Annotated in this window: 51 protein-coding genes and 3 pseudogenes (1 of these 54 running past the window's edge); 23 read left to right on the top strand and 31 right to left on the bottom strand. The window is 52.8% G+C overall.

Annotated elements, in window-relative coordinates:
- Positions 1 to 377 precede the first annotated feature (377 nt).
- Entirely contained in the window at positions 378 to 935 is a 558-nt protein-coding gene (locus HA51_RS17030) for a YbaY family lipoprotein (protein WP_084935800.1), read from the bottom strand.
- Between the two features lie 205 nt (positions 936 to 1,140).
- Here HA51_RS17030 and tesB point away from each other — a divergent pair, with 205 nt between their 5' ends.
- Entirely contained in the window at positions 1,141 to 2,004 is an 864-nt protein-coding gene (tesB, locus tag HA51_RS17035) for an acyl-CoA thioesterase II (protein WP_084935801.1), read from the top strand.
- Between the two features lie 71 nt (positions 2,005 to 2,075).
- Here tesB and amtB read toward each other — a convergent pair whose 3' ends face one another.
- The 5 genes from amtB to HA51_RS17060 all read right to left on the bottom strand — a co-directional run bounded on the left by amtB (position 2,076) and on the right by HA51_RS17060 (position 8,020).
- The gene (amtB, locus tag HA51_RS17040; protein ID WP_084935802.1) at positions 2,076 to 3,365 is read right to left on the bottom strand and encodes an ammonium transporter AmtB; all 1,290 of its coding nucleotides are present in this window, start codon (positions 3,363 to 3,365) and stop codon (positions 2,076 to 2,078) included.
- Between the two features lie 33 nt (positions 3,366 to 3,398).
- The gene (gene glnK, locus HA51_RS17045) at positions 3,399 to 3,737 is read right to left on the bottom strand and encodes a P-II family nitrogen regulator (RefSeq protein ID WP_007886947.1); all 339 of its coding nucleotides are present in this window, start codon (positions 3,735 to 3,737) and stop codon (positions 3,399 to 3,401) included.
- A gap of 259 nt (positions 3,738 to 3,996) precedes the next feature.
- Positions 3,997 to 5,772, bottom strand: a complete 1,776-nt coding sequence (locus tag HA51_RS17050) for a SmdB family multidrug efflux ABC transporter permease/ATP-binding protein (protein ID WP_084935803.1) — start codon at positions 5,770 to 5,772, stop codon at positions 3,997 to 3,999.
- Positions 5,765 to 7,534, bottom strand: coding sequence for a SmdA family multidrug ABC transporter permease/ATP-binding protein (locus HA51_RS17055; RefSeq protein ID WP_084935804.1), 1,770 nt, complete (start codon positions 7,532 to 7,534; stop codon positions 5,765 to 5,767). Before HA51_RS17055 ends, HA51_RS17050 begins: the two co-directional genes overlap by 8 nt.
- A 24-nt stretch (positions 7,535 to 7,558) precedes the next feature.
- Positions 7,559 to 8,020 carry an Lrp/AsnC family transcriptional regulator gene (locus HA51_RS17060; RefSeq protein ID WP_084935805.1) on the bottom strand — a complete coding sequence of 154 codons (462 nt, stop codon included), beginning with the start codon at positions 8,018 to 8,020 and terminating at the stop codon, positions 7,559 to 7,561.
- Positions 8,021 to 8,135: 115 nt separating this feature from the next.
- On the opposite strand from HA51_RS17060, the gene HA51_RS17065 reads away from it, so the two are divergent.
- The gene (locus HA51_RS17065) at positions 8,136 to 9,167 is read left to right on the top strand and encodes a PLP-dependent cysteine synthase family protein (protein ID WP_084935806.1); all 1,032 of its coding nucleotides are present in this window, start codon (positions 8,136 to 8,138) and stop codon (positions 9,165 to 9,167) included.
- A gap of 238 nt (positions 9,168 to 9,405) precedes the next feature.
- Here HA51_RS17065 and cof read toward each other — a convergent pair whose 3' ends face one another.
- Entirely contained in the window at positions 9,406 to 10,227 is an 822-nt protein-coding gene (cof, locus tag HA51_RS17070; RefSeq protein WP_084935807.1) for an HMP-PP phosphatase, read from the bottom strand.
- Positions 10,228 to 10,320: 93 nt separating this feature from the next.
- On the opposite strand from cof, the pseudogene HA51_RS17075 reads away from it, so the two are divergent.
- Positions 10,321 to 12,035, top strand: a pseudogene (locus HA51_RS17075) (SgrR family transcriptional regulator).
- Between the two features lie 26 nt (positions 12,036 to 12,061).
- On the top strand, positions 12,062 to 12,757 hold the full coding sequence (gene queC, locus HA51_RS17080; protein ID WP_084935808.1) for a 7-cyano-7-deazaguanine synthase QueC: 696 nt from the start codon (positions 12,062 to 12,064) through the stop codon (positions 12,755 to 12,757).
- 49 nt (positions 12,758 to 12,806) lie between these two features.
- Here queC and HA51_RS17085 read toward each other — a convergent pair whose 3' ends face one another.
- The 9 genes and pseudogenes from HA51_RS17085 to bolA all read right to left on the bottom strand — a co-directional run bounded on the left by HA51_RS17085 (position 12,807) and on the right by bolA (position 23,191).
- A complete protein-coding gene (locus HA51_RS17085; protein WP_084935809.1) occupies positions 12,807 to 13,214 on the bottom strand; it encodes an acyl-CoA thioesterase in 408 nt (135 codons plus the stop codon).
- A gap of 101 nt (positions 13,215 to 13,315) precedes the next feature.
- Positions 13,316 to 13,639, bottom strand: coding sequence for a ComEA family DNA-binding protein (locus HA51_RS17090; protein ID WP_084935810.1), 324 nt, complete (start codon positions 13,637 to 13,639; stop codon positions 13,316 to 13,318).
- A 140-nt stretch (positions 13,640 to 13,779) separates the two neighbouring features.
- Positions 13,780 to 15,648 carry a peptidylprolyl isomerase gene (gene ppiD / locus HA51_RS17095; protein ID WP_084935882.1) on the bottom strand — a complete coding sequence of 623 codons (1,869 nt, stop codon included), beginning with the start codon at positions 15,646 to 15,648 and terminating at the stop codon, positions 13,780 to 13,782.
- A 237-nt stretch (positions 15,649 to 15,885) separates the two neighbouring features.
- Positions 15,886 to 16,158: a nucleoid-associated protein HU-beta gene (gene hupB / locus HA51_RS17100; RefSeq protein WP_034828113.1), complete on the bottom strand. Its 273-nt coding sequence runs from the start codon at positions 16,156 to 16,158 to the stop codon at positions 15,886 to 15,888.
- Positions 16,159 to 16,371: 213 nt separating this feature from the next.
- The gene (lon, locus tag HA51_RS17105) at positions 16,372 to 18,726 is read right to left on the bottom strand and encodes an endopeptidase La (RefSeq protein WP_084935811.1); all 2,355 of its coding nucleotides are present in this window, start codon (positions 18,724 to 18,726) and stop codon (positions 16,372 to 16,374) included.
- A gap of 186 nt (positions 18,727 to 18,912) precedes the next feature.
- Positions 18,913 to 20,183: pseudogene (gene clpX, locus HA51_RS17110) on the bottom strand (ATP-dependent protease ATP-binding subunit ClpX).
- Between the two features lie 127 nt (positions 20,184 to 20,310).
- Positions 20,311 to 20,934: an ATP-dependent Clp endopeptidase proteolytic subunit ClpP gene (gene clpP, locus HA51_RS17115; RefSeq protein ID WP_008103933.1), complete on the bottom strand. Its 624-nt coding sequence runs from the start codon at positions 20,932 to 20,934 to the stop codon at positions 20,311 to 20,313.
- Positions 20,935 to 21,270: 336 nt separating this feature from the next.
- Positions 21,271 to 22,575, bottom strand: a complete 1,305-nt coding sequence (tig, locus tag HA51_RS17120; RefSeq protein WP_084935812.1) for a trigger factor — start codon at positions 22,573 to 22,575, stop codon at positions 21,271 to 21,273.
- 301 nt (positions 22,576 to 22,876) lie between these two features.
- Entirely contained in the window at positions 22,877 to 23,191 is a 315-nt protein-coding gene (bolA, locus tag HA51_RS17125) for a transcriptional regulator BolA (protein WP_039330055.1), read from the bottom strand.
- A 267-nt stretch (positions 23,192 to 23,458) separates the two neighbouring features.
- On the opposite strand from bolA, the gene HA51_RS17130 reads away from it, so the two are divergent.
- From HA51_RS17130 to HA51_RS17165, 8 genes are all read left to right on the top strand, one after another.
- Positions 23,459 to 24,037, top strand: coding sequence for a lipoprotein (locus HA51_RS17130; RefSeq protein WP_084935813.1), 579 nt, complete (start codon positions 23,459 to 23,461; stop codon positions 24,035 to 24,037).
- A 54-nt stretch (positions 24,038 to 24,091) separates the two neighbouring features.
- On the top strand, positions 24,092 to 25,579 hold the full coding sequence (gene ampG, locus HA51_RS17135; RefSeq protein ID WP_084935814.1) for a muropeptide MFS transporter AmpG: 1,488 nt from the start codon (positions 24,092 to 24,094) through the stop codon (positions 25,577 to 25,579).
- A gap of 440 nt (positions 25,580 to 26,019) precedes the next feature.
- The gene (cyoA, locus tag HA51_RS17140) at positions 26,020 to 26,946 is read left to right on the top strand and encodes a cytochrome o ubiquinol oxidase subunit II (protein ID WP_084935815.1); all 927 of its coding nucleotides are present in this window, start codon (positions 26,020 to 26,022) and stop codon (positions 26,944 to 26,946) included.
- Positions 26,947 to 26,950: 4 nt separating this feature from the next.
- Entirely contained in the window at positions 26,951 to 28,933 is a 1,983-nt protein-coding gene (cyoB, locus tag HA51_RS17145) for a cytochrome o ubiquinol oxidase subunit I (protein ID WP_084935816.1), read from the top strand.
- Positions 28,933 to 29,547, top strand: coding sequence for a cytochrome o ubiquinol oxidase subunit III (locus tag HA51_RS17150; RefSeq protein WP_084935817.1), 615 nt, complete (start codon positions 28,933 to 28,935; stop codon positions 29,545 to 29,547). Before cyoB ends, HA51_RS17150 begins: the two co-directional genes overlap by 1 nt.
- Positions 29,547 to 29,876 carry a cytochrome o ubiquinol oxidase subunit IV gene (locus tag HA51_RS17155; RefSeq protein ID WP_084935818.1) on the top strand — a complete coding sequence of 110 codons (330 nt, stop codon included), beginning with the start codon at positions 29,547 to 29,549 and terminating at the stop codon, positions 29,874 to 29,876. Before HA51_RS17150 ends, HA51_RS17155 begins: the two co-directional genes overlap by 1 nt.
- Positions 29,877 to 29,887: 11 nt before the next feature.
- Positions 29,888 to 30,775: a heme o synthase gene (gene cyoE / locus HA51_RS17160; protein ID WP_084935819.1), complete on the top strand. Its 888-nt coding sequence runs from the start codon at positions 29,888 to 29,890 to the stop codon at positions 30,773 to 30,775.
- 246 nt (positions 30,776 to 31,021) lie between these two features.
- Positions 31,022 to 32,386 (top strand): MFS transporter, encoded by a 1,365-nt coding sequence (locus HA51_RS17165; protein WP_084935883.1) that lies wholly within the window; start codon positions 31,022 to 31,024, stop codon positions 32,384 to 32,386.
- Positions 32,387 to 32,447: 61 nt separating this feature from the next.
- Here HA51_RS17165 and adhP read toward each other — a convergent pair whose 3' ends face one another.
- Together adhP and exaC are read right to left on the bottom strand one after the other, a co-directional pair.
- Positions 32,448 to 33,488: an alcohol dehydrogenase AdhP gene (gene adhP / locus HA51_RS17170; protein WP_084935820.1), complete on the bottom strand. Its 1,041-nt coding sequence runs from the start codon at positions 33,486 to 33,488 to the stop codon at positions 32,448 to 32,450.
- Between the two features lie 30 nt (positions 33,489 to 33,518).
- Positions 33,519 to 35,038 (bottom strand): annotated as a pseudogene (gene exaC / locus HA51_RS17175) (acetaldehyde dehydrogenase ExaC).
- A 291-nt stretch (positions 35,039 to 35,329) separates the two neighbouring features.
- Here exaC and HA51_RS17180 point away from each other — a divergent pair.
- Positions 35,330 to 37,099, top strand: a complete 1,770-nt coding sequence (locus HA51_RS17180; protein WP_084935821.1) for a sigma-54-dependent Fis family transcriptional regulator — start codon at positions 35,330 to 35,332, stop codon at positions 37,097 to 37,099.
- On the opposite strand, the gene HA51_RS17185 is transcribed toward HA51_RS17180, so the two are convergent.
- A complete protein-coding gene (locus HA51_RS17185; protein WP_084935822.1) occupies positions 37,096 to 37,587 on the bottom strand; it encodes a YajQ family cyclic di-GMP-binding protein in 492 nt (163 codons plus the stop codon). The genes HA51_RS17180 and HA51_RS17185 overlap by 4 nt on opposite strands.
- A gap of 124 nt (positions 37,588 to 37,711) precedes the next feature.
- Here HA51_RS17185 and panE point away from each other — a divergent pair, with 124 nt between their 5' ends.
- On the top strand, positions 37,712 to 38,632 hold the full coding sequence (gene panE, locus HA51_RS17190) for a 2-dehydropantoate 2-reductase (protein ID WP_084935823.1): 921 nt from the start codon (positions 37,712 to 37,714) through the stop codon (positions 38,630 to 38,632).
- Entirely contained in the window at positions 38,586 to 39,197 is a 612-nt protein-coding gene (yajL, locus tag HA51_RS17195; protein WP_084935824.1) for a protein deglycase YajL, read from the top strand. Before panE ends, yajL begins: the two co-directional genes overlap by 47 nt.
- A gap of 117 nt (positions 39,198 to 39,314) precedes the next feature.
- Here yajL and thiI read toward each other — a convergent pair whose 3' ends face one another.
- Positions 39,315 to 40,763, bottom strand: a complete 1,449-nt coding sequence (gene thiI / locus HA51_RS17200; RefSeq protein ID WP_084935825.1) for a tRNA uracil 4-sulfurtransferase ThiI — start codon at positions 40,761 to 40,763, stop codon at positions 39,315 to 39,317.
- Between the two features lie 233 nt (positions 40,764 to 40,996).
- Here thiI and xseB point away from each other — a divergent pair, with 233 nt between their 5' ends.
- The 4 genes from xseB (at position 40,997) to HA51_RS17220 (ending at position 45,060) form a co-directional block, all read left to right on the top strand.
- On the top strand, positions 40,997 to 41,239 hold the full coding sequence (gene xseB / locus HA51_RS17205) for an exodeoxyribonuclease VII small subunit (protein ID WP_084935826.1): 243 nt from the start codon (positions 40,997 to 40,999) through the stop codon (positions 41,237 to 41,239).
- Positions 41,239 to 42,138 carry a (2E,6E)-farnesyl diphosphate synthase gene (ispA, locus tag HA51_RS17210; RefSeq protein WP_084935827.1) on the top strand — a complete coding sequence of 300 codons (900 nt, stop codon included), beginning with the start codon at positions 41,239 to 41,241 and terminating at the stop codon, positions 42,136 to 42,138. The genes xseB and ispA overlap by 1 nt, the downstream gene beginning before the upstream one ends.
- A 19-nt stretch (positions 42,139 to 42,157) precedes the next feature.
- On the top strand, positions 42,158 to 44,023 hold the full coding sequence (gene dxs / locus HA51_RS17215) for a 1-deoxy-D-xylulose-5-phosphate synthase (RefSeq protein ID WP_084935828.1): 1,866 nt from the start codon (positions 42,158 to 42,160) through the stop codon (positions 44,021 to 44,023).
- A 62-nt stretch (positions 44,024 to 44,085) separates the two neighbouring features.
- Positions 44,086 to 45,060: an aldo/keto reductase gene (locus HA51_RS17220; protein ID WP_084935829.1), complete on the top strand. Its 975-nt coding sequence runs from the start codon at positions 44,086 to 44,088 to the stop codon at positions 45,058 to 45,060.
- A 193-nt stretch (positions 45,061 to 45,253) separates the two neighbouring features.
- Here HA51_RS17220 and pgpA read toward each other — a convergent pair whose 3' ends face one another.
- The 6 genes from pgpA to nrdR all read right to left on the bottom strand — a co-directional run bounded on the left by pgpA (position 45,254) and on the right by nrdR (position 49,311).
- On the bottom strand, positions 45,254 to 45,742 hold the full coding sequence (gene pgpA, locus HA51_RS17225) for a phosphatidylglycerophosphatase A (protein WP_084935830.1): 489 nt from the start codon (positions 45,740 to 45,742) through the stop codon (positions 45,254 to 45,256).
- The gene (gene thiL, locus HA51_RS17230) at positions 45,732 to 46,709 is read right to left on the bottom strand and encodes a thiamine-phosphate kinase (RefSeq protein ID WP_084935831.1); all 978 of its coding nucleotides are present in this window, start codon (positions 46,707 to 46,709) and stop codon (positions 45,732 to 45,734) included. Before thiL ends, pgpA begins: the two co-directional genes overlap by 11 nt.
- Before the next feature lie 45 nt (positions 46,710 to 46,754).
- Positions 46,755 to 47,174, bottom strand: a complete 420-nt coding sequence (gene nusB / locus HA51_RS17235; protein ID WP_007887007.1) for a transcription antitermination factor NusB — start codon at positions 47,172 to 47,174, stop codon at positions 46,755 to 46,757.
- A 19-nt stretch (positions 47,175 to 47,193) separates the two neighbouring features.
- Complete coding sequence (gene ribH, locus HA51_RS17240; protein WP_084935832.1) at positions 47,194 to 47,664, bottom strand: 6,7-dimethyl-8-ribityllumazine synthase; 471 nt, start codon at positions 47,662 to 47,664, stop codon at positions 47,194 to 47,196.
- 90 nt (positions 47,665 to 47,754) lie between these two features.
- Entirely contained in the window at positions 47,755 to 48,858 is a 1,104-nt protein-coding gene (gene ribD / locus HA51_RS17245) for a bifunctional diaminohydroxyphosphoribosylaminopyrimidine deaminase/5-amino-6-(5-phosphoribosylamino)uracil reductase RibD (protein ID WP_084935833.1), read from the bottom strand.
- Positions 48,859 to 48,861: 3 nt separating this feature from the next.
- Positions 48,862 to 49,311: a transcriptional regulator NrdR gene (gene nrdR, locus HA51_RS17250; protein ID WP_034831027.1), complete on the bottom strand. Its 450-nt coding sequence runs from the start codon at positions 49,309 to 49,311 to the stop codon at positions 48,862 to 48,864.
- A 173-nt stretch (positions 49,312 to 49,484) separates the two neighbouring features.
- On the opposite strand from nrdR, the gene lysM reads away from it, so the two are divergent.
- On the top strand, positions 49,485 to 49,922 hold the full coding sequence (lysM, locus tag HA51_RS17255; protein ID WP_084935834.1) for a peptidoglycan-binding protein LysM: 438 nt from the start codon (positions 49,485 to 49,487) through the stop codon (positions 49,920 to 49,922).
- Between the two features lie 15 nt (positions 49,923 to 49,937).
- Positions 49,938 to 50,501 carry a SadB/YajI family lipoprotein gene (locus HA51_RS17260; protein ID WP_084935835.1) on the top strand — a complete coding sequence of 188 codons (564 nt, stop codon included), beginning with the start codon at positions 49,938 to 49,940 and terminating at the stop codon, positions 50,499 to 50,501.
- A 351-nt stretch (positions 50,502 to 50,852) separates the two neighbouring features.
- Here the strand turns inward: HA51_RS17260 and secF are convergent, their stop codons facing one another.
- The 5 genes from secF to queA are packed head-to-tail and all read right to left on the bottom strand — an operon-like array spanning position 50,853 to position 56,289.
- Positions 50,853 to 51,821, bottom strand: coding sequence for a protein translocase subunit SecF (secF, locus tag HA51_RS17265; protein WP_084935836.1), 969 nt, complete (start codon positions 51,819 to 51,821; stop codon positions 50,853 to 50,855).
- A gap of 10 nt (positions 51,822 to 51,831) precedes the next feature.
- Positions 51,832 to 53,679, bottom strand: coding sequence for a protein translocase subunit SecD (gene secD, locus HA51_RS17270; RefSeq protein WP_084935837.1), 1,848 nt, complete (start codon positions 53,677 to 53,679; stop codon positions 51,832 to 51,834).
- A gap of 25 nt (positions 53,680 to 53,704) precedes the next feature.
- A complete protein-coding gene (gene yajC / locus HA51_RS17275) occupies positions 53,705 to 54,037 on the bottom strand; it encodes a preprotein translocase subunit YajC (protein WP_034831018.1) in 333 nt (110 codons plus the stop codon).
- 25 nt (positions 54,038 to 54,062) lie between these two features.
- Entirely contained in the window at positions 54,063 to 55,187 is a 1,125-nt protein-coding gene (gene tgt, locus HA51_RS17280) for a tRNA guanosine(34) transglycosylase Tgt (RefSeq protein ID WP_084935838.1), read from the bottom strand.
- A 31-nt stretch (positions 55,188 to 55,218) separates the two neighbouring features.
- On the bottom strand, positions 55,219 to 56,289 hold the full coding sequence (queA, locus tag HA51_RS17285) for a tRNA preQ1(34) S-adenosylmethionine ribosyltransferase-isomerase QueA (protein ID WP_084935839.1): 1,071 nt from the start codon (positions 56,287 to 56,289) through the stop codon (positions 55,219 to 55,221).
- 286 nt (positions 56,290 to 56,575) lie between these two features.
- On the opposite strand from queA, the gene HA51_RS17290 reads away from it, so the two are divergent.
- Both HA51_RS17290 and HA51_RS17295 read left to right on the top strand, forming a co-directional pair.
- Complete coding sequence (locus HA51_RS17290; protein WP_084935840.1) at positions 56,576 to 57,157, top strand: ACP phosphodiesterase; 582 nt, start codon at positions 56,576 to 56,578, stop codon at positions 57,155 to 57,157.
- A gap of 162 nt (positions 57,158 to 57,319) precedes the next feature.
- Positions 57,320 to 57,671 carry the start of an inositol monophosphatase family protein gene (locus HA51_RS17295; protein ID WP_084935841.1) on the top strand. It continues 458 nt past the right edge of the window, so only the first 352 of its 810 coding nucleotides appear in the window; the start codon lies at positions 57,320 to 57,322; its stop codon lies off the right edge, out of view.

Genomic DNA, 57,671 nt, shown 5'->3' on the forward strand with positions numbered 1-57,671 from the left:
CTTCGCACCCAAGCTGAAGTGAAGTGTTAGCAACTATGCTGAAGCGTTGATTTCGCACCCAAGCTGAAGTGAAGCGTTAGCAACTATGCTGAAGTGTTGTCTTCGTACCGAAGATGAAGTGAAGCGTTAGCAACTATGCTGAAGCGTTGACTTCGCACCCAAGCTGAAGTGCGAGCAGGCAACGCTGTGGAGTAAAGCGTCACACGCCATGGATGGCGTGTGCCGAGCGATCAGGGACGAGACAGCGGCTTTACGCAACAGTGTTGCCTGCTCGCACACTCTCAAGCCCTGTCCTGCTGCTGCCTGCCCGCACACCCTCCCGCCCTGTTTTCCTGTAGTCATCCTGAGCTGAATGCCAGATCAATGCTATAGGGCTATTACATACTCGTCGGTGCAGGCACCGAAGCCGAAGGCACAACTTGAGTTGGCGAAGTTGACGGCACCGTTGTGGCCGCACCCGGTTGAGTTTGCATCGCCATATTCGTCACTGGTACCAGCAGCAGTTCGGCTTTGGTGCCGCCCTGATTAATTACTGGCTTAACGGTGTCCGTGATAAACGCCAGTTTGCCATCAATCGCAATCGCTGCACTCAGCAAAATCCGTGCGTTTGGCTGAATATCGGCCGGGTTAAACGGCAGCACAAACTGGAACGGCGCCTGTTTCCCTTCGGTACGCACGACATGCTGTGCCAGTACTTTCGATGGTGCATCAGCCAATGAAGCATCCGACAGCGTCACGGTCAGCACCGCATCCGGCGGCAAGGCAATACGTTGGCGAATATACACCGAACCACTAACGTTAGGCTGAGCGATCGCTGTCTGCTGTCCTGCAACTGCAGAACCCAGCGTTGGGGTCGCGACCGGCTTACTGTGATCGGCGCAACCCGTAATAGCTGCAGCCAGCGTCACGCCGCTAATAACATGCCAGAGTTTCATCGATGTCGTCTCCTTGAGAACACTATGATTGTCGGCGGTCAATTTGTTGGGTAGCTTTTCAGCCGCCGATTGACCTTAATTCTGGCACAAAAATCCGCATTGCGCCTAAATGCCCCCCTAGCCCGCTGAAATCGCGGCAAAATCATTGACGGCAACTGGTCGGATCTTTCAAACTGACGCGATCGGAATCATTGAGGAATCAGCTATGAGCCAGGCACTACACAACCTGCTTAACTTATTAAATCTGGAAAAACTCGAAGAAGGCCTGTTTCGCGGCCAGAGTGAAGACCTTGGTCTGCGTCAGGTGTTTGGTGGGCAAGTCGTGGGACAAGCGCTGTACGCGGCCAAGCAAACCGTGCCGGAAGAGCGCATCATCCACTCGTTCCACAGTTACTTCCTGCGTCCCGGTGATAGCGAAAAAGCCATAATTTATGATGTAGAAACCCTGCGCGATGGTAAAAGTTTCAGTGCGCGTCGCGTCAGCGCCGTGCAAAATGGCCATCCCATCTTCTATATGACCGCCTCATTCCAGGCACCCGAAAGCGGTTTTGAGCATCAAAACACCATGCCGCAGGTGCCAGGCCCAGACAATCTCCCCTCGGAGCAAGATCTGGCACAAAAGCTGGCGGCGCATTTACCGCTCAAACTCAAAGAGAAGTTTCTGGCCGAGCGCCCACTCGACATTCGTCCGGTGCAAATTCATAACCCGCTAAAAGGTCGCGTTGATGAACCGCTGCGTCAGGTCTGGGTGCGGGCTAATGGTCAGATGCCCGATGACCGTCGCATCCACCAATATGTTTTGGGTTACGCCTCAGACCTCAACTTCCTGCCCGTCGCGCTGCAACCTCATGGTAAAGGCTTCCTCGAACCCGATATGCAAGTGGCGACTATCGATCACTCGATGTGGTTCCATCGCCCGTTTGACCTCTCAGAATGGTTACTTTACAGCGTGATCAGCACATCGGCTTCTGGGGCACGTGGTTTTGTGCGTGGGGAGTTCTACACGCAGGATGGCACACTGGTCGCGACCACCGTGCAGGAAGGTGTAATGCGTCAACGCGAAGCATAAAAAAAGGGGCGATATCATCGCCCCTTCACGTTTTTATTGTTTTAGCGCACTGCTCTTCAGCAGCCCGGCACTTACTGGTTGTAAGCGTTTTCGCCGTGGCTGTTTACATCCAGACCTTCACGTTCCTGATCTTCTGGAACACGCAGGCCAACAATCATATCTGCCAGTTTGAAGCCGATGAAGGCTACAACACCGGACCAGACAATGGTCACACCGCAACTGAACAGCTGTACCCAAACCTGATGGCCCATGGTCACGCCTTCTGCGTAGCCTACGCCACCCAGTGAAGAGGACGCGAACACACCGGTCAGCACACAGCCCAAGATACCGCACACGCCGTGCACACCGAACACATCACATGGGTCATCAACGCGCAGCCATTTCTTCAGGGTGGTCACACCCCAGATACCTGCCAAGCCACCAGCCAGACCGATAATCAGCGCGCCGCCGACTCCGACATAACCACAAGCTGGGGTGATAGCCACCAGACCGGCAATAAAGCCTGAGCATGCGCCCAGCAGTGAAGGTTTGCCACGCATCGCCCACTCACCAAACACCCATGACAGTACTGCGCCTGCAGTCGCTACAACGGTATTCAGGAAGGCCAGTGCGGCGATTTCATTTGCCGAAGAGGCAGAACCGGCGTTGAAGCCAAACCAGCCCACATACAGAATTGCGGTACCGATGAAGACCATTGGCAAGTTGTGTGGTTTGAATGCTTCTTTACCGAAGCCCGCACGTTTGCCCACCAGATAAGCACCCACCAGACCTGCAACCGCAGCATTGATGTGCACAACCGTACCACCCGCAAAGTCCAGCGCGCCGTCTTGCGCCAGCAGACCACCTGCCCACACCATATGTGCGATTGGCAGATAGGAGAGCGTGAACCAGACCGCCACGAAAATCAGTACGGCAGAGAAGCGAATACGTTCCGCCAGCGCACCGACGATCAGACCCACAGTGATACAGGCGAAGGAAGCCTGGAATGCCACATGGATATACTGATAGAAGCTACCCATTAAAGCTTTCAGCTCAATGTTTTTCAGCATCGCCCACTGGAAGTTGCCGAAGAAGGCGTTGCCCTCGCTGAAGGCCAGCGAATAACCGTAAATCACCCACAGTACACAGACTAATGCGAAGGTTACTGCAACTTGGGTCAGCATCGACAAGACGTTTTTACCGCGGATTAAACCGCCGTAAAACAGGGCGATGCCCGGAATCGTCATAAACAGTACCAAAGCGGTGCAGATCATCATAAATGCGTTATCGGCTTTATCCGCAACGGCAGGTGCTGCCGCCATGGCCAGAGACGGTAACAGTGCCAGGCTGGTGAGGCCCAACTTAGTCATTAGTTTATTCATTTCTTTCCATCCCATCACAATTCAGAGCCCCAGTTACAGTGCTGCTTCGTCGGTCTCGCCAGTACGAATACGAATAACGCGCTGCAGTTCTGCGACGAAGATTTTGCCGTCGCCAATTTTGCCGGTGTAAGCGGCTTTGCTGATGACATCCACCACTTCATCGAGTTGATCGTCCGCTATCGCGATATCAATTTTTACTTTTGGCAGGAAGTTCACGCTGTACTCGGCACCGCGATAAAGCTCTGCGTGACCTTTCTGGCGACCAAATCCTTTTACTTCGGTAACAGTCAGTCCCTGAATGCCAATGGAGGATAAGGCTTCACGCACGTCCTCCAGCTTAAATGGTTTGATTACCACGGTAACCAGCTTCATACGTTCCCCTCCGGATAATAAATTGAGTGAGTCTCGCGGACACGTAGGGATATAAGCAAACGCTGTGCCATAAATTAAAAAAGGGGTGAAGTCAGTTGGATAGACGCGCTGGATCGCGCTTCGTTATGTGATGGGAGGCTCAGTCTAGGGAAGGAGAAAAAGAAAGGTGTTGCAATATTGCACTCCTTTGGTGCCAAGGGCCTCAAAGGAGTGCATCAATACAGAACAATCTGATAAATCTGCGCAAAAAAGGTGCAAATCACCCTTCTGCCTGTGCGGGGATGCTCGCCGCGAGTTCATCACCGGCCTGCTGCAACTGATACATTTGCCAGTAACGCCCTTGCGTCGCCAGCAATTCGGCATGTGTACCGCGTTCTGCCACTTGGCCACGATGAAGTACCAATATTTGATCGGCTTCGGTTATGGTCGAGAGGCGGTGTGCAATCACCACCAGCGTGCTGTGCTGACGGAGTGCGCGCAAGGCATGTTGAATCGCCTGCTCGGTGCCCGAATCAATATTGGCGGTGGCTTCATCGAGTATCAGAATCTGGGGTAACGACACTAATACGCGTGCCAGCGCCAGCAACTGCTTCTGCCCTACAGACAGATTGTTGCCCTGCTCACCCAAGCGCGTATGAATACCCTCTGGCATCGAGCGGGCCAATGTGGCGAGTTGTACGGTTTCCAACGCCTGCCACACCTGCTCTTCCGGTATATCGCGTCCCAGCTGCACATTCGCTAATAACGTATCGGCTAGCACCACCGGATCTTGCTGCACCATCGCGACGCTTTGCCGTAATGCGTTATGTGTTAACTGCGGCAATGGGCGGCCGTCCAGCTCAATGCTGCCGCGCGTCACCGGGTAATAGCCCATCAACAAGTTAGCTAATGTGCTCTTTCCACTGCCGGTATGCCCTACCAGCGCCACAAAACCGCGCGCGGGCACCTCCAGATTGACATGGCTCAGAACATCACGATTATCGCGATAGGCAAAGCTGACGTCGCGCAACGCAATACGTCCGGAGGCCAGCGGCTGATGATCAGTGCCATAGCTTTGCTGAGTGGCATCCATTAATTCAAAAATTCGCTCACCCGACACCACGGCCTGTTGCAGCATGGACTGCTGGGTGGTCAACTCAATCAGCGGTTCATTCAGCCGGCCAAGGTAGGTAATAAACGCATAAAGCACACCAACTTCAAACACACCCGGTGTGGCAAAACTGAACAGCATCAGCAAACCACACAGAATCATCGCTGAGAACAAGCTGAGCAGCGGACGCAGTAGAAAACCATCCAAACGCAGCGTTTCCATGCGCGCCAGATAGTGCGAGCGGCTGGCTTCACCCATACGCTCACCAAAACGCGCCTGTTGGCGAAACTGTTGGATCACGCTCATGCCGTTAATGACTTCATTGAAGCCGTTATTAATGTCTGCAAGATAGCTGCGCACACGCCGCGCGATAGGCGTGCTGTAGCGCTGATAAATTAGCATCACCGTTAAGACCAGCGGGAAGATGACAATCGCCACCAGCGCCATGCGCCAGTTGAGTGAAAACATCGCCACCAGCATCGCACCAATTAGCGCAGCACTGCGGAGCACCGTGGCCACTACCGTCACGTAAAGATCTTTAATCACCTCGGTATCGTTGGTCACCCGCGAGATAATTTGCCCAACCGGTTGCGTGTCAAAGGCACTGAGCGGCTGGCGCAATGCCGCGTTCATGACGTCTACGCGCAGCTGTTGCACGACACCAATCGCCGCACGGTTAAATAACAGCGCCTGAAAATAGTGCAATCCTGCAGCGAGCAGTTGCAGCAAGATAAAGCACACTAGGAGGCCGATAGCGATGGCCCATGGCATTTGATGTTTAGCCACCAGGTTGTCAATAAAGTAGCTCACCAGCACCGGGCCGGTCACTTCCGCCGCGGCGGCAATCCATAGCATCCCCACTGCCAGCCACAATGATTTACGCCAGGGTTTGCCATAAGCTAACAGGCGTTTCAGCGTGGGCCACAACCGTTGCGATTTAGCCATGGTTTGAGTCCTCGGCCGCTTCATCTTCATCTAGTGCCGCTTCCAACTGTTGATAACGGTACATATCGCGATACCAGCCCTCTTGTGCGGCGAGGGTTTCATGATCGCCCCGTTGTGTTACTGCACCTTGTTGAAGTACCAGAATCTCATTGGCCTCAGTCAGCGCAGACAAACGGTGTGCGCTGATGATTAAGGTGCGTCCTTTACCCCACTGGCGCAGGTTGTGCAGAATTTCATACTCGGTACGGCCATCAACCGCCGAGAGTGCATCATCCAGGATGAGGATTTCGGCATTCAGTAACAACGCACGCGCAATCGCAATACGCTGTTTCTGGCCGCCTGAGAGCATCACGCCGCGCTCGCCGACTTCAGTGTCATAGCCCTGTGGCAGACGCAAAATATCATCATGCACACACGCCATCTGCGCCACGTGTTCAATCTCCTGCTGTGTGGCGTTTGGGCGCCCCAGTGCCAGGTTATTCGCCACGGTATCGGAGAACAGGAACGGGGTCTGACTTACCACGGCCAATTTGCTGCGCCAGCTATCAAGCCTTAACTGACTGAGCGGCAGATTATGATAACGAATGTCACCCTGATCGATATCAAAGTGGCGCTGAATCAAGCTCAGCAGCGTACTTTTCCCACAGCCTGTTGGCCCGCACAAACCCAACATTTGCCCTGGTTTTAATTGGAAGTTGAGATGGCTAAGCACCGCGCCGGCGCTGGCCGGATAACGAAACTCACGGATCGCAACCTGCAAAATCCCGGGTTCTTGCGGCAACACGTTCTGGCCATCTTGTACCGCCGGTGCTTCGGCCAGTAGCGCACGGATGCGGCTCCACGCTGCGCTACCGCGTTCGACAATATTGATCATCCACGCCAGCGCCAGCATCGGCCAAATCATCAGGCCGAGATACATAACAAAACTGGTGAGTTGACCGAGGGTCAAGCTACCGTTCCACACCATCCAACCACCACCGGCAATTGCCAGTAGATTCGAGAAGCCAACCGCGATGTAAATGATAGGATCGAAGCGCGCATCGACACGCGCAACATGCAGGTTCTTTTTCCCGGTATCGCTGGCGATATCAGCAAACTGCTGCGATTGATGATCTTCCAAACCGAAGGCTTTGATCATGCGAATACTGGTCAGGCTTTCCTGTGTCTGATCGTTCAGACTCGAAAACGCTGCCTGCGCCACTTTAAAGCGCTGGTGCAAGCGCGATCCGTCTTTTTGAATAGCGATGGCCATCAGCGGCATAGGAATCAACGCCAGTAGCGTCAACTCCCAGCTAATTTGCGTACTCATCACGGCTAGAACGACCAGCCCCATCACCAGAGAATCCACCAGCGTCAGGACGCCTTCACCCGCCGCAAAAACCACACGATCCACATCGTTAGTGGCACGCGCAATTAAATCGCCAGTGCGATGGCGCAAGTAAAAAGCAGGATGCTGACGGCTGAGCTGACGATAGAAATCTTCCCGCAGCTCAACCGCCAATTGATAAGAAGCGCCGAACAGCAGCACACGCCATACATAGCGCAGCAGATACACAATAGCCGCAGTGACCAGCATCACGCCGATCCACATAAAGAGTTTGCCGCTGCTCAGGGTGTGCTGAGTCACACCGTCAACAATAATGCCCACAACATGTGGCGGCAGTAATTGCAGCAGTGCAATGACAATGAGCAAGCTAACGGCGCCCAGATATCGCCGCCACTCGCGCAGGAAATACCAACTTAACTGGCTGAATAATCGCACAAGAAACTCTCTTTCTGTGCCCGCTTAGGGCGCTACCGGCAACGCGGTGGTATATTTGATCTCTTCCATGGCGAAACTTGACGTCACATCAATCAGACCTGGCACGCCATTTACCAGGCGCTTATAAAATGCATCATAACTTTTCATGTCAGCCACCTGAATACGCAGCAAATAATCGTATTCGCCAGCCATGCGATAAAATGCCATGACTTCAGGCATCTGCTGCACCACGGCAACAAATTGATGGAACCAGTCGCTGCTGTGCTGTTGAGTCTTCACAAACATAAATGCCGTGAGAGAAAGCCCGATCTTCTCCCCATCCAACAACGCCACGCGCGCACGAATAATGCCATCATCTTCCAGTTTTTTCAGGCGTTTCCAGCATGGCGTGGTGGTGAGATTCACCGCGTCCGCCAGCGACTGCAGCGATAACGTACAATCCTGTTGCAGCAAGGCCAGCAGTGTACGGTCAGTTTTATCTAGCATTCGGCGCTCCGGGAGAAAAATTTTCTCTAATCGGGCCATTATAACCGGATTAAAGCAACCTAATTTTCCTGCCTGTGCCTTACACTGTGCACAATAATTATTCTGGACATGCCACATGCAAACGCCTTGGGTTCGCCACGCCATCAACGAAATTAATGCTGATTTTCAACGTTCTGCGGACACTCACCTGATTCGCTTTACGCTGGATGATTATCCCGGCATTCGCTTTTACCTAAAAGATGAAAGCACCCACCCTAGCGGGAGTTTGAAACACCGCCTGGCGCGATCGCTGTTTCTTTATGGATTAGCGAATGGCTGGATCCGCGAAAATACGCCGATCATTGAAGCCTCTTCCGGCAGTACCGCGGTATCCGAAGCCTATTTTGCGCGCCTGTTAGGCCTGCCGTTTATTGCGGTGATGCCCGCCAGTACCGCAAAACGCAAAATTGAGCTGATTCGCTTTTACGGTGGCGAGTGCCATTTTGTCGCCGACCCCTGCCAGCTGTATAGCGAGTCAGAACGACTGGCGCGTGAACTCAACGGCCACTTTATGGATCAGTTTACCTATGCCGAGCGCGCCACCGACTGGCGCGGCAACAACAACATCGCGGAAAGCATCTTCCGTCAGATGGCGCATGAACCCTCTCCGGTGCCGCATACGGTGATCATGAGCGCGGGAACCGGTGGGACTTCGGCCACGTTAGGCCGATATATCCGTTATCAGGGTTATGACACACGCTTGCTGGTGGTTGATCCACAGCATTCGGTATTTTTCGATTACTGGCACAGCCGCGACAGTGCGCTGCGCAGCGATCGTGGCAGCATGATCGAAGGCATCGGACGTCCGCGCGTGGAGCCGTCATTTTTACCCGACGTGATCGACGAGATGATAAAAGTGCCGGATGGCGCCACGGTGGCAGCGATGTTGCAACTGGAGAAGATTCTGGGTCGTCGCCCTGGCGCCTCAACCGGCACCAACTTCTGGGGCATGCTGCAGGTGGCAAAACGTATGCGGGAGAATGGCGAGCAAGGTTCGCTGGTGACACTGCTGTGCGACAGTGGCGAACGCTATCCTGATACCTACTACAATCCGGAATGGGTGGCACAGAATATTGGTGACATTCAATCGTGGCAACGTGACATATAACCCATACCCAAAATAATTCGAATTGCAGGACAAAAGAGTCAGGTGACACTTTTGAACAGCGCTTGCGCTGGCCCGAAGGGTGAGGCCAAAGGCCGAATCACGCGGCAAACGAGAGAATCCCGATGAGCTTACTGAAGTAAGTGATTCGGGTGAGCGAGTGTAGCCAACGCACCTGCAATTCGAAGTATGACGGGTATGAAATAAAAAACCGGACATCCTGTCCGGCTCACTATAATCCTCAGCATTCGGGGGAATAATCGAGGTGTGGTGTGGTCATCCAGTGATTTAAGTAGTGAGACACCGCCTGTGTCTCGCAATGTCCTATGATCGGTAAATGGGGTAATGAAGCTTTGAGCTGGTTCATGGCGTTGCCCATGATGAAACCATTACCTACCCGCTCCAGCATTTCGCGATCGTTCATCGCGTCACCAAACGCCATACAATCCGCCATTGATAACGTCAGATGCTGGCACAAGTGCGCCAGCGCCGCGCCTTTGTGGCAGTCCAGCGGCAGCACTTCCAGACAATCCCATGCTGAGAAACAAATGTTTGCGCGTTCGCCTAGCGCTTGCTGTAACTCTACTTTGAGTGCTAGCAGAATCTCATGTGGGGCGATAAAGCAGATCTTGGTGACTTCATGCGCTGGCATCTTACGCAAGTCGCGCAGCTGATAGTGAAAACCACTCATCACATGCGCTTCCATCACACCCAACAACGGCTTATCGGTAAACCAGCCTTCATCGTTAAAGATATGAATCGATGCCGGTGTTTGCCAGTGAGTGTGAATCACCTCCTCTGCTACGGAAGGAGACAAATCACAGCCAAACAGCTGTTGGCCATCTAGATCGTGAATACGCGTACCGTTACCCGAGATAAGCCAGGCAGGTAACGTGATTTGTTCGCGCACGGCCTGAATATCCATGAGATGACGGCCAGTAGCAAAAGCAATGGTGACATCACGCTGATGCAAAGCATGCAAGGTGTCGATAGTTTCTTTCCCAAGCCGATGCGTTGGCAGCAACAGCGTACCATCCATATCAAATGCTGCGAGGCGGGCCATGCGAAGTCTCCTGTCTGAATGAGAAATCTACTATCGCCTGGTAATTGCGGAACTAATAGTGAATACTTTTAGAAAACTGTTCCGGGTTTATCTATGCGTGAACTTCATCGGGTGAATCAGTTCCAGCGCCTGTGGCAATTGAGCCAAGGCGAGCCGCAGCGTCTGAGTGTGGCGGCAATGGCACAACACTGCTTTTGCAGCGAGCGTCATGTACGCACGCTGTTACGTCAGTGGCAGGATGCGGGCTGGCTGCACTGGCGCGGTGAAGCCGGACGTGGCAAACAGGGCGAACTGACGTTTCAGGTTTCACCGGATCAGTTGCGCCAGCAACTCTTAACCCAACAGTTAGCGGCAGGCGAAGCGGTGCAGGCGCTGCAAGTGTTAGATTTGCATCCCGAGCGCTTGGTGAAAATGCTGCGCCCGCTAATGGGCGGTCAGTGGCAAAACCAGGCTCCGGTGCTGCGTATTCCCTATTACCGTGCCATGGAGCCACTGCGCCCGCTGAGCCTTACCGGGCGTGCCGAGCAACATTTACTGAGGCAAATTTTTTCAGGCTTAACGCGCTTCCGTGGCAATGACGTGGAAGGTGACCTTGCCCACCACTGGCAGCATGATGGCAGCGGAAAAGAGTGGTATTTCTGGTTGCGCCCGCAGCTCAGCTGGCATAACGATGAACCGATACACGCGGCGCAATTAGCCACTCAGCTGCAGCAGATTATGCAAACCGTCCGTGGCGGCCGCTTACTGGCTTCCATTGAACGCATTGAGGCACCACATCCCTTGGCTCTACGTATTCAGTTGCGTCAGAGCGATTACTGGCTCCCGCAGCGACTGGCGCATCAATTCTGTCTCCTCCCCCACCCTGACTCGCCAGAGACAGGATGCGCCCCTGGAAACTGACGCATTTTACGCCTGAATGGGTTCGCCTTGAGAGCCATGCCCGTTGGCACCTGCAACGCCCCTTGATTCAGGTAGTGGAATATTGGATCACCCCACAGTTATTTGCGCATGGCTTGGGCACCAGCTGTCGCCATCCGGTTCAGATTGCGATTGGCGATCCCGATGAACTGGATGCGCTGCGCCCGGTGGATCACAGCATTAGCCTCGGTTTTTGCTACCTGGCGCCACGCATTTCACACCGTCTCAGTGCTGCTCAAGCCAAAGCCCTGATCGCTTTAATTCAGCACAGCGGTGTGATTCAGCAATTACCCCTGGATGAGGGGCTGATTACTCCAAGCCAGGAATTGCTGCCCGGCTGGCCCGTACCACCTATGAAAATGACCCGAGCAACACTGCCGGAAAAACTGACGCTGCACTATCATCTGCCGATTGAGTTGCATGTTATGGCCCAAGCGTTGGTGTCCTTGCTGGCTCAACATGGATGTGAACTGACCTGCGTTTTCCATGATGTAAAAAGCTGGCGCGATGATACCGACCTGAGCGAGGCCGATGTAGTGATGGGCGATCGCCTGATCGGAGATGCCCCTTTGTTTACCCTGGTGAACTGGCTGGAAAATGATCCGCTATGGAATCCGCTACGCGCCTCAGTGCTGCAAGCACTCCTCAGCACCATCGCGCAACAACAGAGCCCAGAACGACGCACCGCATTGACGCATCAACTGTTTCAGCAGTTGATGTATGAAGGGCATCTACTCCCACTGTTTAACTACCGCTATCAGGTGTTTGCCCCCCCGGGTGTTGAGGGGATCCAACTCAATACACTGGGCTGGTTTGATTTCACCCGCGCGTGGATTCCACCACCTGCCAAAGCCAGCACTGTTCAGCCCGCGCATGAGCCAGTACCATAGGCGCACTGATTTATGGGGAAAATAAGATGAAACGAGCCGTTGTGGTATTCAGTGGCGGACAAGACTCCACCACCTGTTTGATTCAGGCACTGCAACAATATGATGAAGTGCACTGCGTCACCTTCGATTATGGTCAGCGCCATCGCGAAGAAATTGAAGTCGCGGCGGAACTGTCACAGAAGTTAGGTGCCCGCGCGCATAAAGTATTGGATGTTACGCTGCTTAACGAACTCGCGGTCAGCAGCCTGACACGCGATAACATTCCAGTACCCACTTACGATCCTAACGCCAGCGGTTTACCGAGTACCTTTGTTCCCGGTCGCAATATTTTGTTTCTGACGCTCGCGGCCATTTACGCTTATCAGGTAGAAGCCGAAGCGGTGATCACTGGGGTCTGTGAGACCGATTTCTCCGGCTATCCTGATTGCCGCGATGAGTTCGTCAAAGCGCTTAACCATGCTGTGAGCTTGGGTATGGCGCGCGATGTTCGCTTTGAGACGCCACTCATGTGGCTGAACAAGGCCGAAACTTGGGCACTGGCGGATTACTGGCAGCAGCTACCCTTGGTTCGCGCAGAAACGCTAACCTGTTATAACGGCGTTAAAGGTGACGGCTGTGGCGAATGCGCTGCCTGTCATTTACGCGCACGGGGATTAGCTGATTATCAGGCCAACGCCGCAGCCGTGATGTCGGTCATGAAACAAAAAAGCGGCCTGAACTGATTCAGACCGCTTCAAAAGTTGGCGTTCATACGCCAACTTGCTTTAACGATTAATGGCTTTCCACCATTAACGCCGACAGACGGTCGCGTAACTCCCCTTCCATCGGCACCGCTCGTTGGGTGCGCAAATCAATGCAGACAAAGGTTAATGCTGCGTCAGCGACCACTGAGTTATCACTCGCTAACAGAACGCGCTGAGTAATGATGCCGCTTTTACCACTGAGCTGCGACACCTCGCTCTCAATATGCAGGACATCGCCCAGCACCGCTGGACGACGATAGTTAATGTTGATATTCACCACCACAAATGCCAATTGCTGCTCCATCAGCCAATGAAAGGCATCAACATCTTCCAACCACTGCCAGCGCGCCTCTTCAAGAAACTCCAGATAGCGCGCGTTATTCACATGCTGATAAACGTCGAGATGATAACCGCGCACTTTAATGGTGGTTTGCATTATTGCTCCTGTTCAGGCTGAGAATGGCAACTGGTATGACCTGTTGAGCATAGCACAGCCCGAATCGTTGACAGATCAATCCTTCAAAGTCGCGAGCCGTCTCACAGTTTCAACCTGGCAAGATTGCGCTCAACCAGCGCGTTGCCAATTCCTGGAATCTCCTTGAGTTGCTCAATGGCGCTAAAGGGGCCGTACTGCTCGCGGTAATTCACAATCGCCTGGGCTTTTTTCAAACCAATGCCATTCATGCCCGCAGCGAGTTGTTCGGCCGTAGCCTGATTGATGCTGATTTGTCCCTCTTGTGGTGTGGAAACCTGTGTCGCCTGCGTCTCACTGGGACTCTCTGCCGCAGCCAGTCCGCTGGTATAAAGCGCGCCACCCAGTGCCAGTGTGATCCATAAAGCGCGAAAAGTTGATTTCACCATGCTGTGTTTCTCCTTGTGTTTGACAGCCACAGCAGAGTGTCACAGCGCCTTTCAAGGCTCAAAAGGGCAATTCCAGAAATGGAAAAGGCCGCAGAAGCGGCCTTTAGGTTATTGCAGTAGTTACACTTTTTTTGTGAGGTTTACTGGTTTTGTGCTGACGCGCCGTACTTGATCTTCGCGTCTTTACGCAGGTTTTCCAGCAGCGCTTCAAACGCAATCTGTGCGTTGTTCTGCGTCACGCCTTTCACCATCTCATCAATCTGCGCTTGCGGCATATTGCCCGGGCTGACTTTATCCAGCGCCACCAGCACCACATTGCCTTGCATATCTTCACTCACGCCCCAAGACGGTTTGTTGTCCGCTGGCTGTGGCAGATTGAAGGCAGACTGTGCGATAGGATCCTGCGCGTTGCGGTCAAAGGATTTGCTGGCGCTCAGGGTTAAGCCTGCGGCTTTCAGCACATCTTCTTTACCGGCTTTCAGATCGACCAGTAATTTGTCGGCCTGTGCTTTCGCTTGCTGGGTCGCTTTGTCGTGCTTAATGCTATCGGCGATCTGCGCTTTAACCTGATCCAACGGCTTAACTGCTTCCGGTTTATGCTCGCTAATACGCAACACGAAGGCACGATCGCCATCCACGCTGATGATGTCAGAGTTATTACCCGGTGCACCATTTTGTCCCACCAGACCACCGTTGAAAACCGCCTGCTTAACCTGATCGAAATCGAGGTCAGCCGGTACGTTATCATGGGTGAACCAATCGCTTTCAACGACTTTCAGACCAGAAGCCTGTGCTGCACCCGCTAATGATTCATTGTCATTGCTGGCCGCTTCGCTGACTTTTTGCTGCATCTTATAGAATGCATCAACCGCTTTTTCTTGCTTCACTTTTTCCGCGACAGCGTCATGGATCTCGGCGAGCGGTTTAACTTGCTCAGGTTGGATGTCATCCAGGCGGACCACCAAGTAGCCGACGGAGGATTTAATCGCGCCAGAGAGTTGTCCCTTCTGCGTCAGGTTGGCATTTTTAAGCTCATCAGGTGTGGTGCTCGGCTCCAGCCAACCCATATCACCGCCCTTGCGTGATGAAATCGGGTCGATGGACTTGGTTTTCGCCAGCGTGGCAAAATCCTCACCCTTTTTCAATGCATCCAATACGGCGTTGGCGTCAGCTTCAGTCTTAGTCTGGATCACGCTATAGCGGTTATGCTGCGGCTGTGAGTAATCCGCTTTGTGCTGATCGTACCAGCTCTGGATATCGGCATCGCTGACAGTTTCCTGCATGCTTGCCGCGTCCATCTTGATGTAGCTGACGCGGAACTGTTCTGGCGCCATAAAGCTATTCTGATGCTGCTGGTAATACTGCTTGATTTCATCATCGCTTGCGGTTTGCTTCGCCGCCAGGGCATTGACATCAATCACAGCCTGTCGCACTTCACGCTGTTGTGACACCAGGTCTACTAACTTGCTGGTTTCGCCTTTCAGCATGAAATCGGTGTTTGCCACGGCATTAATCAGCTGCTGAGTGGCTAGCTGCTTACGCAGTGCCTCAGCGTATTGATCGGCGGTAAAGCCCATGCTGGTAATCATGCCGCTGTATTTAGCGTTGTCAAACTGGCCGTTAGTCTGGAAAGCTTTCTGATTAAAGATCGCCTGCTTAACCTGCTCATCGCTGATGCCAATGTTAAGATCTTTGATGTACTGATCGAGCAGCGCTTGATCAACAAGCTGAGACAGCGCCTGCTGACGCATCTGCTGCATATAGCCTTCGTTGCTGGCTAACTGTGAGAATTGATCGCCCAACATCTGCTGTTGACGATTGCGCTCATTGTTATAGGCCTGCTCTAACTCGCCGCGGCTAATTTCATGACCGTTGACTTTAGCAGCGTAGTCGCCGCCACCGCCGATCAGGTAGTTGCCCACCCCGGTCAGTACGAATGACAGGATGATCAATCCTAGAATGATCTTGAGCACGACATGATTCGACGCCGCGCGTAAATTGTCCATCATGGTATGACAACACTCCGCTGTAGTGTGAATGTAAAGCTCTAACACGATGCCATCATCGTGCAACTGCTGTTCAGGCTGGCAGTTGGCAACCATGCGGAGACAACAGCCTCAGGCTATCGTCGCGCATCAAGAATAAAAAAGGCACATCAAAAATGATGTGCCCGTATGTTACATGAGAACGGCTTTTTCGTCCTCAATCCATAGAAGAAAATGCTTCAATGGATGTGTCAGCGGTCATTAATTGACTGAGTCTTTCAGTGCTTTACCTGCACGGAAGCCCGGTACTTTACCCGCTGGGATAGTAATTTCTTTGCCCGTTTGTGGGTTACGGCCAGTACGAGCAGCACGCTCACGTACAGAGAAAGTACCGAAACCAACCAGTGCCACTTCATCACCGCCTTTCAGCGCGTCAGAAACGGAGCCCATGAATGCATCTAATACACGTCCCGCTGCTGCTTTAGAAATGTCAGCGTCTGCAGCAATTTTGTCGATCAACTGTGACTTATTCACTCTATTCATCCCCTCTTTTATTATTCACATCGCACCCGCTCTTCCGGCCCGGTGCGAACGCGCAGCAAGTTATATCAAGCCTGTGGAGCCGAAACAACGGTATTCATCTTAATCGTTGATCCAACAGCCACCTAAATTAGCGGCACAAAAAAAAGCTGGCAAGCACCATTTGGCCTGCCAGCTTCGCTTTTTAACGCTTTTTGCCGTTAATCACTATTTTGCCGTCGCAACCTGCATACCGTAAGGCGCATTTTCCAGTGCCAGGTTCAGCACTTCTTCGATACGCTTCACAGGATGAATGGTCAGATCGGCAATCACGTTCTGTGGAATTTCTTCCAAATCACGCTTGTTCTCATCCGGGATCAGCACCGTTTTGATGCCACCACGATGCGCTGCCAGCAGTTTCTCTTTCAAACCACCGATTGGCAGTACCTGACCACGTAAGGTGATTTCACCCGTCATGGCCACGTCAGAACGCACTGGGTTACCCGTCAAACAGGACACCAGCGCGGTACACATCGCGATACCCGCACTTGGGCCATCTTTCGGTGTTGCCCCTTCCGGTACGTGCACGTGAATATCACGTTTCTCGTGGAAATCACCGTTAATACCAAGTTTCTCCGCACGCGCACGAACCACTGTTAACGCCGCCTGGATAGACTCCTGCATGACTTCACCCAGAGAGCCGGTGTAGGTCAGTTTGCCTTTACCCGGTACGCAGGCGGTTTCGATGGTCAGCAGATCGCCACCCACTTCCGTCCACGCCAGACCGGTAACCTGACCTACGCGGTTTTCAGTGTCCGCGCGACCATAGTCAAAGCGCTGCACGCCCAAGAAGTCGTGAAGGTTTTCACCGTTAATCTTGATGCTCTTCTTGGTCTTGTCCATTAACAGCGTTTTCACTGCTTTACGGCACAGCTTGGAGAGTTCACGTTCCAGACTACGCACGCCCGCTTCACGGGTGTAATAGCGGATAATGCCGATGATGGCGCTATCGTCAACGCTGATCTCTTTCTCTTTCAGCGCATTACGCTCAATCTGTTTCGGCAGTAAATGCTGTTTAGCGATATTGAGTTTTTCATCTTCGGTATAACCCGAGAGACGAATCACTTCCATACGGTCCAACAGCGGTGCCGGGATATTCATGGAGTTTGAGGTCGCCACGAACATGACATCAGAGAGATCGTAATCCACTTCCAGATAGTGATCGTTGAACGCGATGTTCTGTTCTGGATCCAGCACTTCCAGCAATGCTGAAGCCGGATCGCCGCGCATATCGGACGACATCTTATCGATCTCATCCAACAGGAACAGTGGGTTCTTCACGCCGACTTTCGCCATTTTCTGGATCAGTTTACCCGGCATAGAACCGATGTAAGTACGACGGTGTCCGCGGATTTCCGCTTCATCACGCACGCCACCCAGCGCCATTCGAACATACTTACGGCCAGTGGCCTTCGCGATGGACTGGCCGAGTGACGTTTTACCCACGCCTGGCGGTCCGACGAGACACAGAATCGGCCCTTTGATTTTGCTGACGCGACTCTGCACCGCAAGATACTCAAGAATGCGGTCTTTGACACGTTCCAAACCGTAGTGGTCGATATCCAGTGTTTCCTGCGCTTTCAGCAGATCTTTTTTCACCTTGCTACGCGCGACCCACGGCACCTGAACCATCCAATCGATATAGCCGCGAACCACTGTCGCTTCTGCAGACATTGGCGACATCATCTTCAGCTTCTGCAGTTCTGCTTCGGCTTTTTCGCGCGCTTCAGTCGGCATTTTTGCCGCTTCAATTTTACGCTTCAGTGCTTCGTATTCGTCCGGCGCATCATCCATTTCGCCCAGCTCTTTCTGAATGGCTTTCATTTGCTCATTCAGATAGTACTCACGCTGGCTTTTCTCCATCTGCTTTTTGACGCGATTACGAATGCGCTTCTCAACCTGCAGCAGATCGATTTCGGATTCCATCATCGCCATCAGATATTCCAGACGCTCATTCACGTCGGACATCTCCAGCACTGACTGCTTATCAGCCAGTTTCAGCGGCATATGCGCTGCCACGGTGTCGGCGAGACGCGCCGCATCGTCAATGCTGTTCAGTGAGGTCAAAACCTCAGGTGGAATTTTTTTGTTCAGTTTGATGTAGCCTTCAAACTGATTAATCGCCGTACGCACCAGCACTTCCTGCTCGCGCTCTTCAATTTCTGGCGAGATCAGGTATTCAGCTTGAGCAACAAAATGGTCGCCATTGTCAGCCAGTGTGGTGATATGCGCGCGCTGCAAGCCTTCAACCAGCACTTTTACCGTGCCATCGGGCAGCTTGAGCATCTGCAATACGGAAGCGACGGTCCCTACCGAGAAGAGATCGTTAATACCAGGTTCATCCGTTGAAGCCTCTTTCTGGGCAACCAGCATGATCTTCTTGTCATGATCCATCGCCGCTTCAAGGCAACGAATCGATTTTTCCCGACCAACAAACAACGGAATTACCATGTGCGGATAAACCACCACGTCGCGCAGAGGCAACACGGGGATTTCAATGCGTTCAGAACGCTCAGGATTCATAGAGCTCTCTCTTAGTTTAATGTCCGCCAGGTGATGGGTACCGCATAAAAGAAGTTTGCAGTTCAACCCACAGGATATTGAGTATATGGGGATGCTTGGTCGACATTCAATGTCACGGGTGAGAGAAAAACAAAAGGGGAAAACATTTTCCCCTTTTTAAGATAACCACATGGTGCGATTGCTTATTTATTCGCCAGAAGCTTGAGCTTCATGCTTACCATAAATCAGCATCGGCTCAGATTGACCATCAATCACTGACTCATCAATCACCACTTTTTCCACGTCATCCATCGATGGCAGATCGTACATGGTTTCGAGCAGCGCACCTTCAACGATAGAACGCAAACCACGTGCACCGGTTTTACGTGACATCGCTTTCTTGGCAATCGCCGTCAAGGTTCGTCACGGAACTCCAGCTCAACGCCTTCCAGGTTGAACAGCGCCTGGTACTGTTTGGTCAATGCGTTCTTCGGCTCACGCAGGATCTGAATCAGCGCTTCTTCACTCAATTCACTCAGCGTCGCCACGACTGGCAGACGACCGATGAACTCCGGAATCAGACCGAATTTAATCAGATCTTCTGGCTCAACCTGCGACAGCAGCTCACCTTCGCTGGCTTTCTGCGATTTTCCTTTTACCGTTGCACCGAATCCAATGCCCGATCCGGTTTCAACACGCTGGGAAATCACTTTATCGAGGCCAGCAAATGCACCACCACAGATAAACAGAATCTTAGAGGTATCAACCTGTAAGAATTCCTGCTGCGGATGTTTACGTCCGCCCTGCGGAGGAACAGCAGCCACAGTCCCTTCGATCAATTTCAGCAGAGCCTGCTGTACACCTTCACCAGACACGTCACGGGTGATTGACGGGTTATCTGACTTACGAGAAATCTTATCGATTTCATCGATGTAGACGATACCGCGCTGTGCTTTCTGCACATCGTAATCACACTTCTGCAGCAGTTTCTGGATGATGTTTTCCACATCCTCACCCACATAACCCGCTTCGGTCAGGGTGGTGGCATCCGCCATGGTAAACGGAACATCCAGCAGACGAGCCAGGGTTTCAGCCAGCAACGTTTTACCACTACCGGTAGGCCCGATCAGCAGAATGTTACTTTTGCCCAGCTCAATACCATTGCTGGTATCGCCATTGCGCAGACGTTTGTAGTGGTTGTACACCGCTACCGCCAGCACTTTTTTGGCCTTTTCCTGACCGATGACGTAATCATCTAAATGATGACGAATTTCATGCGGCGTCGGCAGAGCACTGCGCTCGCGATGCGGGGCAACTTCTTTAATTTCTTCGCGAATGATGTCATTGCATAGATCAACACATTCGTCGCAAATATACACTGACGGCCCGGCAATCAGCTTACGGACTTCATGCTGGCTTTTGCCGCAGAAAGAGCAGTACAGCAACTTACCTGAACCGTCTTTGCGCTTATCTGTCATCAGCTAACCTCTTTTCGTTCTCAGACCCAATTTGGTGTACGGCACTGGCCGCACATCAACGGCCGATTTTCATGCAACTCATCGTGCTGCCCCGTTAACTATAGCGTAAGGGGCAGCCAGATGTGTCTTATTGGCGATGCGTCAGGATGGAATCGACCAAGCCATACTCTACCGCTTCGCTGGCAGAGAGGAAACGATCACGCTCGGTGTCGCGTTCGATCTCTTCCAGTGATTTGCCGGTGTGTTCAGCCATCAACTCATTCATACGCTGTTTCACTTTCAGGATTTCACGCGCATGGATTTCAATATCCGTCGCCTGGCCCTGATAACCGCCCAGCGGCTGGTGAATCATTACGCGGGAATTCGGCAGGCAGAAGCGCTTGCCTTTCGTGCCTGCGGTCAGCAGGAACGCACCCATTGAACAAGCCTGACCCATACAAATGGTGCTGACATCCGGCTTGATAAATTTCATCGTGTCGTAAATCGACATCCCGGCAGTAATCACGCCACCTGGCGAGTTAATGTAGAGATAAATGTCTTTTTCAGGATTCTCAGCTTCCAGAAACAGCATCTGCGCCACGATCAGGTTAGCCATATGATCTTCAACCTGGCCGGTCAGGAAGATCACACGCTCTTTGAGCAGGCGGGAGTAGATGTCGTAAGAACGCTCGCCGCGCGAGGTTTGTTCGACCACCATTGGCACCAGCGCCATGTGCGGTGCAGTAAATTCACGATCGCCACTGTATGACATTACCGTCTCCTGATAAATTTCATTGGCAACATTCTGTACCGATATTACGTGAGGCGCGTCGGGAAAACTATGCGCTGCCCCCTCACTCCGACATAACAGGACGGTTAATCAGCCAGTCTCACTGTTTTCATGCATTCTCCCTGTATCTGGGGATGCTGCCCAGTTGTTTCAAGCATAACAACCTTTTGCCCATTCGCTAACACGGAAAAAGAGCTTAGCGAACAATTTGCCGATTAATTAAGCAAATAGAAGACAATTCTGTGCGGTTAACGCCTGAAAACGAAAAAGCCCGCGACTTTTCAGTCACGGGCTTAGCACTTTCGGTTAACTAACGAATCAAGCCGCTGAGGTCTGGTTCATCAGTTCCTGGAAGTTAGTTGCTTTGTCGGTGACTTTTGCTTTCGCCAGTACCGCTTCAACAGCCTGCTCTTCCAGTGCGACGTTGCGCATGTTGTTCATCAGCTCGTTGTTCTTGCTGTAGAACTCGATCACTTCCTGCGGATCTTCGTACGCAGAAGCCATCTCTTCGATCAGCGCTTTAACGCGGTCTTCGTCAGCTTTCAGCTCGTTGATGCGAATCACTTCGCCCAGCAGCAAGCCAACAACAACGCGACGTTTTGCCTGCTCTTCAAACAGTTCACGCGGCAGCTCGAAAGCTTGCTTCTCGTTGCCACCAAAGCGCTGAGCAGCCTGACGACGCAGAACGTCGATTTCGCTGTCGATCAACGCAACAGGTACGTCGATTTCGTTGGCTTCAACCAGACCATCAATCGCCTGAGTTTTCACGCGATTACGGATAGCGCCTTTCAGCTCACGGTCCATGTTCTTACGCACTTCTGCACGCAGACCGGCCACTGAACCATCTTCAACGCCGAAGCGCTTGATGAACTCTTCAGTCAGCTCTGGCAGTTCACGAGTTTCCACTTTCTTCAGAACGATTTCGAACTTCGCATCTTTCCCTTTCAGGGTTTCAGCGTGGTAGTCGTCTGGGAATTTCACGTCGATAGTGAAGGTTTCGCCTGCTTTATGGCCAACAACACCTTCTTCAAAGCCTGGGATCATACGACCCTGACCCATCGCCAGTACGAAGTCAGACGCTTTGCCGCCTTCAAACTCTTCACCGTCTACAGATCCGCTGAAGTCGATGGTCGCGCGATCTTCAGCAGTCGCTGCAGCATCGCTCTCTTTCCAGGTCGCCTGCTGCTTCTGCAGGGTTTCCAGCATGGTGTCGACATCAGCGTCAGTGACTTCAACGACTGGCTTCTCAACTTCGATAGCATCCAGGCCTTTCAGCTCAACTTCTGGATACACTTCGAACTCAACCGCGTAAGTGAAATCTTCGCCTTCTTTATACTCACCTGGCACGTAGTTTGGTGCGCCAGCTGGGTTGATTTTCTCTTTGATGATGGCGTCAACGAAGTTGCGCGTCATCAGCTCGCCCAGCACGTCCTGGCGAACAGAAGCACCGTAGCGCTGAGAAATGACGTTTGCAGGCACTTTGCCTTTACGGAAACCGTCGATACGGACTTTCTTAGCCACTTCCACCAGTTCTTTCTTCACTGCGCTTTCGATGCTGTCCGCTGGAACAGTAATTGAAATGCGACGGCCCAGACCCTGGGTGGTTTCTACTGAAACTGTCATCTTGTTACCTCAAAAAATCACGTGCTCGGTCAACTTCAGACACCACACATTAAATGCGCCGTATCCAACAATCGGGACGGCCTCTGCAGGCAGAACCTAATCCCTGTCACCAGAAGCGTCCCGAAGACATTCCGGAAAAATAGACGCCGCATTATAGCGGCATCGCTGGAATGAGTCGAGGCTGCAAACTCACCACTTTTTAGCGGTTTTGCTGCTTTTTTGCGCCATGGATCGCGTTTAAGGGTAATAGATGAAAAGAAAACGGCCCGCAGGCCGTTTTGAGAGAGGATGAAGTGAGAACTCAGGCGAGGGTTCCGGCGCCCCGACAGTTAGGGGAAGCCAGTACAGTATCTTGTAAACCATCCCACTCTTTTTGTGTGTAGGTATGCAATGCCAGCGCGTGCACACTACCTGCCAACTCTTCCGTCAATTCACCATAAATGGCGCGATGACGCTGCAGGAATCGCTGGCCGGTAAACAGGTCGCTGACAATCACGACTTTAAAGTGACTTTCAGAACCAGCGGGCACGTTATGACGGTAGCTCTCATCATGCACTTCGAGATGTGCAGGTTCGAACGCCTTACGCAGCTTTTCTTCTATTTGTTCGCGAATCATTGTTAACTCTCCTCAACGGCGAGCGCTGTGCCCATCTGTTTAAATATTAGTAGGTTTTTTGCCCAACCCGCAGGCGCGCCGGAAATAATTCCAGATCTGCTGCGCATCTTAACGAGCTCATTCGTCAGGTCAACGCTGTTACGTGACCGTCTGTCCGAAAAAAGCCTTTACAATCAATTTCCACTGGCACGGGGCTTTTTTCGCCGTCGCGCAATGCTATGATGGCCGCAGTTTTGCAAACCAACCCATATGCTAACGAGAATGAGTATGTTGAAAAAACTGTTATTCCCTCTGCTGGCTGCTTTTATTTTGGCCGGCTGCGCCAGCAATAACACCACCCTGAACATTCAGCCCAAGATTCAGCTGCCTCAGCAAGATCCTGGCTTAATGGGCGCGACCATCAGCGTTAACGGTGCCGATCAGCGTGCCGATCAGGCACTGGCAAAAGTGAATCGTGACGGTCAGTTAGTCACTTTAACGCCATCTCGCGATCTGCGTTTCCTGTTACAGGAAGTGCTGGAGAAGCAGATGACCGCACGCGGTTATATGATCGGACCTAACGGTGCGGTTGACCTGCAGATTGTCGTTAATGGTCTTTACGCTGATGTGACACAAGGCAACGTGCGTTACAGCATTACGACCAAAGCTGACATTTCCATCATTGCGACCGCGAAAAACGGTAACAAGCAGGTTAAAAACTATCGTCAGACTTACAGCGTAGAAGGCGCGTTTACCGCCACTAACGCGAAGATCACCAACGCGGTTAACTCAACCCTGAGTGACGTGATTGCTGATATGGCGCAGGACACCAGCGTTCACGAGTTTATTAAACAGAACGCCCGCTAATTCCTCAGCTATTCTGCCCGGCTATCTTTGGCCGGGCATCATTTCAGGTTGGTTATGACTTCTCACTATCTGCGTATTTTTACCCAACGTAATGCGGCCGTTTTGCTGCTATTGGGTTTTGCTTCAGGACTGCCGCTAGCCTTAACAGCAGGCACCTTACAGGCGTGGATGACCGTCGAGAATGTCGATCTGAAAACCATTGGTTTTTTCTCCCTTGTCGGCCAGGCTTATGTGTTCAAGTTCCTGTGGTCGCCGATGATGGATCGTTATACCCCGCCGTTTCTGGGACGCCGCCGGGGCTGGTTGCTGGTGACGCAATTGGCGCTCATTGCAGGCATCATCAGCATGGGCTTTATGCAACCTTCGCGTGACCTTACGCTGCTCGCCGCTCTGGCTGTCATCGTTGCCTTCTGCTCTGCTTCGCAGGATATCGTCTTTGATGCTTGGAAAACGGATGTGTTGCCGCCTGAAGAGCGCGGCAGCGGCGCGGCGATAACCGTACTCGGATACCGTCTGGCGATGCTGATTTCAGGGGGGCTTGCGCTATGGCTGGCGGATCGCTATCTCGGATGGCAAGCCACTTATTGGCTCATGGCTCTATTAATGCTGCCAGGGTTGATCGCCACCTTGCTGGCTAAAGAACCGGCAACTCCTGTACGCGAGCCCCACTCACTACGCCAGGCTGTATCACTCCCCTTAAAAGATTTCTTCCTTCGCAATAATGCCTGGCTTCTGATCACCTTAATCATCCTTTATAAGCTGGGCGATGCATTTGCCGCCTCACTGACCACCACCTTCCTGATTCGTGGCGTTGGCTTCAGCGCCGGCGATGTTGGTTTGGTCAATAAAACACTCGGCCTGCTGGCGACAATTGTGGGTGCGCTCTACGGCGGCGTGCTGATGCAGCGCTTGAGTCTGTTTCGCGCCTTAATGATCTTCGGCATCTTACAAGCGGTCTCTAACTTTGCATATTGGCTCTTAGCCGTCACCCCTCCGCATTTATGGAGTATGGCGAGCGCGGTGTTCATCGAAAATCTGTGTGGTGGCATGGGCACCGCGGCCTTCGTTGCCTTATTAATGACGTTGTGCAACAAGTCTTTCTCCGCCACACAGTTCGCTCTACTTTCTGCGCTCTCTGCTGTGGGTCGCGTTTATGTCGGGCCTGCTGCGGGTTGGCTGGTGGAGTTGTGGGGATGGCCGACATTTTATGCCTTCACTGTATTCGCCGGTGTGCCGGGATTGTTACTGCTCTGGGTTTGTCGTGGGACACTGCTGGCCCTTCAGCAAAGCGGTGAATTTGTGATGCGCAGCCTCTGGCCAGAAGGCTATCGCTGGACAGTGCGCTTGTTTAGCGTCGGCTGTGGCATGCTGGTGCTAGGGTTAGTGGCGCTGGCGCTCAATGCCGCTGGTATCGCAAAGATGGCGCATTTACTCGCTCCGCTTTTTGAGGCTGGCATGGCCTTGGCACTGGTCGCTGTTGCATTGGGGGTCATGCTGGACTGTTTGGCTTTACGAAAAATGGCGAGTAAAAATCTGAGTTAAGTATTCGGAAATTGCCAATCACTGGATATTTGGCTAAAAAAATAACAGTGCACTCATTTTAACGAATAGCATTTTTTTCATCGCGAAAAATAAACATTTAATTAACACCGCTAGATAATATTAAAACCCGGTGCGCAATTACTTTGTAGGAAATTCATCATTCAAATGCTACATAATTGTTAAATAAGTGAGCATTAAAAGTACGGTTTATGCTTTCCCTGATTTTTCTGCGGTTTCTATCATCTATTTTTGTTATATTGCCGCCAACTGCTTGTCGCAATTAATAATTTGTCACCCTGCGCAACATCTGTGACACCCTTAGCAAAAGGTGTCAACAGCCATCTGACACATCCTTAAGCTGGTTTACACTGCATAAACCTTCCCGTAAAATGCGCGCACACTTAAACGACAATAGAGCCCTATGTCATTGAGGTCGTTAAATGAGACTCAGGAAATACAATAAAAGTTTGGGGATTTTGTCATTAATTGCAGGCGCTGTATTACTCAGTGGCTGTGATAGTGCGTTGTTAAATCCCAAAGGACAGATTGCACTGGAGCAACGTTCGTTGATTCTGACAGCTTTCGGCTTGATGATGATCGTAGTTATCCCAGCAGTCTTCATGGCGGTATTCTTTGCCTGGAAATATCGGGCATCCAATACCAATGCAACATATAGCCCTAACTGGTCACACTCTAATAAAGTAGAAGCGGTGGTCTGGACCATTCCGATCCTGATCATTATCTTCCTCGGCGTGCTGACCTGGAAATCGACTCACGCTCTTGAGCCAAGCAAACCGCTCGTCTCTGACGTGAAACCGATTGAGATTGATGTTGTAGCGCTGGACTGGAAATGGCTGTTTATCTACCCTGAACAGGGTATTGCAACCGTTAACCAGCTTGCCTTCCCGGCAAATACTCCGGTGAACTTCAAGATCACCTCAAACTCCGTAATGAACTCCTTCTTTATTCCTACGCTCGGTAGCCAGATCTACGCCATGGCGGGCATGCAGACTAAACTGCACCTGATCGCCAATGAGCCAGGAATATTCGACGGTATCTCTGCGAACTTCAGTGGTCGCGGCTTCTCTGGCATGAAGTTCAAAGCCATTGCAACCAAAGACGATGCTGAATTCCAGCAGTGGGTTGATAAAGTTAAAGCGGCACCTAACGCGCTGACCAACATGGATGATTTCGAGAAACTGGCTGCGCCAAGCGAAAATCACCCAGTGGAATATTTCTCAACTGCGAATCCAGAACTGTTCAAGCAGGTTATTGATAAGTTCATGATGAGCCACGGGAAGATGGACATGCCAGAGCACAAAGGCATGGACATGAATCACGCCGCTGCTGCGGGAGCCGAGGAATAATACGATGTTCGGAAAATTAACACTGGATGCAGTGCCATACCACGAACCCATTATCGTGGTAACTGTTGCTGCTATCATCTTGGGTGGTCTGGCACTGGTTGCCGCGATTACCTATTTTGGTAAGTGGCAATATCTGTGGTCAGAATGGTTCACCTCCATCGACCATAAAAAATTGGGTATTATGTATTGCATCATGGCATTCGTGATGCTGCTGCGCGGCTTTGCCGATGCGGTTATGATGCGTACCCAACAAGTGATGGCTTCCGCAGGCGAAGCCGGCATACTACCACCGCACCACTACGACCAGATCTTCACCGCTCACGGCGTGATCATGATCTTCTTCGTGGCGATGCCTTTCGTGGTAGGTCTGATGAACATCGCGGTACCGCTGCAAATCGGTGCACGTGACGTTGCCTTCCCGTTCCTGAACAACCTGAGCTTCTGGTTTACTGCGATCGGTGTGATCCTGGTGAACCTTTCTCTGGGTGTGGGCGAGTTTGCACAGACTGGCTGGCTGGCTTATCCACCGCTTTCGGGCGCGGAATACAGTCCTGGCGTCGGGGTCGATTACTGGATCTGGAGTCTCCAGCTGTCCGGTATCGGTACGACACTGACCGGTATCAACTTCTTCGTGACCATTCTGAAGATGCGTGCGCCGGGCATGGATTTGTTCAAGATGCCTGTGTTTACTTGGGCAGCGCTTTGCACCAACGTCCTGATCATCGCTGCGTTCCCGGTACTGACCGTTACGCTGGCACTGTTGACGCTTGACCGTTACCTCGGCTTCCATTTCTTCACCAATGAAATGGGCGGTAACATGATGATGTACGTCAACCTGATTTGGGTTTGGGGTCACCCGGAAGTTTATATCCTTGTCTTGCCGGTGTTTGGTGTCTTCGCTGAAGTCACTGCGACCTTCTCTAAAAAGCGTCTGTTTGGTTACACCTCATTGGTGTGGGCAACCATCGCGATTACCGTACTGTCGTTCATCGTTTGGCTGCACCACTTCTTCACCATGGGTGCCGGTGCGAACGTTAACGCCTTCTTCGGTATTATGACGATGATCATCGCCATTCCAACCGGCGTGAAAATCTTCAACTGGCTGTTCACCATGTATCAGGGTCGCGTTGAGTTCCACTCAGCGATGCTGTGGACTATCGGCTTCCTGGTTACCTTCTCTATTGGTGGTATGACCGGTGTTCTGCTGGCAGTTCCAGGTGCGGACTTCATTCTGCACAACAGCCTGTTCCTGATTGCACACTTCCATAACGTTATTATCGGTGGTGTGGTGTTCGGTTGTATGGCTGGCGTGACCTACTGGTTCCCGAAAGCATTCGGCTTCACCCTGAACGAAAAATGGGGTATCCGTGCATTCTGGTTCTGGATCATTGGTTTCTTCGTTGCCTTTATGCCGCTGTACGCGCTGGGCTTCATGGGTATGACCCGTCGTATCAGCCAGGACATCGATCCTCAGTTCCACCCACTGCTGGTTGTTGCAGCAGGCGGCGCGGCGCTGATTGCATGCGGTATTCTGTGCCAGGTTATCCAGTTCTGGGTCTCTGTACGTGACCGTGATCAGAACCGTGACCTGACCGGTGACCCGTGGGGCGGTCGTACGCTGGAGTGGGCAACCTCTTCACCGCCACCGTTCTACAACTTTGCTGTGATCCCTCATATCCACGAGCGTGATGCGTTCTGGGAAATGAAAGAGAAAGGCGAAGCGTACAAACAGCCAGAAAAATATGAAGAAATTCATATGCCGAAAAACAGCGGCGCAGCTCTGATTATCGCAGCATTCATGACCGTATTTGGTTTCGCGATGATCTGGCACATCTGGTGGCTGGCTGGCCTCACCTTCTTGGCTACTATCGTGACTTGGATTGTGAAAAGCTTCGACGAAGACGTGGATTACTACGTACCGGTTGCCGAAGTTGAACAGATCGAGAACAAGCACTTTGATGAAGTCCGCAAAGCAGGTCTCAAATAATGTCTACTGAAACTGCAAAACACCACCACGACGCCCATGCGGAGCATGGGCATCACGATGCAGGAGCCAATAAAGTCTTTGGCTTCTGGATCTACCTGATGAGTGACTGCATTATCTTCGCAACCCTATTTGCGACCTATGCAGTTATGGTCAATAACACTGCCGGTGGCCCGGCAGGTAAAGACATCTTTGAACTGCCGTTTGTGCTGGTTGAAACCGCGCTCCTGCTGCTCAGCTCCATTACTTATGGAATGGCAGTGATTGCGATGAACAACCAGAACAAGGGTTCGGTCATCAGCTGGTTGGCATTGACCTTCCTGTTTGGTGCCGGCTTCATCGGTATGGAAATCTATGAATTCCATCACCTGATCATGGAAGGCTTCGGTCCTGACCGCAGCGGCTTCCTGTCAGCGTTCTTTACGCTGGTTGGTACCCACGGTCTGCACGTGACCTCGGGCCTGATCTGGATGGCTGTGATGATGTTCCAGGTTTCTAAACGTGGTCTGACTGCCACTAACCGCACCCGTATTATGTGCCTCAGCTTGTTCTGGCACTTCCTGGATGTGGTGTGGATCTGCGTATTCACCGTTGTCTATCTGATGGGAGCCATGTAATGAGTCATTCTGCTAACGAACATGGCGCTTCTCACGGTAGTGTGAAGTCTTACATGATCGGCTTCATCCTCTCTATCATCCTGACCGGTATTCCGTTCTGGATGGTAATGGATGGCGGCGCATCTCACGGTACCATTCTGGGTGTAGTTCTGGTGTGTGCAGTGGTTCAGGTGTTAGTACACCTGGTCTACTTCCTGCACTTAGACAGCAAATCAGAAGGTGGCTGGAACATGGTGGCCATTGTCTTCTCAGCACTCATCATTCTGATTGTTGTAGTAGGCTCACTGTGGATTATGTGGAACCTGAACTACAACATGATGGTTCACTAAAGAGTCGCGTAATGATTAAGCAATACCTGCAAGTAACAAAACCAGGAATTATTTTCGGCAATTTAATTTCTGTGATCGGTGGATTCCTGTTGGCTTCAAAAGGCAGCATTGATTACACCCTGTTCCTCTACGCACTGGTGGGTGTATCGCTGGTTGTCGCATCAGGTTGTGTTTTCAACAACGTGATTGATCGCGATATCGATATCAAGATGGAGAGGACGCGGAACCGTGTTCTGGTCAAGGGCCTGATCTCGGCGAAAGTAAGCCTGGTTTATGCAACCGCATTGGGTATTGCTGGCTTTGCGCTGCTGTATTTCGGTGCTAACCCGCTGGCCATGTGGCTGGCGGTGATGGGCTTCGTCGTATATGTAGGCGTTTATAGCCTGTATATGAAGCGTAATTCAGTCTACGGCACACTGATTGGTAGCCTTTCTGGTGCAGCGCCACCGGTCATTGGCTACTGCGCAGTCACCAACCAGTTTGATGCTGGTGCCCTGATCTTACTGGCTATCTTTAGCCTGTGGCAGATGCCGCACTCGTACGCGATTGCTATCTTCCGCTTTAAGGATTATCAGGCGGCCAACATCCCGGTTCTGCCCGTAGTGAAAGGTATCTCGGTGGCAAAAAATCATATTACGCTCTATATCCTGGCGTTTATGATTGCCACTCTGATGCTGACACTCGGCGGATATGCGGGTTACAAGTATCTGGTGGTTGCTGCGGCAGTGAGTGTGTGGTGGCTTGGGATGGCACTTTCAGGTTACAAAACTTCAAACGATAAAGTTTGGGCGCGTAAACTGTTTGTGTTCTCAATTGTCGCTATCACCGCATTGAGCGTGATGATGTCGGTTGATTTCATGACACCGGCATCAAAAGACCTGCTGACTTACGTCTGGTAATACAGCTCCGCAACTCCAGAAAGGGCGCGAATTTCGCGCCCTTTCTTTTTGTTACCACTGCTTAATAACAAATGTTTTACCCGCCCTGCCCTGCTCCCTAAAATGAGAGCTAAATGCCCAAAATAATTCGAGATGCTGGCAGGCGGCATGTGCGTGAATCCCTGGATATTAGTGACCTGGGTGAACGTGCGCAGCCAACGCATCTGCGGCTTGAAGTATGAAAGGCATAAACTTACAGAGGTTGGAATGAACGACAATAAAATGACTCCAGTAGAGCTTAGGGCTACATGGGGTTTAGGCACTGTTTTTTCCCTGCGCATGTTGGGAATGTTTATGGTCCTGCCGGTGCTTACCACGTACGGTATGGCGTTACAGGGTGCCAGTGAAACCTTAATTGGTCTGGCAATTGGTATCTATGGTCTGGCACAGGCAGTATTCCAGATCCCCTTCGGTTTGCTTTCCGATCGCGTCGGTCGCAAGCCTCTCATTGTCGGTGGATTATTCATTTTTGTTCTCGGTAGCGTAATAGCCGCAATGACCACCTCCATTTGGGGCGTGATCTTGGGTCGTGCGCTGCAAGGTTCAGGGGCAATTGCTGCTGCGGTTATGGCGCTATTGTCTGATCTCACTCGCGAGCAGAACCGTACCAAAGCGATGGCGTTTATCGGTATCAGCTTTGGCGTGACCTTTGCGATTGCCATGGTCGTTGGACCGATTGTGACCCATGCATTAGGGCTGCACGCACTATTCTGGATGATCGCTATCCTTGCCAGCCTCGGCATTGTCATTACGCTGCTGGTGGTGCCCAACGCACCTCATCACTTACTCAATCGTGAGTCCGGCATAGTCAAAGGCAGCATTCGTGCGGTGCTTACCAACCCGAAGCTGTTAAAACTCAACATTGGTATTCTCTGCCTGCACATTTTGCTGATGTCGAGCTTCGTCGCCCTGCCAGGTCAGTTTGAGCAAGCCGGTCTTCCGGCATCAGAGCACTGGAAAATTTATCTGGTGACTATGCTGGTGGCATTTGTAGCGGTCGTACCCTTCATTATTTATGCCGAAGTTAAGCGCCGCATGAAGCGCGTGTTCGTCGGTTGCGTGGCGTTAATTCTGATTGCGGAAATTGTGCTGTGGGGCGCGGCGGGCCATTTCTGGACGTTGGTCATCGGCGTACAGCTGTTCTTCCTGGCCTTCAACGTCATGGAAGCGATTCTGCCTTCTCTGATCAGTAAAGAATCACCGCCGGGCTATAAAGGCACGGCGATGGGCATTTACTCCACCAGTCAGTTTATTGGCGTGGCGATTGGCGGCAGTTTAGGGGGTTGGATCTTCGGTCACTTTGATGCACAAACCGTGTTCCTGGTCGGCGCGATTGTTGCAGTAGCATGGCTGTTTGTGGCGATGTCGATGCAGGAACCACCGTACGTTAGCAGCCTGCGCATGGTGCTCAGTGATGCCGTATTGGCGGTGCCTAACCTTGAAAAACGTTTAAAAGCGCAGCCAGGTGTCTCTTCAGTCTTTATCGTGCCAGAAGAGAAAAGTGCCTATATCAAAATAGACAGTAAAGTGACGAGCCGCGTTGAAATCGAAGCGCTGCTCGCCAGCTGTTAAGCAACGATTGCACACCTTGTAGTGGCGCGATAGTTCGCGCCACTACAAGACGTTCCAATGACTACAGTGACATATCCACCACGATACGCCCTTCAATCTTACCTGCGTGCATACGTGCAAAGATGTCATTGATGTTAGTTAACGGCTCAACTGCCACGCTCGCTTTCACTTTATGACGTCCCGCGAAATCTAACGCTTCCTGCAGATCCTTACGCGTGCCCACAATCGAGCCGCGCACCGTAATCCCATCCAGTACCATATCGAAGATAGACAGATCGAATTTACCCGGTGGCAAACCGTTTAACACCATAGTGCCACCACGACGCATCGTGCCAATCGCCTGTTCAAACGCTTTAGGAGAAACAGCTGTCACCAGAACACCATGCGCCCCGCCGAAGCTTTCCTGGAAAACTTTAGCCGGATCGACATTCTTCGCATTCGCCACCACGCTAGCACCAAGGCGCTTAGCAAATGCCAGCTTCTCATCATCAATATCCACTGCCGCCACGTTCAGCCCCATGGCCACCGCGTACTGCACCGCCATATGCCCTAAACCACCAATGCCGGACACCACCACCCAGTCACCCGGCTTGGTATCGGTCATCTTCAGGCCTTTGTACACCGTCACACCCGCACACAAGATTGGAGCGATTTCGTTGTAGTCGATATTGTCCGGGATAATCCCGACATAATTCGCGTCTGCGAGACAATATTCCGCGAAACTGCCGTTGACCGAATAGCCCGCATTTTGTTGTGAAAGACACAGCGTTTCCCAGCTATCGAGGCAGTGCTCACAATGACCACAGGCAGAATAGAGCCATGGCACCCCCACGCGATCGCCCAGTTTGAGATGCTTCACACCCTCACCCAGCGCCACGACCTGTCCGACACCTTCATGACCGGGAATAAACGGTGGATTCGGTTTAATTGGCCAGTCACCTTCAGCAGCGTGGAGATCCGTATGGCACACGCCGGTCGCGGCGATTTTTACCAGAATCTGCCCCGGCCCCACTTGCGGCACCGGCACTTGCTCAATCACTAAGGGTTCGCCAAACGCTTTCACAACGGCGGCTTTCATGGTGGTTTTGATTTGCATATTCATCTTTCACTCTCCATTTGATCGGATGCGGACTCAGAACAGGCCCAAAGGCGCAGTGCCATAGCTGACCAGCAAATTTTTGGTTTGTTGATAGGCGCTCAGCGCCATTTTGTGCGTCTCGCGTCCCACACCCGATTGCTTATAGCCACCGAAGGCCGCGTGTGCGGGATAGATGTGATAGCAGTTAGTCCAAACGCGACCGGCCTTGATACTCCTGCCCATCCGGTATGCCAGGTTAGTGTCTCGCGTCCACACACCCGCGCCGAGGCCAAACTGAGTCTCATTGGCGATAGCCAAAGCTTCGGCTTCATCTTTAAAGGTGGTGATGCCAATCACTGGCCCAAAAATCTCTTCCTGGAAACAACGCATCTGGTTAGTGCCTTTGATCAGGGTTGGCTGGATGTAGAATCCGTTATCCAATTCAGCAGCGACGCTGGCGCGATCGCCCCCTGTAAGAATTTGCCCGCCTTCATCACGTGCAATATTGATATAAGACAGGATTTTGTCGAATTGCTGGCGTGATGCCTGAGCACCGATCATGGTGTCGGTATCCAGCGGATCACCACGGCGGATATTGGCTACCTTATCCATAACGCGCGCCATGAAAGCGTCATAGATGGATTCATGGATCACGCCCGCGATGGGCAGGTACACACTTCACCTTGGTTAAAGAAGCCCAGCACCAAGCCTTCTACCGCTTTTTCGATAAAATCAGCTTCACCGTCCATTACATCGGCAAAGTAGATATTCGGCGATTTACCGCCCAGCTCAACCGTGCAAGGGATGATGTTTTCAGCGGCACATGCCATGATGTGACGTCCGACCGGCGTTGAACCGGTAAAGGCGATTTTGGCAATACGTTTACTGGTCGCCAGTGCTTCACCGGCTTCCCGACCAAAACCCTGCACCACATTTAACACACCGGCCGGGAACAGATCGCCAATCAGCTCCATCAGCAGCGTAATCGCGAGCGGCGTTTGTTCCGCTGGTTTCAGCACGACGCAGTTACCGGCTGCCAGCGCTGGAGCCAGTTTCCACGCCGCCATCAATAACGGGAAGTTCCACGGGATGATTTGCCCAACCACGCCCAGCGGCTCATGGAAATGATAAGCCACGGTGGTTTCGTCAATTTCTGCAGTACTGCCTTCCTGAGCGCGCAAACAACCGGCGAAGTAGCGGAAGTGGTCTACCGCTAGCGGTAAATCGGCATTCAACGTTTCACGGATTGGCTTGCCGTTGTCCCAACTCTCTGCCACGGACAACATTTCCAGATTAGCTTCAATGCAATCGGCCACCTGCAACAGCAAGTTGGCGCGGTGCTGTACGCTGGTTTTTCCCCAGGCGTCAGCGACCTGATGAGCAGCATCCAGTGCCAAATCGATATCGCGCGCATCCGAACGAGGAAACTGAGCAATATCGCTGCCATCCACTGGCGAGGTGTTAGTGAAGTATTGGCCGCTGAGCGGCTCTACGAATTTGCCCGCAATAAAATTGCCGTAGGTCGCTTTAAAACTGACTAAAGCGCCGGGCGTACCGGGATGTGCATAACGCATCGCAAACTCCTTAATGTAGGGTCAGGTGTTTCTTGGCTGGCAGCGGCAATCCGTGGGTCAACAGATTGAACAGCCCGCTGCCGTATACACCATTGCAGCGTCCGTGCCATTTTTTTTCAGCTTGCTAACTTTAAAAAAATAGTTTTATCTATCATCAATTTATAAAGCCAATAACCCTTTTGACTGCGTGGCTTCTGTCAGCAAAAATTCTTATCTGTGTTGCGTATCGCAACACCACAGAAACCGTAACGCTACACTGCTGCAACACTTTCGCTAGGCATGAGGTTACTAATGCAGGGAAATTCAGCCGCGCTTGCCGTTAATTCCAACCCGCTGTTAAGCGACTCCTGGTTCCGTAGCCAGCTGTATGGTCTTGACCGCACCGCCGATGATTTTCCTCGCGTTCGACAGGGTGAGCTGGCGGATGTGCTCGCCAGCAATGCCGGCTTACAACAGTTTGCGCAGCCCGTGATCAAACTCCTGGCGCAGAAACTGGCTGAAAAGCAGTCGGTGGTGATCCTCTCTGACGCCACCGGTCTGGTGCTGAATACCTTCGGTGATATGCAATCGATGGAAAAAGCACAGCGCTTTGCGCTCGCGCCCGGTAATTTGTGGAGTGAATGCGGGCGCGGCACCAATGCCATCGGCACGGCATTAGCCATTGATGACGGCTGTGAGATTGAAGGACAACAACATTTCCTGACGCTCAATCAAGGCCTTTATTGCGCCGCGATGCCATTGCAAATGCCGAACGGTCAGATTGCCGGTGTGTTGGACATTTCTGGCCCAGCGCACTTTCCGCATCCGAGAACGTTTCATTGGGTAAAAGCGGCAGCAAAGCAGATTGAATATTTGTGGGTTAAGCAAAGCTTGCACCCACAACAATGGCTGATGAGCCTGCACACTGAGCCACAGGGTATTGATACCAGCGACGAGCTGCTGCTGGTGTTCTCCGATAACGTGCTGACGGCCGCCAATCGCTTGGCCATGAAAGAACTGCAACTGAGCACCGAACAACTGGGCACCCTGACATTCCAGCAGCTGTTTTCCCCGCTTGAACAGCAAGCCAACACCCTTCCTTTACCGATGGATTATGCGCAGCAACGCTATTATTTCCGCCTGCGTGCCCCCAATCGTAAGCACTTTGCCACCCCGAGTGAGCCGGCGGTTGATCTACCTTTCTCCCTGCGCCGTGATGGCGAAAAAATGGTTCGTCTGATGAATGCCGGCGTTTCACTGTGTATTCACGGTGAAACCGGTAGTGGGAAAGAGTACGTCAGTCGCGCACTGCATCAACAAAGCCGCTGGCGCGACGGGAAATTCGTTGCCATCAACTGCGCTGCCATTCCGGAAGCACTGATTGAATCCGAGCTATTTGGGTATCAGCCTGGCGCCTTCACCGGTGCCAGCAAAAATGGCTACATCGGTAAAATTCGCGAGGCCGATGGTGGCGTGCTGTTTCTGGATGAGATCGGCGATATGCCGCTGGCGCTGCAAACCCGTCTGCTGCGGGTGTTGCAAGAGAAAGAGGTGGCACCGCTGGGCTCCAGCCGCAGCTGGCCCGTGAATTTCGCCGTCGTTTGCGCGACGCATCGTGATTTAGCGCAGCGGGTGGCGGAAGGCGAATTCCGCGAGGATCTGCTGTATCGACTGCAAGAGTTTTCCATGACCATTCCACCGCTGCGGGACTGGCCTGATGTGCAAGGCTTTATCAGCCGTTTGTGGCTGGAGTTGGGCGGTGCTGAACGCGACATTCAGCTTTCACCGGCCTTGCTGGCGTCATTAGCACAGCTGCCGTGGCCCGGAAACGTGCGACAGTTGCGCAGTTTACTGCGTGTACTGTTAGCGCTCGCCGATGAGGGCGAAGAAGTCACTGATGTGCATTTGCCAGCAGAATATCGTCGAGTAGCCTTGCCAGCGGAAGATAAGCAGAGCCATGATGAACGGCTGATCAGCGACACGCTGCAGCGCTTTAACGGTAATATCAGTAAAGCGGCAGAGGCATTAGGGGTGGCGCGCAGCACGCTCTATCGTCGTGCTGCACGCGACAAACGCGATTAATCGCGGAAGTTTTTGAACTGGAAGGGCTGGCCCAAGTTGCCGCCGCGCACCAGCGCCATGGCACCTTGCAGATCATCACGTGATTTACCCGTGACGCGCAGCTCTTCACCCTGAATTTGCGTTTGCACTTTCAGTTTGCTGTCTTTGATCAGTTTAACGAGCTTTTTCGCGACATCGCTTTCAATGCCCTTCTTCAGCTTGGCTTCGACGCTCCAGCTTTTACCGCTGTGCACGATCTCTTCAGGCACTTCAATCGCTGCGCCTTCGATGCCGCGCTTGAGCAGCTTTTCACGCACAATATCCACCAGCTGTTTAACCTGGAAATCAGATTCGCTGGTGATTTTGATGGTCTCATTCTTTTCGTTGAGCTCAATGCTTGCGCTCACGTTGCGGAAATCGAAACGGGTTGAGATTTCACGGTTGGCATTATCCACTGCATTACGCACTTCCGGCAGTTCGACTTCGGAAACGATATCGAAAGATGGCATCTTTTCTTCTCCTGATACTAAAGTGACATGCATAATACGCATCTTATGGCGCTAATAAAACACGATACGCGGAAAGCTATACTTACCGGTGTGGTGAATTTGAGAACCCCTCAGCGGAGGCGATATGAAAATTACCGTGTTGGGTTGCGGCGCCCTGGGCCAAATTTGGCTCGCCGCCCTTGCACGTCAGGGACATGAGGTTCAAGGCTGGTTGCGCGTGCCACAGCCTTACTGCTCGGTAAACGTGATTGATCCGCAGGGTCATGCCAGCAATCACACGTTTATTGCCAACGACCCACTGTTTCTTGCCGAAAGCCAACTGTTACTGGTCACACTGAAAGCGCCTCAGGTCTCTCCGGCGGTGAAAAATTTGCAAAGCGTGCTTCCCGCCCATGTGCCGATCCTGTTACTGCACAACGGTATGGGAACGCTGGAAGAGCTCAAAGAGCTTTCACACCCTCTGCTGCGCGGTATTACCACGCACGCCGCGATGCGCGATGGCACCGTGATCAAACACGTGGCGCACGGCATCACCCATATCGGTCCAACCAGCCGGGAAAGTGCCGCGCTGAGCGACATCGCCGATATTCTGCACCAGGCGCTGCCGGACGTCGCCTGGCATGACAATATTGCCTCCGCCAGTTGGCGCAAGCTCGCGGTGAACTGTGTCATCAACCCACTCAGCGTCGAACATGATTGTCAGAACGATGCGCTACGCGCTTATCCGCAACAAATCGCGACGTTGTGCGAAGAGATAGCCTGGGTGATGGAGCGTGAAGGCCAGCATATCGCGGTCGATAACCTGCGTGACATCATTTATGACGTGATCGATAACACGGCCGCCAATACCTCCTCCATGCTGCAGGACATACGCGCGCAAAGACAGACAGAAATTGATTACATCACCGGCTACTTGCTGCGCCGAGCCCGCGCACAGGGTATTTCATTGCCGGAGAACACCCGTATGTACGATTTGATTAAACGCAAGGAGTCCCAATATGAGCGCGAACGCATCGGTTCTGGTTTGCCTGGCACATGGCAGTGAAGAGATCGAAGCGGTCACCACGATCGATCTCTTGGTGCGCGCGGGTTTGAGCGTCACCACCGCCAGTGTTGAAAGTGACGGTACACGTGAGATTATCTGCTCGCGTGGCGTACGCCTGCTGGCAGATGCCCCCTTAGTGGAAGTAGCGGATAATGACTATGACGCTATCGTGCTGCCAGGGGGGCTGAAAGGTGCAGAAACGTTCCGGGACAGCCCACTGTTGGTAGAAACTGTGCGTCAATTTCATCTTTCCAGCAAAATTGTTGCCGCAATTTGCGCCGCGCCGGGAACGGTTCTGATACCGCACGACCTGTTCCCGGTCGGCAATATGACCGGTTTCCCTGGCTTGCGTGACACCATTCCAGATAAACATTGGATGGAACGACGCGTCGTCTGGGATCCGCGCGTCAATCTACTGACCAGCCAAGGGCCGGGTACTTCAATGGATTTTGCGCTGAAGCTGATAGACCTGCTGGTGGATAAAGACAAAGCGCGTGACGTGGCTTCACAGCTGGTGCTTGCAGCAGGGATTTATAATTATCAGGAATTTGAAGAGCGTGAATAAGAAAGGTCGCCAGCAGGCGACCTGAGGATTTGCTACGTGTTTTGGTCGCCATGAATGGCGACCCTACGGTTACTGAGTGCCGTTTTCGTAGGGTGCTCATTCATGCGCACCGGGTGTTTACGGGCGATAAACCTTCACGTTTTTAAAGCCCTGCTCATGCAGATACAGCGCCTGTAAGCGGCTCATCACGCCACGGTCGCAATACAGCAGCCAGGTTTTGCCCTGATCCAGATCGCCAAACTGCGTGCTCAGCTTGTAGAACGGCAGAGATTTCACCTCCACACCTTCCAGTGCCAGCGGTTTATCTTCCTGCTCATCGACAGAGCGAATATCCAACACCACGTCGTTACCAGTGAACGAAGCAACGGTCTCAACTTCAACCACTTCCTCTTGCGTCTGGGTAGCGATTTCGCGGATATCCACGTTAGTCGCTTCCTGCACCATGCGATTGAGAATTTCAAAATCGAAATTCTGTTCTTCGGCTTCGATCTTCGCCTTCACCGCTTTCACCGTTGGGCTTTTAGAAATCACACCACAATATTCAGGCATGGTTTTCGCGAAGTCTTCGGTGCCGATATGGCGCGCCAAATCGATGATGTGCTCTTTATCATGCGAGATTAACGGACGCAGAATCAGGGTGTCCGATGCGTTATCGATCAAGCGCAGGTTGGTCAGCGTTTGGCTTGATACCTGACCCAAGGCTTCACCGGTCACCAGCGCCTGCACGCCGTAGCGTTCTGCGACCATGGAAGCCGCACGCACCATCATGCGTTTCAGCACCACGCCCATTTGGCCATCATCCACTTTTTCGAGGATCTCGCCGACCACAGGCTCAAAGTTGATTGCCACAAAGCGTACACGGTGCGAACGACCAAAACGCTGCCACAGGTAGTGCGCAACCTGACGCACGCCAATTTCGTGTGCCGCACCGCCCAGGTTAAAGAAGCAGTAATGCACACGACAGCCACGACGCATCAACATGTAGCTTGAAACACCGGAGTCGAAACCACCGGAGATCAGCGACAGCACGTCTTCTTGCGTGCCAATTGGGAAACCGCCCAGCCCTTCGTAACGTCCAGTGATCAGCAGCAGACGATCGTCTTCAATCTCCAGATTCACCGTGACATCGGGGTTTTTCAGCTGCACGCGTGCAGTCTCAATGTGCTGATTGAGGCCGCCGCCGACGTAGCGCTCAACATCAATTGAGCTGAAGCTGTGCTTACCACGACGCTTCACGCGTACGCAGAAACTCTTCCCTTCCAGACGCTCGCGGTTCAACGCCAATGTCTGCTCGAAGATATCGTGCATGTCGGTATAAGAATGATCTTCTACCGCCAAGACATGATGGATACCGGGAATGCGCGTCAGCTCATCGATAACCGCGGCGCGCAACGCTTCTTTCTTGGCGCGCACTTCGATGTGATCCCAGTGGCGCACCACGGCGATCTCGTCATCGAGGGTTCGCAGGGTATTGCGGATGTTGCCGGTCAGGATTTTGATAAAGCGCAAACGCACCGACTGACTTTTGATGGTGATTTCAGGGAAGAGCTTAATGATAAACTTCATGGCGACACAGCTTCGTTGGGCAAATAAGTGCTAAAAGCATCGGCACTTAACTGGTAAAATCATATAATTACGGGTATCGCAGAGGCGCCCGCATCCGAGGCGCAAAAGTATACCACCTTTGTCAGATGACTGCTTCTGCTACCGCAATCACATTCATTATTTTGCTAATTAATCCTCGTCGGCTACCATGACCGATTGCAAGATGATTCCCAACCTGTGAGTTGACACTGATTATGCCGAAAAAAGCCGAAGCGCCAGCCAGTTTTGAAAGCGCGTTACAGCAGCTGGAACAGATTGTCAGCCGTCTGGAGAGTGGTGAACTGCCACTGGAAGAGGCGCTGAACGAATTTGAACGCGGCGTACAGCTGGCACGCACCGGCCAACAAACTCTGCAACAGGCAGAGCAGCGTGTTCAAATCCTGCTCAATGATGATAAAAACGCCGACCTTGCGCCTTTCACGCCGGAAAATGAGTAATGGATTTCGTTAACTTACTGAACGCGTACCATGAACGCGTCAATCTGGCGTTGACGCGTTTAATAGATCCACTTCCTTTTCAGAGTTCTCCTCTGGTGCAAGCCATGCAATATGGGGCACTATTAGGCGGTAAGCGTCTGCGCCCCTTTTTGGTGTATGCCACCGGTGAGATGCTGAAGGCCGATGCGGCCAGCCTGGATGCACCGGCCGCGGCCGTGGAGTGCATTCATGCTTACTCTCTGATTCATGACGATCTGCCGGCGATGGATGACGATGCGTTACGTCGCGGGCAGCCAACCTGCCATATTAAGTATGGCGAAGACACAGCGATTCTCGCCGGTGATGCGTTACAAACCTTGGCGTTCTCGATTCTTGCCGATCAGCCAATGACGGGCGTTAGCCCGCAAGCCCGTATTGCTATGATCTCTGAGCTGGCGCAAGCCAGTGGCGTAGCCGGTATGTGCGGCGGTCAGGCACTGGATTTGGCGGCAGAAGGCAAAAGTATCGACCTCGCGCAGCTGGAGCAGATCCATCGTCATAAAACCGGTGCGTTGATTCGTGCCGCCGTGCGTCTTGGCGCCCTGGCGGCGGGCGAACAGGGGCGTGCCGCTTTACCGATACTGGATACCTATGCCAACGCCATCGGATTGGCGTTTCAGGTACAAGATGACATTCTTGATGTCATTGGTGATACCGCCGTGCTGGGCAAAACTCAGGGTGCCGATCAGGCGCTGGGTAAGAGTACCTATCCCGCATTGATGGGACTGGACAATGCTCGCACTAAAGCCGCGGATCTGTATCAGGAAGCGTTGGGCGCACTGGAAATTCTGGCGGCACAGTCTTATAACACCACCGCCTTACAAGCACTGGCAAGCTTCATAATTGAACGCGATAAATAACTTTCATAATGAGTCTCTGATGAGTTTTGATATTGCAAAATACCCGACACTGGCGTTAGCAAGCACGGTTCAGGAATTACGTTTACTGCCGAAAGAGAAACTTCCGGCCCTGTGTGACGAGCTACGCCAGTATCTGCTGGATAGTGTGAGCCGTTCTTCCGGCCACTTTGCTTCGGGTCTGGGCGTCGTCGAACTAACAGTCGCGCTGCATTATGTTTATAACACCCCGTTTGACCATCTGGTGTGGGACGTGGGCCATCAGGCTTACCCACACAAGATTCTGACCGGACGCCGCGATCGCATTGGCACCATCCGTCAGAAAAATGGCCTGCATCCGTTCCCGTGGCGCGGCGAGAGTGAGTATGACGTGCTGAGCGTCGGTCACTCCTCGACCTCAATCAGCGCAGGTCTGGGTATGGCGGTTGCCGCCGAGCGTGAAGGTAAAGGCCGTCGTACTGCCTGTATCATTGGCGACGGCGCGATCACCGCAGGCATGGCATTCGAAGCGATGAACCACGCGGGCGACATCAAGCCCGATATGTTGGTGATCCTCAACGACAACGAGATGTCGATCTCTGAGAACGTTGGCGCGCTCAATAATCGTCTGGCACAGATTCTTTCGGGCAAAACGTATTCACGCCTGCGCGAAGGCGGCAAGCGCGTGTTGGGTGGGCTACCCCCGATCAAAGAGCTGGTAAAGCGCACCGAAGAACACCTGAAAGGCATGGTAGTGCCAGGCACGCTGTTTGAAGAGCTGGGCTTTAACTATATCGGTCCGGTAGATGGACACGATGTACTCACGCTGGTGAGCACGCTGAAGAATATGCGCGACTTGAAAGGCCCGCAGTTCCTGCACATCATGACCAAAAAGGGCAAAGGTTACGCGCCCGCTGAGCAAGACCCGATCGCCTGGCACGCGGTACCGAAGTTCGATCCTGCCAGCGGTTCACTGCCGAAAAGCGCACCGGGCCTGCCAAGCTACTCGAAGATTTTCGGTAGCTGGTTGAGCGAAATGGCTGCTGACGATCCGCGTTTGATGGCGGTCACTCCGGCGATGCGTGAAGGCTCAGGTATGGTGAGTTATTCCCGTGACTATCCGCAGCAATATTTTGATGTGGCGATTGCCGAGCAGCACGCGGTGACGTTTGCCGCGGGCATGGCGATCGGTGGTTACAAGCCAGTAGTGGCGATCTACTCGACCTTCTTGCAACGTGCCTACGATCAGCTGATTCACGATGTCGCCATTCAAAAACTGCCGGTGTTGTTTGCTATCGATCGCGGCGGCATTGTCGGCGCGGACGGTCAGACGCACCAAGGTGCCTTTGATATCGCCTTCCTGCGCTGTGTACCTGAGATGGTGATCATGACGCCGAGTGATGAAAATGAGTGTCGTCAGATGCTCTACACCGGCTATCACTATCAGGACGGTCCAAGTGCGGTGCGCTACCCGCGCGGCACCGGCACGGGCGCCACGCTGGAGCCATTGGCCAGCCTGCCGTTGGGCAAAGGCATTGTGAAACGTCGCGGCGAAAAACTGGCGATCCTTAACTTCGGCACCCTGTTGCCGGAAGCCCAGGCCGCTGCTGAAGCGCTCAATGCCACCCTGGTGGATATGCGTTTTGTGAAGCCACTGGATGAAGCGCTGATTGCCGAACTGGCTGCCAACCATGATTCCTTGGTGACACTGGAAGAAGGTGCGATTAAAGGCGGAGCCGGTAGCGGCGTCAACGAATACGTGATGGCAAAACGCCTGCGTGTTCACGTGCTGAACCTGGGTCTGCCAGACGAGTTTATTCCGCAGGGCACACAGGAAGAGGTTCGTCAGGATTATCAGCTGGATGCCGCCGGTATTCAGCAACAAATCACTGACTGGCTGGCGCAGTAATCCCCTCCCCGCTCCTGCTGCTATGCTTAGGGCATTCCTAACGCATAAGAGCAGGAGCTCCCATGAAAACCATTCGTTTAGGCCAAACCGACTTACAGGTTTCGCGTCTCTGTCTAGGCTGCATGACTTACGGCGATCCGATGCGGGGCAACCACGCATGGACACTGCCCGAAGAGAGTAGTCGCCCGCTGATTAAACAGGCGTTAGACGCAGGGATTAACTTTTTCGACACCGCCAACAGTTATTCTGATGGCAGCAGCGAAGAGATTGTCGGGCGTGCTCTGAAAGATTTTGCCCAACGCGATCGCGTAGTGGTGGCGACCAAGGTCTATTTCCCGCTCAGCAACCTCTCTCAGGGCCTGTCCCGTCAAAACATCCTGCAATCCATCGATGACAGCCTGACACGCCTCGGCATGGACTACGTTGATCTGTTGCAGATTCACCGCTGGGATTACAACACGCCGATTGAAGAGACGCTGGAAGCACTGAATGAGGTGGTGAAAGCCGGTAAAGCGCGCTACATCGGTGCTTCTTCAATGCATGCTGCGCAGTTCGCACAGGCTCTGGATCTGCAAAAACACAATGGGTGGGCGCGCTTTGTCAGCATGCAGGATCAGTACAACCTGATTCAGCGAGAAGAAGAGAACGAGATGCACCCGCTGTGTGAACGCGAAGGTATCGCGGTGTTGCCGTGGAGTCCGCTGGCGCGCGGCAAGTTGACGCGTGCCTGGGGGGAAACCACCGCACGTTCGGTATCGGATAACGTGATGGATAAACTCTATACCGGCACCGAAGAGAATGATGCAGCAATAGCTGAACGTCTTGCCACCGTCGCGGCGGATAAAGGCGTGACGCGCGCCCAAGTTGCGCTGGCGTGGCTGTTGCATAAGCCGGTGGTGACCGCGCCGATTATTGGCGCATCACGCGAGCAGCAGTTTGCAGAGTTAGTGAAAGCCGTGGATGTGGAACTGAGTTCAACGGACATTGCCGAGCTGGAAACGGTGTATCAACCGCATCCGGTGGTGGGATTTGAGTAAGCGTTAACACGCGCAATAAATTGCGCCGCTACCGATCAGGCACACATCCGTAGCAATGCGATTAAACGCGCAATAAATTGCGCCGCTACCGGTCTGGAACACATTTGCAGCACTGCGATTCAACGCGCAATAAATTGCGCCGCTTCCGGTCTGGCACACATCCGTAGCGGCGCGATTCATCGCGCAATATGAATTAAAGCACCAGCCCCAATCCATACAAAATCGCGGCAGAAATCACGCCCGCGATAATATCGTCGACCATGATCCCCATCCCGCCATGCACGTTCTTATCGAACCAGCGAATCGGCCAGGGTTTCCACATATCGAAAATACGGAAGATGACAAACCCCGCCAGTACCCACTGCCAGCTCATCGCCGGAATCGCCATCAGCGTAATCCACATGCCGATAAACTCGTCCCACACGATACTGCCGTGATCGTGTACGCCCATATCTTTTGCCGTGCGATGACAGAGATACACGCCAACACTAATACCAATCAGCACCAGCAACGAATAGATCTGTAACGGCAAAAACGTCATCAGATACCAGAAGGGAATGGCCGCGAGAGAACCTGCCGTGCCAGGCATAATGGGGCTTAACCCACTGCCAAAACCGATTGCCAACAAATGCCATGGATTACTCAGGCGCAGGCGGCTTTTGGCCACATCTTTACTTCGCATCAAAGTGATCAAATCCCTTGAAATTAACACTGCGTGGCTTGCCGTTTTCCAACAGCGTCAGGCCATCTGCTTCTGGAGCGATTTGCCCAATACACGTGTAAGGCACACCCAGATGACCAAGCGCCACATCCAGCGCACCACGGTTCACTTCTGGAACGGTAAAGCACAGCTCGTAGTCTTCGCCACCGCTCAGTGCCCACGTCAACACCTGCTCCGACTCAAAATGGTCGCGCAGTGCAGCTGAGAGCGGCAAAGCTTCCAGATTGAGGCGCGCGCCCACGCGGCTGGCTGTCAGAATATGGCCGAGATCGGAGATTAAACCGTCAGATATATCAATGGCGGAGGTCGCCAGATTACGCAACGCCTGGCCCTGTAACACGCGTGGCATTGGACGCAGATGACGCTTAATCAGTGCTTCATGCACTGCCGGATCATTCAAGCGATGATGATGCTGCAGCAGCGAGAGCCCCGCCGCACTGTCACCCAGCGTGCCAGTGACAAAGATCCAGTCACCCGGTTTTGCGCCAGAGCGCTTCAGCGCCCGCCCCACGGGCACCAGACCGTGAATACCCAGCGTCAAGCTGAGCGGCCCGCGCGTGGTATCGCCGCCAATGAGTTGCATGTCGTAGTAATCCAACAGCTCAAACAGGCTGTTGCTAAACGCTGAAAGCCAGCTTTCGTCAACTTCAGGCAGCGTAATCGCCAGCGTCAACCACGCAGGATCGGCGCCCATCGCCGCTAAATCACTTAAATTGACGGCCAGTGCTTTGTAGCCGAGATCGGCGGGATGGATATCACGTAAGAAGTGCACACCCGCCACCAGCGTATCCGTGCTAATGGCCAGCGTCTGTTTTTCGGAAACGTTGAGTAACGCGCAGTCGTCACCAATTCCTTTCTCCACATCGCGGCGGGAGCTGGTGACGCGGTTAAAGTAACGTGCGATCAGTTCGAATTCACCACAGGACATAAGTCAGGTCTCAATGAAAAAAGGCCGGTGAACCGGCCTTTTGCATTATTTTTTGTTGGGTCGAATTTGCGGGGCGGCTTTATCTAGCACACCGTTGACAAACTTGTGGCTGTCTTCAGCGCCAAACACTTTCGCCAGTTCGATGCCTTCGTTGATGGCCACTTTATAGGGCACATCTGAACGCTTGCTCAGCTCATACAGCGAAATACGCAAAATGGCTTTTTCTACCTGACCCAGCTCTTCCAGCTGGCGTGACAGGTAAGGCTTCATCAGACCGTCCAGGTACGCGCTGTTAGTCGCCACACCGGCCAGCAATTCGCGGAAATAGCTAATATCGACGTCTTTTACGTCTTGTTCCGCCAGAAACTGGTATTCCACATCGGCAATGTCATTCTTAGACAGCTGCCAAGAGTAAAGCGCCTGAACAGCGCACTCACGGGCGCGACGACGAGCAGCAGGTTTCACAAAATTCCCCTTCCAAAAATCAGGCTTTGATGGCTTTCAATACGTTAATCATTTCGAGTGCAGTCAGGGCCGCTTCGGCACCTTTATTACCCGCTTTCGTGCCGGCGCGTTCAATCGCCTGCTCGATATTTTCGGTAGTCAGTACGCCGAAGGTCACTGGGATATCGCTGGTCATTGCGACATTCGCAATGCCCGAACTGGCTTCACCTGCTACATATTCGAAGTGTGCGGTGCCGCCACGGATCACGGTGCCCAACGCGACAATTGCGTCGTGCTTACCGGCTTTCGCCAGCGCGCGTGCTGCCAATGGCAATTCGTATGCACCTGGAACCCAGACAACGGTGATGTTATCTGCTTTCACCTGGCCGATACGCTTTAAAGCGTCAATCGCGCCGTCCAGCAGGCTGTTATTAATGAAGTTGTTAAAACGCGCAATAACGATGGCAATGTTTGCATCTGGCGTGGCAACAGGAGCTTCGATAACTTTCATACATATCCTTTGGGTTATTTAATGGCCCCGCAGAAGGGGGCGGATTCTATCATACTCTTCGGCGACGCGCTCAGGCTTTTCAGTTGATGCTTAAGCAGGCGTCAGGGTCAGTCGCAGGTCCGCGCCAACCTTGCGCACATCGCTAAAATTCAGGGCGGGAGCATCGTTCAATTGCTCCAGTCCAGGCAGTTCACACAGGCCACGCGCGGCGTTGCCCAGCAACTTCGGTGCCATGTAGACAATCAGTTCATCGACCAATCCAACCTGCAACAGCGCACCGGCTAAGCTGGCACCGGCCTCCACCCAAACCGTGTTGATCTGACGTTGCCCGAGCAGCATCATCATCGCCACTAAATCGAGATGCTCACCGCGCAAAGGCACGGCGATCTGGCTGACGCTTTGCGGCCAAGACTGCTGATCAATATCACTGCGCATCAGCCAGGTTTCGCCAGGCTGCGTTATCAAGCGATGTTGAGGCGTCACGCGCTGCTGGCTATCGATGATCACGCGTACAGGCTGGCGCAGTGCGCTTTCGTCCAGCTGCTGGTGTACATCCTCGTTTAATTCATTCCAGCGCACAGTCAATGAAGGATCATCAGCCAGTACCGTGGCACTGGAGCTAAGGATAGCCGAACTCTGGGCACGAAAACGTTGCACATCGCGCCTTGCGGCCGCCGAGGTGATCCACTGACTTTCGCCACTGGCCATCGCGGTCCGCCCATCAAGGGATGCGCCGAGTTTAAGCTGAATCCACGGAAAACCGGTGCGCATGCGTTTCAGAAAACCGCGATTCAATGCTTCAGCTTCGCTCATCATTAAGCCGTGGCTGACTTCAATGCCGGCCTGCTGCAAGCGATATAACCCACGCCCCGCCACTTGCGGGTTTGGATCTTGCATCGCCGCCACCACGCGGCTGACGCCCGCGGCAATCAACGCATCGCAACATGGCGGTGTCCGGCCATGATGACTACAGGGCTCAAGCGTCACGTACGCCGTGGCGCCTTTGGCTTTTTCACCGGCCATGCGCAGCGCATGCACTTCCGCATGCGGCTCACCGGCACGGTGATGCCAGCCTTCGCCAACAATCTCATCGCCACGCACAATCACGCAGCCAACGTTAGGGTTAGGGGTAGTGGTAAAACGTCCGCGACGCGCCAGTTCCAGCGCGCGCGCCATGTAGCGTTCGTCAGTCATGGCTTAGTCCTGTAAGCGGGCGATCTCTTCGCCAAAATCACGGATATCTTCGAAGCTGCGATACACCGAAGCAAAACGGATGTAGGCAACTTTATCGAGTTTTTTCAGCTCTTCCATTACCAGGTTGCCCACCAGCTTGCTGGGAATTTCGCGCTCACCCGTAGCACGGAGCTGGGTTTTAATGTGGTTCACCGCGTTATCCACGGCGTCAGCGCTGACTGGGCGTTTCTCCAACGCTTTCATCATGCCGCTGGCGAGCTTATCTTCGTTAAAGGGTTCACGCACATCGTTGCTTTTCACCACGCGCGGCATGACTAACTCAGCCACTTCAAAGGTGGTAAAACGCTCATGACACACCAGACACTGGCGGCGGCGACGCACCGAAGAACCTTCACTGACCAGACGTGAGTCGATCACTTTGGTGTCTACAGCGGAGCAGAAGGGGCAATGCATGACGTATCCTGTCGCGAGATAAATAGGCCATATAGTGTAGCGCGATCTGATAGGCAACTAAATACGCGCGATTGAATCACAGCCCGGCTCACAGAGGCAGCAGCCCTTTGCCTGTAAAACGGCAAAAGCCACTACGCTTAAACAGCCAATCCGGCACATTTGCAGGAGGTTATATGGGACTGTTTAATTTCGTCAAAGAAGCAGGTGAAAAGTTATGGGATGCAGTTTCAGGCGCCGATGATCCGAGTAAAAAATTACAGGATCACATCAAGCAACTTGGCTTGCCTGATAGCGACAAAGTCAAAGTCGATGTCCAGGGCGATACCGTCACAGTCAGCGGCGACGGTATCTCACAGGAATTGAAAGAGAAGATTTTGGTGGCGGCAGGTAACGTGGCGGGCATCACTAAGGTTGATGATAAGGTCAGCGTGTCGGATGCTGCACCAGAAGCGGAATTCTATACGGTAAAAAAAGGCGATACGCTAAGCGCGATTTCCAAACAGCTTTATGGTAACCCCAATGAATACAACAAGATTTTTGAAGCAAACAAGCCAATGCTGACGCATCCTGATAAGATCTACCCAGGCCAGGTATTACGAATTCCGAAATAACAGAAAGGACAATGCATGACGATCAGGACGTTTTGGGCACCCGCAGCACTCTCGCTGCTGGTTCTCAGTGGTTGCAGCTCAACGCCGACTTCACCGCAGGTCAAAGAGTTACATCAGGAAGTGAGTCAGCTTAATCAGCAGATGCGTAAGCTGACCAATCAGGCAACGGCACTGGAAATTCAGGGACAGCTTAATGGGCAGTCAACACAAGGCGCATGGCTGTTACCGCAGGCCAACACGCCGGTGGAGCTTCAGACTCAGTTAGGTAAATTGCGCTTGTCGCTATCCCGAGTGGTCGGTGAAGCCGGTGGTAGTCATGCGGACCTGAATATCCGTTCAACAGATGACCAGCCGATCCCAGCACTTAGCGCCACGGTGGTGTGGGGAGAATTGGACCCAGCCAGTGGTAAACCGCTGAATGCGGAGAGTCTGAGCCAGACGATCCAGGTTGAAGCGAGTTTGATGCCACGCAGTTCCGTGACGGTGCCGCTGAGGTTAAGCGGACTGACGCCGGAGCAACTCGGCTATGTGCGCGTACATGATGTGTTGCCTGCAGCAGAAAAAGCGAAGACGCCCTGATCGCTTGAGCATGGCACGGTCACCATAAAGGGTGCCCCTACGGAGATACACCGTTGTGCTGTAATGGAAAGCTCACCACGTAAGGTGACCGTGCAGAAATAAGCCGTTGTGCTGTAATGGAAAGCTCACCACGTAAGGTGACCGTGCAGAGATAAGCCGTTGTGCTGTAATGGAAAGCTCACCACGTAAGGTGACCGAGCAGAGATAAGCCGTTGTGCTGTAATGGAAAGCTCACCACGTGAGGTGACCGTGCAAAGATACACCGTTGCGCTGTAGGGTACGCATTCATGCGTACCAGGCATAAAAAAACGGGCTGCCCAAGGGCAGCCCGTTTTCATATCACTCACCGCATTAAGGCAGGATAGAAGGCTGATCTGCGCCCTCTTTCTCGACTTTCTGCACCAGCATATGTTCACGTTTCATACCCAGTTTCAGCGCCAGAGCAGAAGAAACATAGATAGACGAAATGGTACCGATGGTGACACCGATCAGCATGGTCAGCGAGAAGCCTTTCAGCAGCGCGCCACCAAACAGGAACAGAATCATGATCATCGCCAGCGTGGTCAGCGAGGTGATCAAGGTACGGCTCAACGTTTGGGTCAACGACACGTTAGTAATATCGTAAGAAGAACCGCGACGAATCTTGCGGAAGTTCTCACGAATACGGTCGGAAACCACGATCTTATCGTTAAGAGAGTAACCAATCACCGACATCAAAGAAGCCACAATCGTCAGATCGATCTCGATATGCACCAGCGCCAAAATGCCGCAGGTGATGATCACATCGTGCGCCAGTGCCAGCACGGTTCCCAGCGCCAGACGCCACTCAAAGCGGATGCCGATATAGATCAGAATCGCAATCAGTGCCGACAACAGCGCCATCGCCCCTGCTTGCGCCAAATCGCTACCCACACTTGGGCCAACGAATTCGATACGCTTCACGGTCGCGTTCTGCTGCGTTGTCTGGTTAATCGATGCCAGAACTTTGCTGCCCAGTTCCTGACCCGCTGGGCCGGTTACTGGAGGCATACGCACCATCACATCACGGCTGCTGCCAAAGTTCTGTACCAGCGGCTCTTCAAAGCCCGCTTTCACCAGACCCTGACGCAGTTCATCCAGATCGGTTGGTTTTTCCAGGTTAATCTCAATCACCGTTCCGCCGGTAAAGTCGAGGCCCCAGTTGAAGCCTCGCACACCGATAATGGCGATAGACGCCACAATCAGCAGACCGGAGATGATGAAAGCCAGCGTATCCCAGCGCATAAAGTCAACGACCTTACGCCCATGGTTTAGCTGTTCAATACTATAGTCCTGTGCCACAACGCACTCCTCAGATAGACAGCTTGTTGATGCGTTTGCCGCCGTACACCAGGTTAACGATGGCACGGGTGCCGACGATAGCGGTAAACATAGACGTCGCGATACCGATAGCGGTGGTGATCGCAAAGCCTTTGATAGAACCGGTACCGACCGCATAAAGAATGATAACTTTAATCAGCGTAGTGACGTTGGCATCGACGATACTGGAGAAGGCGCCTTTATAGCCTTCATGAATCGCCTGCTGTACCGAGCGTCCGTTACGCAGTTCTTCTTTAATACGTTCGTTAATCAACACGTTGGCATCGACTGCAACCGCCAGCGTTAGCACGATACCGGCAATACCCGGCATGGTGAGCGTTGCGCCCGGCAGCAGTGACATGATACCGACAATCAATACCAGGTTGCACAACAGTGCACTGGATGCAATCAGACCGAACTTCTTGTAGAACACCACCATAAACAGAATGGACGCGATCAGACCCCACAAGCAGGCTTCGAGACCCTGTGTGATGTTCTGCTGACCCATGGTTGGACCAATGGTACGCTCTTCCACAATCTGAATTGGCGCAATCAACGCACCGGCACGCAGCAACAGCGAAAGCTGACGCGCTTCGTTCGGGTTGTTAATACCGGTGATACGGAAGCTGTTACCGAGGCGCGACTGAATGTTCGCCACGTTAATCACTTGTTCCTGCTTCACCAGAATTGAACGGCCATTGGCGTCTTTCTTACCGCTGTCCTTGTACTCCACAAACAGGGTCGCCATCGCTTTACCGATGTTGTCCTTGGTGAAGTTAGACATGATGTTACCGCCCGCGCCATCCAGTGAAATGTTCACCTGTGGCTGGTTGTACTCATCCATGCTCGAGGTAGAGTCGGTAATATGGTCACCGGTCAGAATCACGCGCTTGTACAGCACCACTGGCTGGCCATCTTGCGATTGCTTGACTTCCGAATCACCCGGCACACGGCCGCTAGCGGCTGCGCTTGGATCAACGGTGGTATTAACCAAACGGAATTCCAGGGTTGCGGTTGCACCCAGAATCTCTTTGGCGCGCGCGGTATCCTGAATACCTGGCAACTCAACCACAATGCGGTCAGAACCCTGACGCTGCACTAATGGCTCGGCCACGCCAAGCTGGTTAACACGATTACGCAGGATATTGATGTTCTGCTGAACCGCGTACTCACGTGCTTCGCTCAGACGCGCATCGGTCATCACCGCACGCAGCGTATCGCTGCCCACACTGGAGATCACCAAATCTTGATGACGCGGTGACAAGTAGCTGATCGCCGCATCACGGCTGGCAGCGTCACGGAAACGCAGTTCCACACCGTAGTTAGCGATTTTGTTCACAGTGGTGTAAGGAATGCTTTTGTCGCGCAGGTCACTGCGCAGGCCGTCAGCATTCTGCTCTTGCAGTTTGCCCAGCGCGGTATCCATATCCACTTCCATCAGGAAGTGAACGCCGCCACGCAGATCAAGACCGAGTTTCATCGGCTGTGCGGCAAGCAGTGTCAGCCAACGTGGAGTGGCCGGTGCGAGGTTAAGTGCCACCACGTAGCCATCGCCTAACGCGCTAGTCAGGGTATCGCGCGCGCGCAGTTGCACATCCTGATTGTCAAAACGGGCCAGGATGGCACCATTTTCCAGAACGAGGGATTTGCTCTGAATATTGTCTTGTTTCAGTACATTCTGGATCTGATCCAACGTTTGCTCACTGGCGGCGCCACCGCGCGCACCAGTGATCTGAACGGCCGGATCCTCACCATAAAGGTTAGGAAGCGCATAGAGCAGGCCGACGATAATCACGACGACCAGCATGATGTACTTCCACAAAGGATAACGGTTTAACACGGCAGTTCCCTTCGGGAAGAAAAAATTACAGCGCCTTCATAGTACCTTTCGGCAGAACGGCGGCCACGAAATCACGTTTAACAACTACTTCAGTGGTGTCGTTCAGGGCGATAGAAACATAGCCATTGTCAGCGACTTTGGTCACACGACCCACTAAGCCACCGCTGGTCAACACTTCATCACCTTTAGAGATGGAATCCATCAGCTTCTTGTGATCTTTTGAACGCTTCTGCTGCGGGCGCAGAATCATGAAATAGAAGATCAGACCAAACACCACCAGCATGATCACCAGAGAATAAGGACTTCCCTGAGACGGAGCGCCTGCTGCGGCAACGGCGTCAGAAATGAAAAAGCTCATTAAATTTCCCTCATTGATAGAATTATCAGACGTTTAACGGTGGAACCGCTTTACCCGTCCGTTGGTAGAACTCGCTAACAAAGTGCTCTAATTTACCCTCTTCGATGGCCTTACGTAAACCCGCCATCAGACGCTGGTAATAGCGCAGATTGTGAATCGTATTCAGACGTGCACCGAGTATTTCGTTACAACGATCAAGATGATACAAGTAGGCACGGCTATAATTGCGACAGGTGTAACAATCACACTCCGCATCCAGCGTTGTCGTGTCATCTTTATACTTGGCATTACGGATTTTCACCACGCCATCGGTCACAAACAGATGACCGTTACGTGCGTTACGCGTTGGCATAACACAGTCAAACATATCGATACCGCGGCGAACGCCTTCCACCAGATCTTCTGGTTTGCCGACGCCCATCAAATAACGCGGTTTGTCTTGCGGAATTTGCGGACAGACGTGTTCCAGGATACGGTGCATGTCCTCTTTAGGTTCACCCACCGCCAGGCCGCCCACAGCGTACCCATCAAAGCCGATATCTACCAGACCTTTAACTGAGACATCTCGTAAATCTTCGTAAACACCGCCTTGAATAATACCGAACAGCGCATTTTTATTTCCAAGCGAATCAAAGCGGTCACGGCTACGTTGCGCCCAGCGCAGTGACATCTCCATTGAACGTTTGGCGTAGTCCCAGTCTGCCGGGTACGGCGTACATTCGTCGAAGATCATTACCACGTCAGAACCGAGATCGTATTGAATTTCCATCGATTTTTCGGGATCGAGGAAAATCGGATCGCCGTTGATCGGGTTACGGAAATGCACGCCCGCTTCGGTGATCTTACGAATGTCGCCCAGGCTAAACACCTGGAAGCCGCCGGAATCGGTGAGGATCGGTCCCTGCCAGTTCATGAAATCGTGCAGATCGCCGTGCAGTTTCATGATCTCCTGGCCCGGACGCAGCCACAGGTGGAAGGTGTTGCCCAGCAAAATCTGTGCGCCGGTCTCTTTCACTTCTTCCGGCGTCATGCCTTTGACGGTGCCGTAAGTGCCCACTGGCATAAATGCTGGGGTTTCTACCACGCCACGATCAAAGACCAGACGGCCACGGCGCGCGCGCCCGTCGGTGGTATCTAATTCAAATTTCAAAGTAACCTCATCAGAAAAACAGTCTGACTTTTTATGCCCCAACGATTTCGTCAGGAGCCTGTGGATTACGGGTGATGTACATCGCATCCCCGTAGCTAAAGAAACGGTACTGCTCTGCCACCGCGCTCTGGTAAGCCGCCATGGTGTTTTTGTAACCGGCAAACGCCGACACCAGCATAATCAGCGTGGATTCTGGCAGGTGGAAATTGGTGATCAGTGCATCGATCACCTGATAGTGATAACCCGGATAGATGAAGATTTGCGTGTCGTCGAAGAACGGAGCAATCAGTGCGTCCTGGCTCGCTTTCGCCGCACTCTCCAGCGAACGGACTGATGTAGTACCGACCGCGACCACTTTATTGCCACGCGCTTTACACGCCAGCACCGCATCCACCACATCCTGCGGCACTTCAGCGTACTCAGAGTGCATGATGTGATCGTTGATGTTCTCCACACGCACCGGTTGGAAGGTGCCCGCGCCAACATGCAGCGTCACGAACGCCATCTCAATCCCTTTGGCACGCAATGCTTCTAACAGCGGCTCGTCAAAGTGCAGACCAGCAGTTGGCGCAGCCACAGCACCTGGACGAGCGCTGTACACCGTTTGATAAAGTTCGCGGTCTGCTTCTTCATCTGGGCGATCAATGTAGGGCGGCAGTGGCATATGGCCAACGCTGTTTAGGATATCCAGCACCGCGCGGTCGTCGGCAAACTCGATCTCAAACAGCGTATCGTGACGCGCCACCATGGTCGCTTTTACACTTTCATCATCACCCAGCAACAGTTCAGCGCCCGGTTTCGGGGCTTTAGAGGCACGAACGTGAGCGAGTACGCGCTTATCGTCCAGCATGCGCTCAACCAACATTTCGATTTTTCCGCCACTGGCTTTACGGCCATACACGCGTGCCGGAATGACGCGGGTATTGTTAAACACCAGCAGGTCGCCCGGATTGAGCTTATCCAGCACATCGGTAAACACTTCATGGCTTAACGCACCACTTGGGCCATCCAGCGCCAGCAAGCGGCAACCGCTGCGCTGCGCCTGTGGATAGTGGGCGATCAAAGATTCCGGCAACTCAAAAGCAAAATCGGCTACACGCATGCATCACTTCTTTCAGGACTCAAAAAACAGGCGGCATAGTTTAGCGGAAAAGCGGGAAATTCTGAACAACTGGCTGCATTTCTGCGATTCGGCTTTTACACAAAATCATTCGAGGTACAGAACAAACTCGTTTGGCGTTGGAGATTAGCGCTGGCGCTGGACCGGAAGAGGTGAGAATCATGCGGCAAACGAGAGAAGCCCGATGAACCTGCTTTGTCAGTGATTCGAGTGAGCGAGAGCAGCCAATGCACATGTAACTTGAAGTATGACGTGTATATAATGCGCCATGAACTTTCTTGCTCACCTTCACCTCGCACAGCTGGCTGACAGCTCCCTGCTGGGCAATTTGATGGCCGACTTCGTGCGCGGCAATGTGCAGTCACAATGGCCGGAAACGGTTGTGGCGGGCATCGCCATGCATCGCCGCGTCGATGTTTTGACCGACAGCCTGCCGGAAGTGCGTGAAGCACGGCAATTTTTCCGTGCTGAAACGCGCCGTGTCGCACCGATTACTCTTGACGTCATCTGGGATCACTTCCTTGCGCTGCATTGGGACCAACTGCATCCAGCACAATCCTTAGTGGACTTCACTTCGGCGGCCGAGCGGGAAATCCTGCCGCAACTGCCTGGCACACCGGAAGGGTTCGTTGAGCTCAATGCCGTGATGTGGCGCGAGCGCTGGTTTGAGCACTATGCCGAGCCAACGCGATTGGCACGCGTGCTCAGTGGCATGGCGCACCGTCGTCCACGCTTAGTGGCACTGCGCGACTCTTATCAGGATTTCGTTGATCATTATCAGCAACTTGAGCCACTGTTCTTCCAATTCTATCCACGCTTGATGAGTGCCGCCCGCGCGCAGCAGCTCTAATCCTTTTTTTTCACAATCCCTGCATTTGCCCCTCTTGCCAGCCGCAGCCATCTGCGGCTTAATGAAACCTTTCTTAACTTTTGTTAAGTGGGTCACACCGCCAGGTCGCCTTTTTCGGTGTTTTTTGTCACTTCGTTTGCCAGAAAATGATAAGAGGGAAAGATGTCATCAGCCACGCTAACCGAACTTGACGCGCGTTATCACTTTGCATGTGATGTCGCAAAGACTGCCGCCAGCCGGGCTTTATCTTGGTATCAGCAGCGTCACCAACTGGTTATTGAGCATAAAAAGGATTTGCAGGATGTGGTCAGCGAAGCGGATCGCAACGTTGAAGAACTGGTTAAACATCTGATTAGTGAACGCTTTCCCGAAGATGCGGTGCTCGGTGAAGAGAGTGGCGGAGAAACCGCCGGTGCACGATTTATCTGGGTGATTGATCCCATTGATGGCACCAGCAGTTTCCTAAATGGACTGCATAACTGGTGTGTCTCCCTCGCGATTGTCTGTGAAGATG

The sequence above is a fragment of the Pantoea rwandensis genome (assembly GCF_002095475.1).
Lineage (GTDB): Bacteria > Pseudomonadota > Gammaproteobacteria > Enterobacterales > Enterobacteriaceae > Pantoea > Pantoea rwandensis.

Coding starts and splice junctions, on each gene's coding strand:
- xseB (WP_084935826.1), top strand. CDS start 40,997: ATGCCGAAAAAAGCCGAAGCGCCAGCCAGTTTTGAAAGCGCGTTACAG.
- ribH (WP_084935832.1), bottom strand. CDS start 47,664: ATGAAAGTTATCGAAGCTCCTGTTGCCACGCCAGATGCAAACATTGCC.
- panE (WP_084935823.1), top strand. CDS start 37,712: ATGAAAATTACCGTGTTGGGTTGCGGCGCCCTGGGCCAAATTTGGCTC.
- nrdR (WP_034831027.1), bottom strand. CDS start 49,311: ATGCATTGCCCCTTCTGCTCCGCTGTAGACACCAAAGTGATCGACTCA.
- amtB (WP_084935802.1), bottom strand. CDS start 3,365: ATGAATAAACTAATGACTAAGTTGGGCCTCACCAGCCTGGCACTGTTA.
- queA (WP_084935839.1), bottom strand. CDS start 56,289: ATGCGTGTAGCCGATTTTGCTTTTGAGTTGCCGGAATCTTTGATCGCC.
- HA51_RS17220 (WP_084935829.1), top strand. CDS start 44,086: ATGAAAACCATTCGTTTAGGCCAAACCGACTTACAGGTTTCGCGTCTC.
- thiI (WP_084935825.1), bottom strand. CDS start 40,763: ATGAAGTTTATCATTAAGCTCTTCCCTGAAATCACCATCAAAAGTCAG.
- clpP (WP_008103933.1), bottom strand. CDS start 20,934: ATGTCATACAGTGGCGATCGTGAATTTACTGCACCGCACATGGCGCTG.
- cyoB (WP_084935816.1), top strand. CDS start 26,951: ATGTTCGGAAAATTAACACTGGATGCAGTGCCATACCACGAACCCATT.
- cyoA (WP_084935815.1), top strand. CDS start 26,020: ATGAGACTCAGGAAATACAATAAAAGTTTGGGGATTTTGTCATTAATT.
- HA51_RS17065 (WP_084935806.1), top strand. CDS start 8,136: ATGCAAACGCCTTGGGTTCGCCACGCCATCAACGAAATTAATGCTGAT.
- HA51_RS17260 (WP_084935835.1), top strand. CDS start 49,938: ATGACGATCAGGACGTTTTGGGCACCCGCAGCACTCTCGCTGCTGGTT.
- ampG (WP_084935814.1), top strand. CDS start 24,092: ATGACTTCTCACTATCTGCGTATTTTTACCCAACGTAATGCGGCCGTT.
- cof (WP_084935807.1), bottom strand. CDS start 10,227: ATGGCCCGCCTCGCAGCATTTGATATGGATGGTACGCTGTTGCTGCCA.
- HA51_RS17060 (WP_084935805.1), bottom strand. CDS start 8,020: ATGCTAGATAAAACTGACCGTACACTGCTGGCCTTGCTGCAACAGGAT.
- HA51_RS17155 (WP_084935818.1), top strand. CDS start 29,547: ATGAGTCATTCTGCTAACGAACATGGCGCTTCTCACGGTAGTGTGAAG.
- HA51_RS17030 (WP_084935800.1), bottom strand. CDS start 935: ATGAAACTCTGGCATGTTATTAGCGGCGTGACGCTGGCTGCAGCTATT.
- HA51_RS17185 (WP_084935822.1), bottom strand. CDS start 37,587: ATGCCATCTTTCGATATCGTTTCCGAAGTCGAACTGCCGGAAGTGCGT.
- dxs (WP_084935828.1), top strand. CDS start 42,158: ATGAGTTTTGATATTGCAAAATACCCGACACTGGCGTTAGCAAGCACG.
- cyoE (WP_084935819.1), top strand. CDS start 29,888: ATGATTAAGCAATACCTGCAAGTAACAAAACCAGGAATTATTTTCGGC.
- yajC (WP_034831018.1), bottom strand. CDS start 54,037: ATGAGCTTTTTCATTTCTGACGCCGTTGCCGCAGCAGGCGCTCCGTCT.
- ispA (WP_084935827.1), top strand. CDS start 41,239: ATGGATTTCGTTAACTTACTGAACGCGTACCATGAACGCGTCAATCTG.
- HA51_RS17150 (WP_084935817.1), top strand. CDS start 28,933: ATGTCTACTGAAACTGCAAAACACCACCACGACGCCCATGCGGAGCAT.
- tesB (WP_084935801.1), top strand. CDS start 1,141: ATGAGCCAGGCACTACACAACCTGCTTAACTTATTAAATCTGGAAAAA.
- HA51_RS17290 (WP_084935840.1), top strand. CDS start 56,576: ATGAACTTTCTTGCTCACCTTCACCTCGCACAGCTGGCTGACAGCTCC.
- bolA (WP_039330055.1), bottom strand. CDS start 23,191: ATGATTCGCGAACAAATAGAAGAAAAGCTGCGTAAGGCGTTCGAACCT.
- pgpA (WP_084935830.1), bottom strand. CDS start 45,742: ATGCGAAGTAAAGATGTGGCCAAAAGCCGCCTGCGCCTGAGTAATCCA.
- HA51_RS17050 (WP_084935803.1), bottom strand. CDS start 5,772: ATGGCTAAATCGCAACGGTTGTGGCCCACGCTGAAACGCCTGTTAGCT.
- tig (WP_084935812.1), bottom strand. CDS start 22,575: ATGACAGTTTCAGTAGAAACCACCCAGGGTCTGGGCCGTCGCATTTCA.
- HA51_RS17085 (WP_084935809.1), bottom strand. CDS start 13,214: ATGCAAACCACCATTAAAGTGCGCGGTTATCATCTCGACGTTTATCAG.
- HA51_RS17180 (WP_084935821.1), top strand. CDS start 35,330: ATGCAGGGAAATTCAGCCGCGCTTGCCGTTAATTCCAACCCGCTGTTA.
- HA51_RS17130 (WP_084935813.1), top strand. CDS start 23,459: ATGTTGAAAAAACTGTTATTCCCTCTGCTGGCTGCTTTTATTTTGGCC.
- HA51_RS17090 (WP_084935810.1), bottom strand. CDS start 13,639: ATGGTGAAATCAACTTTTCGCGCTTTATGGATCACACTGGCACTGGGT.
- yajL (WP_084935824.1), top strand. CDS start 38,586: ATGAGCGCGAACGCATCGGTTCTGGTTTGCCTGGCACATGGCAGTGAA.
- queC (WP_084935808.1), top strand. CDS start 12,062: ATGAAACGAGCCGTTGTGGTATTCAGTGGCGGACAAGACTCCACCACC.
- adhP (WP_084935820.1), bottom strand. CDS start 33,488: ATGAATATGCAAATCAAAACCACCATGAAAGCCGCCGTTGTGAAAGCG.
- HA51_RS17165 (WP_084935883.1), top strand. CDS start 31,022: ATGAACGACAATAAAATGACTCCAGTAGAGCTTAGGGCTACATGGGGT.
- glnK (WP_007886947.1), bottom strand. CDS start 3,737: ATGAAGCTGGTTACCGTGGTAATCAAACCATTTAAGCTGGAGGACGTG.
- thiL (WP_084935831.1), bottom strand. CDS start 46,709: ATGTCCTGTGGTGAATTCGAACTGATCGCACGTTACTTTAACCGCGTC.
- ribD (WP_084935833.1), bottom strand. CDS start 48,858: ATGACTGACGAACGCTACATGGCGCGCGCGCTGGAACTGGCGCGTCGC.
- lon (WP_084935811.1), bottom strand. CDS start 18,726: ATGAATCCTGAGCGTTCTGAACGCATTGAAATCCCCGTGTTGCCTCTG.
- ppiD (WP_084935882.1), bottom strand. CDS start 15,648: ATGATGGACAATTTACGCGCGGCGTCGAATCATGTCGTGCTCAAGATC.
- lysM (WP_084935834.1), top strand. CDS start 49,485: ATGGGACTGTTTAATTTCGTCAAAGAAGCAGGTGAAAAGTTATGGGAT.